A 56,741-nucleotide genomic window follows, 5' to 3' on the forward strand; every position below is an offset into this window, starting at 1 on the left:
TTGGAGCTGGCGGGCCCGGTCCTCCAGCTCCTCGGAGCCTGCCCGTAGTTCTGTGGTGAGGCGTTGGGACTCGACCAGGAGGGCGTCGGTCCTGGAGTTGGCCAGGAGGGTGTTCACGTTGACGCCGATGGCTTCCTTGAGCTGGTCCAGGAGGTCCAGGTGGACGTCGGAGAACTCGTTCAGGGAGGCCAGCTCGATCACGCCCAGGGTTTCGCCCTGGAAGAGGATCGGGAGGATCACCAGGTTGACCGGGGCCGATTCGCCGAGGGCCGAGGAGACGGTCAGGTAGCCGCCCGGGACCTGGGTGACCAGGATGGTCTTCTTCTCGAGCGCTGACTGGCCCACCAGGGACTCGCCCATGGCCACGTGGGTGGTGCGGGCGGCGTCCAGGCGGAAGCCGTAGGTGGCGGTCAGTTCGAGGGTCTGCTTGGAGTCGTCCTCCTCGATCTGGAAGAACGCTCCGTGGTGGGCGCTGACCAGGGGGGTCAGCTCGCTCATGATCAGCGACGCCAGGGCTCGCAGGTCGCGGTGGCCCTGCATGAGGCCCGAGAGGCGGGCCAGGTTGGTCTTGAGCCAGTACTGCTCGCGGTTGGCGCGCGTCGTTTCCTTCAGGTTCGCGATCATCTGGTTGACGTTGTCCTTGAGCTCGGCGAGCTCGCCGGACGCGTCCACGGTGATCTGGCGGGTCAGGTCGCCCGCTGTCACGGCGGTGGCGACGGCCGCGATGGCGCGGACCTGGGTGGTGAGGTTCGAGGCCAGCTGGTTGACGTTGTCCGTCAGCTTCGACCAGGTGCCCGCCACACCGTCCACTTCGGCCTGACCGCCGAGCTTGCCCTCGGTGCCGACCTCGCGCGCCACGCGGGTTACCTCGTCGGCGAACGAAGACAGCTGGTCGACCATCGTGTTGATGGTGGTCTTGAGCTCGAGGATCTCGCCTCGCGCCGAGACGTCGATCTTCTTCGTCAGGTCGCCCTGGGCCACGGCGGTGGTGACCTGGGCGATGTTGCGGACCTGGTTGGTCAGGTTGTCCGCCATGAAGTTCACCGAGTCGGTGAGGTCCTTCCACGTGCCCGCCACGCCGGAGACGCGCGCCTGGCCGCCCAGGATGCCCTCGGTGCCGACCTCGCGGGCCACGCGGGTGACCTCGTCGCCGAACGCCCGGAGGGTGTCGACCATGCCGTTCAGGGTCTCGGCGAGGGTCGCGACCTCGCCCTTCGCCTCGACGGTGATCTTCTTCGAGAGGTCGCCGTTCGCGACGGCGGTGGCGACGGTCGCGATGTTGCGGACCTGGTCGGTGAGGTTGTCCGCCATCAGGTTGACGTTATCGGTCAGGTCCTTCCACGTGCCGGCGACGCCCTGCACGCGGGCCTGACCGCCGAGGCGGCCGTCGGTGCCGACCTCGCGGGCCACGCGCGTGACCTCCTCGGCGAACGAGGACAGCTGGTCCACCATCGTGTTCAAAGTGGACTTGAGCTCGAGGATCTCGCCGCGCGCGTCGACCGTGATCTTCTGCGACAGGTCGCCGTTCGCGACGGCGGTGGCGACGTGGGCGATGTTGCGGACCTGGTTGGTCAGGTTGTTCGCCATGAAGTTGACGTTGTCGGTGAGGTCGCGCCACGTGCCCGCGACGCCCGGCACCGTCGCCTGACCGCCGAGGCGGCCCTCGGTGCCGACCTCGCGGGCCACGCGGGTGGCCTCGTCGGCGAACGAGGAGAGCTGGTCGACCATCGTGTTGATGGTGGTCTTGAGCTCGAGGATCTCGCCGCGGGCGTCGATCGTGATCTTCTGGGTCAGGTCGCCGCGCGCGATCGCCGTGGTCACCGAGGCGATGTTGCGGACCTGGGTCGTCAGGTTGTTCGCCATGACGTTCACCGACTCGGTGAGGTCGCGCCACGTGCCCGCGACGCCCGGCACCTGCGCCTGACCGCCCAGCCGGCCGTCCGAACCGACCTCGCGGGCGACACGCGTGACCTCGTCGCCGAACGAGGAGAGCTGGTCGACCATCGTGTTGATGGTGGTCTTGAGCTCGAGGATCTCGCCGCGCGCGTCGACGGTGATCTTCTGGGTCAGGTCGCCCAGCGCGACAGCGGTCGTGACCTGCGCGATGTTGCGGACCTGGGTCGTCAGGTTGTCCGCCATGAAGTTCACGTTGTCGGTCAGGTCGCGCCACGTGCCGGCGACGCCGGGGACCTTCGCCTGACCGCCGAGCTTGCCGTCCGTGCCGACCTCGCGGGCGACGCGGGTGACCTCGTCCGCGAACGACGACAGCTGGCCGACCATCGTGTTCAGCGTGTTCTTCAGCTCCAGCATCTCGCCGGAGACGTCCACCGTGATCTGCTGCGTCAGGTCGCCGTTCGCGACCGCCGTGGCGACGTGGGCGATGTTGCGGACCTGGTTGGTCAGGTTGTTCGCCATCGAGTTCACGTTGTCGGTCAGGTCTCGCCAGGTCCCGGCCACGCCGGGCACCTTCGCCTGACCGCCGAGGCGCCCCTCGGTACCGACCTCGCGGGCGACACGCGTGACCTCGTCGGCGAACGACGACAGCTGGTCGACCAGGCTGTTCACCGTCGCGCCGAGTGTCGCGAACTCACCGCGCAGCGTCTGGTCCGACATGCGCTTGGTCAGGTCGCCCTCGGCCACCGCGGCGAGCACCCGGCTCAGCTCCGAGGTCGGCCGCATCAGGTCCTCGACCAGGCCGTTCACCGAGTCGGCGATCAGCGACCAGCCACCGGCGGTGCCCGCGGGCGCCACCCGTTCGGTCAGCCTGCCCTCCTGGCCCACCGCCTGGCGGACCCGGCCCAGCTCACCGGCGAGCCACTGGTTGCGCTCCGCGATCTCGTTGAACACGTCCGCGAGGGCGGAGACCGGCCCGTTGCCCGGCACCACCAGCCTGCGGCGGAAGTTGCCGTCACGCAGGTCTCTCATGGCGGAGAGAACCCGTTCGAGGGTCGCGTCCGTCTCTTCGTTGGCCGTGGTCACTCCAAGCCTCCGTGCCTCGGTGGTCGCAGCCAAGCCTGCCACGTTAGGTTGGGAGCGAGGTAACTTGATGCCGCGAAGCACGCCAACTACCCGCAGGAGGCCGTGATGATTCGGCCGACTGCGCTGGACGAGAGCGGATGAGCAGCGTCGTGGGCATCGACCTGGACGGCTGGCAGCGCCTGGTGGACGGGCTCCGCGAAGCCGTTTTCGTCGTGGACCCGGCCGGAGTGGTGCGCGTGCGCAACGCCGCGGCCGCCGACCGGTTCCCCCGCCTCGGCGTCGGCGGGCAGTTCGACGTGCACGTCGCCGGGCGCCGGCACGAGCTGGGCGAGGGCTGGAGTGCCTGGTACTTCACGGATTCCACGCTCGATCACGCGCACCTGCGGCTGGCCGGCGGCAGCTCGCGCGAGGTCACGCTGAAGACGATCGTGCAGCTCGCGGCCGAGTTGCTGGGGGAGCACTGCGTCGCCGTGGTGCCCGCCACGCGCGACAGGCTGGAGTGGTGGCGGTGCGGCGGGGGCGAGCCGACGGTCGCCCGCACGCCCCGCAGGGCTTCCGAGCTCACCGAGGTGCTGACCGGCACGTCCACCCTGACCAGGATCACCTCATTGGGTGAGGGCAGCTGGGGCGTGCCGGACGACTTCGGGCGCGCGCTGGCCGTGCCGCTGGGCGTCGGCGGCGCGCTGGTGGTGCTGCGAAAGGGTGATTTCTCGCCCAACGACGTGGAACGCGTGCGGCTGTTCGGCAAGCACGCGGCCGTGGCGCTGGAGTCGTCGTCGAAGCTGACCGAGCAGCAACGCACGATCGAGGTGCTGCGGTCGGCCCTGCTGCCGTTGCCGCTGCCCGAGATGCGCGGTGTGACGCTCGCCTCGGTGTTCATCCCGGCACACCAACGGGCGTTGGTCGGCGGCGACTTCTACGACGTGCACCCGCGCACGGACGGTTCGGCGACGTTCGTGCTGGGCGACGTCTGCGGCCACGGCCTGGAGGCCGCGGTCCACAGTGGACGTGTGCGGCAGTCGCTGCAGGCGCTCTCCCTCGTCGAGACGAACCCGGTCCGGCTGTTGCACCTGCTCAACACCTCGTTGCGCGCCACCGGCTCGAAGCTCTTCACCACGCTGGTCGTCGGCGAGCTGGTGCCGCTCGCGAACGGGGGAGCGCGGCTGTCACTCGCGTCCGGAGGCCACCCCGCGCCGTTGATCCTGCGGGCGGACGGCAGCGTGCACGAGGTGAGCGCGACCGGCGCGATCGTCGGCATCCTCGCGGACGTCCGGTTCTCCGGCGAGCAGGTGACGCTGAACCCCGGCGACACGCTGGTCCTGTACTCCGACGGCTTCACCGAGGCCCGCGCGCACACCGATCGCACGGAGTTGTTTGGCGAGCAGCGTCTGCGGGAAGTGTTGAAGGAGTGCAAGGGCCTCTCGGCGGAGGAAATAGCGCGGCATTGTGAGAAAGCCGTGCTGAAGTGGCTGGACCGCGACGATCACGACGACCTCGCGCTTCTCGCGGTTCAGGCCGTTTAACTGCAACTCCCTGGCGACAAGCCGTGTGAGTGAAAGTACCGGGACAAGGGTTCACTGTCCGTTCGTTTGCCACGACAGATTCACAAGTTGAGATCTGCGCATGTCCCACTCTCACGATCACTCGCACGGTGATCACACGCACCACCACGAGGTCGAGCCCGTCGAAGGCAGCTGGCTCGACCCCGAGGACGACCGCCCGTCGTCGGTCGAACGCCGCAAGTTCCTGGCAGGCCTGGGCATCGCGGCCGGTGCCGTCGGCGTCGCGGGTGCTGTCGGCACGGGCAAGGCCGAGGCGCACGAGCCGGTCAACCCGTGGGGCGGCGGCGACCGCTGGTACGCGGGCGACCACCACATCCACACCCAGTACTCCGACGACGGCCAGTACACGATCGCGCAGCAGGTCGAGAAGGCGCACGAGTTCGGCCTCGACTGGGTCGTGATCACCGACCACGGTGGCCCGGCGCACCAGAAGTTCTCGATCGACCAGGTCACGCCCGACATCGAGAAGGTCCGGCGCACCCAGCGCGACGTGCTGGTCTACCAGGGCCTCGAGTGGAACATCCCCGGCGCGGAGCACGCCACCGTGTTCCTGCCGCCCGGCAGGAACACCGTCGACATCCTCAAAGCGTTCGAGCTCTCCTACGACGGCCGCGTCGCGAACAACACCGAGTCGCTCGCGCTGGCCGCGCTGCGGTACCTGGAGTCGCAGGTCCTCTCCGGACGGACCGAGATCGCGCTGATGTTCGCGAACCACCCGTCCCGGCGCGGTGTCGACAGCCCGCACGAGCTGCGCGGCTGGCGCGACGCGGCCCCCGGCGTCGCGGTCGGCATGGAGGGCGCGCCCGGCCACCAGGCCGCCGGCATCCCGAAGTCCGCGGGCGGCCCCGGCCGTGCGCGCGGCTACTACGACACGGCCGCCCCCAGCGCCGAGGCGTTCCCCGGCTACCCGGCGGAGTCCTACCGCACGCACGGCGGCTTCGACTGGATGACCGCCAAGGTCGGCGGCATGTGGGACGCGCTGCTCGCCGAGGGCAGGCCGTGGTGGATCACCGCGAACTCGGACGTGCACCAGGTCTTCAACGACACCTTCACCCAGGGCAAGCAGGACTACGCCACCACGGGCTCAAAGGGCGCGCCGATCGACTCCGGCGTGCAGCAGACCAACTACGGCGACTTCTTCCCCGGCCAGTACGGGGCGAACATCGTCGGCGCCCGGTCGAAGTCCTATGTGGACATCATGCGCGCCATGCAGGCGGGCAAGGTGCTGACCGTGCACGGCCGGCTGATCGACGGCCTGGAGCTGCGCGTCCGGTCCCGCGACGACCTGCGCGGCGTGACGCTCGGCGGGCGGACGTTCGTGCGCCGCGGCGGCGACGTCGAGATCACCATCGAGATCGACCGCGCGGGCGGCCCGAACTTCTCCGGCGCCAAGCCGGTGCTGGCCAAGGTCGACCTGATCGCGGGCCCGGTCACCGGTCCGTCGGCCGACCGCGACGCGTTCCTCGCGCCGGAGACGGTGGTCGCGAAGACGTTCGAGGTGCCGCGCACCGGCAAGATCCGGTTCAGCCACACCTTCAAGAACGTCGAGCGGTCGTTCTACCTGCGGTTGCGGGGCAGCGACGGCAAGCGGCTCACCTCGTCCGGTGACCCGATGATCGACGAGCTCGCGAACTCCGACCCGTGGCAGGACCTCTGGTTCTACGCCAACCCGGTGTTCGTCGACGTGATCTGAGTCCTTTCGGGACTAGGTTGGGCTCGTGTCCACGAAGCGCGAGCCCGACCGCCTGGTCCTCTTCACCGACGCCGTGGTCGCCATCGCGATCACGCTGCTGGTGCTGCCTCTGGTGGAGATCACCGCCGAGCCCGGCGAGGGACCGCCGATCGAGCTGGTCTCCCACCACTGGCCGCAGATCTTCAGCTTCCTGCTGAGCTTCGCGGTGATCGCGCAGCTGTGGTTCACGCACCACCGGCTGTTCGAGAACGTCCGCGAGTACACGACCCCGCTCATGGTGCTGAACATGGCCTGGGTGCTGACGATCGTGGTGCTGCCGTTCCCGACGGAGCTGGTCGGGAGCTACAACGACGACACGTTCGTGAAGCTGTTCTACGTCGGCACGGTCTTCGTGAGCAGCGTGCTGCTGACCGCGATGGCGTTGCTGGTGCACGGGAGTCCCCGGATCGGGCGGGACGTGGAGGGGTTGTCGCGGCCCGTCGTGCTGCGGGCGCTGCTGCCGCCGACGTTGTTGCTGCTGGCGCTCGTGCTGGTGCCGTTCATCGGCTACTACAGCATGCTGTTGTTGCTGCTCAGCCCGTTGGCGCAGCGGCTCCGATGACCGACAGGAGCTGGAGCTTCTCGTAGCTCTCGGTGCCGGGCGTCGCCGTGTAGACCAGCAGGAAGTGGTGCTGGTCGGGGTCGAGCAACGTCTGGCACTGCAGTTCCAGCGCGCCGACGCTCGGGTGCACGTAGCGCTTGACCTCGCGCGGGCGCAGGCCGATCTCCTGCCGGTCCCACACGGTCCGGAACTCCTCGCTGCGGGCGAGCAGCAGGTCGGCGTAGTGCTGCGCGCGGGAACCGGAGCCGTGCCGGGTGAGCGCCTCGCGCAGGCCCGAGGCGAACATGCGGCCCAGGAACTCGTGGTCCTCCGGCGCGTAGAGCGCGCGGCTCGACGGGGCGGCGAACCAGCGGTAGCCGATGCTGCGCTCCGGGCCGCTGTAGCGCGTCGCGTCCCCGGTCAGCGCCACGCCCAGCGGGGTCTGGCGCAGCGTTTCACCCAGTTCGGTGACGATCTCGGCCGCTGTGTCGTGCAGGCGGTCGAAGATCCGGGCGAGGCCGGGGCCGACGTGCTCGCTCAGCACCCCGCGCGGCGGTGGGGTGTGGTCCGCCAGCCTGAACAGGTGGTCGCGTTCGTCGAGCGACAAGTGCAGGCCCTGGGCGATCGCCGCAATCATCTGCGCGGACGGGTGCGGGCCGCGTTCCTGCTCCAGCCGCGCGTAGTAGTCGGTGGACATGTTGCAGCGGGCGGCGATCTCCTCGCGGCGCAGGCCGCTCGTCCGGCGCCGGGAGCCGCGCGGGAGTCCGATGTCCTCCGGCTGCAACGCCTCCCTGCGGCTGCGCAGGAATGCCGCCAGGCCTGCTCGGTCGATCACGTCGTCACTCCTCTCGTCAGCACAGTTCTAACTCGCGCGCCGGGCCGTAGCCACGGATCGTCAGGTCCTGGATCCGCTCCGGCGGGTCCGGCCACCGTGGAGGACACCACGACGAGCAGGGGAGAGCACGATGAACGGGTTGAACGGCAAGCGGGTCGTCATCACCGGCGGCAGCGACGGGGTGGGGCTCGGTCTCGCCGGACGGTTCGCGGAGGCCGGGGCCGAGGTCGTGCTGCCGGTCCGCAACCAGCGCAAGGGCGAGGCGGCCCTCGCCGCGATCCGCCGGCGGGCACCCCGTGCGGACGTGTCGTTGCGCTCGCTCGACCTGTCGTCGTTGAGGTCGGTCGGCGCGCTGGCGGAGACGTTGCTCGCCGAGGGCAAGCCGGTGCACGTGCTGATGAACAACGCGGGCGTGATGACCCCGCCGGAGCGGCAGACCACCGAGGACGGCTTCGAGCTCCAGTTCGGCACCAACCACCTGGGCCACTTCGCCCTCGTGACGCGCCTGCTGCCGTTGCTGCGCGGCGGCCGGGTGGTCTCGCAGATCAGCATCGCCGCCAACGAGAACGCCATCAACTGGGACGACCTCAACTGGGAGCGCTCCTACAGCGGCCGCAAGGCCTACAGCCAGTCGAAGATCGCCTTCGGCCTGTTCGGGCTGGAGCTCGCGCGGCGCAGCGAGGCTCAGGACTGGGGCGTCACGAGCGTCCTGTCGCACCCCGGCGTGGCGCCCACCAACCTGCTCGCCGCCCGTCCCGAGGTCGGCCGCGCCAGCGACACGCTCGGCGTGCGACTGATCCGCGTCCTGTCCAAGGTCGGCGTCCTCGGCACGGTCGAGTCCGCCCAGCTCCCGGCCTTCCTCGCGGCGACGGCTCCCGAGCCCGCGCCGTTCTACGGCCCGCGCCGCTTCGGCCACCTGAGCGGACCGCCGGCCGAGCAGAAGCTCTACAGCCGCCTGACCGGCGTCGACGAGGCGCGCCGGGTGTGGGAGGTGTCGGAGGAGATGGTGGCTAGCGGACTCCGTGCGGGCGGAACTGGACGCTGATCCGCGGCCCGACGACCTTCGACGTCTTCGGGACGGCGTGCTCCCAGGTGTGCTGGCACGAGCCGCCCATCACGAGCAGGTCGCCGTGCCCCAGCGCGTACTTGTGCGTCTCCCCGCCCCCGCGCGGTCGCAGCAGCAGGGAGCGGGGCGTGCCGACGGACAGGATCGCGACCATCGTGTCCTCGGTCTGGCCGCGGCCGATCGTGTCGCCGTGCCACGCCACGCTGTCCCGCCCGTCGCGGTAGTAGCAGAGGCCAGCCGTCGTGAACGGCTCGTTCAGCTCGGCCAGGTAGTGCCTGCTCAACAGGTCGCGGGCGGTCGTCAGCACCTCGAACGGCAGCGCGCCCTCGTAGAAGCAGAGCAGGCGCGGCACGTCGACCACCGAGTCGTACATCTGCCGGCGTTCGGCCCGCCACGGCACCTCGCCGACCAGCCGGTCGAACACCGCGTCGGCCCCGGCGAGCCAGCCCGGCTGCACGTCGATCCACGCGCCGTGGGCCAGTTCGGTGCGGCGCGGGGCGAGCGGGGCCAGTTCCGGCTCCGTCTCCAGGTCGAAGAGGGATCCCTGGCGCATGGACGGCAGCATAATCGAACACGTGTTCTATGGCGAACGAGGTTCGCCCGGTGCTGAGATTCGGACATGAGCGAGGAGGAGCCTCAGGTGGTCGTCCAGATCGCGGCCGACGGGGCGAACGTCGCGCAGGGGTCGGCGACCGGCATGATCGTGCAGGTGGGGGGCATCAGCGGGGGCGCAGAGGTGAGGATCGAGAACGTCGCCGTCCTCCGCGGCGACGAGGACTAGGGCTTCAGCACGGCCCACACCGCGTCCGCCACGACCTCGCGCGCCTGCGCCAGGTCGAACACGCCGAGCAGGAACCGGCGCACCGACTCGTGCGCCGGGCCCATCGCCACGGGCTCCAGCGCCCACGGCGGCACCGCGCGCAGTTCGCCCGCCGCCATCCGGTCGAGGAACCACGCGAGGACCGGCGCGAACTCCGCCGTCTTGGCCACCGGGTCGGCGTGGTCGGGGGCGGCGTAGAGGAAGCGCGCCCGGCTCGGGTTCGCCATGACCCAGTCGAGGTAGCTCACCGTCAGGCCGCGCACGCCGGCCTCCGCCGTGGCGGCGTCCAGCGCGGGCAGCATCGCGGCCACACAACGGCTGTAGCTGTCCGCGTAGAGCTGGGCGAAGACGCCCGCGCGGCTGCCGAAGTGGTGGTAGATGCTGCCGTTCGACATGCCGGAGCGCTCGGTCAGGGCCGCGATCGTGACGGCGTCCAGGCCGCCTTCCTCGACGAGCCGGAGTGCTGCGGCGAGGAGAGACTGTCGTCGGTCGGACACGAGGGTTAGAGTACCGCTCTGGAGCGACGCTCTAGACGAAGGTGGAGAGCAATGGCGCTGTCGATACCCGGCCTGCTGCGCGACCGCGTGGCCCGCACCCCCGACGCCGAGGCGATGCTGTACCGCGGTGACGGCGGCTGGGTCTCGCTGACCTGGGCCGAGCTGCAGGAACGGGTCGCCGCCGAGGCGTTCGGGCTCGTCGAGGCGGGGCTGCGCAAGGGCGACCGCGTGGCGTTGATGGGCAGGACGAGCATCGAGTGGATCGTCACCGACCTCGCCGTGCTCGCCGCCGGTGGCGCCACCACGACGATCTACCCGAACAGCACCGCGGCCGAGGTCGCGCACATCGTCGGCGACTCCGGCAGCCGGATCGTGGTCGTGGAGACGGACGAGCACGCCGCGTCGATGCCGGACGGCGTCGAGGTGCTGCGGTTCGGCGCGGTGCCGCGCGGGGAGGGCGACTACGACGCGTTGATCGACGTGCTCGCGCCCGACGACCTCGCGACGTTGATCTACACCTCGGGCACGACCGGCACGCCCAAGGGCGTCGAGCTCACCCACGACAACTGGCTGACGACGGCGGAGGCCATCGCGTCGCTGGGCATTCTGCAGCCGGCGGACCTGCACTTCCTGTGGTTGCCGCTGTCCCACGCGTTCGGCAAGGTGCTGACCATGGCGATGATCGCCGCGGGCGTGCCGACGGCGGTGGACGGCAGCGTCGAGCGGATCGTCGACAACCTCGGCGAGCTGCGGCCGTCGATCGTGGCCGCCGCGCCGCGCATCTTCGAGAAGATCCACGGCCGGATCGTCGCCGGGGCGCGGGAGAAGGGCGGCGTCACCGAGAAGATCTTCCGGTGGGCCGACCGCGAGCACGGCCCGGCGACGCGCTGGCTCGCGGATCGCCTGGTGTACCGCAAGCTGCGCGACCGGGTGGGCGGGCGGATCCGCTACTTCGTGTCCGGCTCGGCGCCGCTGGCGCCGGAGATCGCCGAGTTCTTCGAGCGCGCCGGCATCACGATCCTGGAGGGCTACGGGCTCACCGAGTCGTCCGCGGCGACGTTCTTCAACCGGCCGGGCATGATCCGGATCGGCACGGTCGGCCCGCCCATCCCCGGCATGGACGTCAAGATCGCAGACGACGGCGAGGTGCTGCTGCACGGCCCCGGCGTCATGCGCGGCTACCACAACCGGCCGGACGCGACGGCCGAGACGCTGGTCGACGGCTGGCTGCACACCGGTGACATCGGCGAGCTCGACGAGGCCGGGCGGTTGAAGATCACCGACCGCAAGAAGGAGCTGATCAAGACCTCCGGCGGCAAGTACGTGGCGCCGACCAGGATCGAGAGCATGATCAACGCCGCGTCGCCGTACATCAGCAACGTGATCGTGCACGGCGACCGCCGCAAGTACTGCGTGGCGCTGGTGACGCTCGACCCCGACACCGCGCACGGCCTGACCGACGCGGAGGAAGAGGTCGGCAACGCGATCAAGACCGTCAACGCGCAGCTCGCGCGGCACGAGACGATCAAGCGGTTCGCCGTGCTGGAGCACGACTTCAGCGTCGAGGACGGGTTGCTGACCGCTTCGCTCAAACCGCGCCGGCGCGAGATCGAGAAGCGCTACGTTGACGTGCTCGACGGTCTGTACGACTAGCTGACGCGAGTAACGCGCGTAGCTGATCACGCGACGTTCCTGTCGAATCTGAGGCGATCGACGGGGGAGCGCGCGCATTGCAAAGACTTCGGGACCTCGTCGTCGTAGTGCCCGGTATCGGCGGAAGCGTGCTCAGCGGTGCGGACGCCGTCGTGTGGGAGACCGAGCCGGCAGCGCTGGCCGGCCTGGTCTTCCGGCCGGGTGCGGTCGACCTGCGGCGGTTTCCCGAACTGCGGCCGACGGGTCTCGTGCGCACCTTCAGCGCGTTCGGATCGCTGCTGACGATCTACGGCTACGACACCCTGCACCGGTTGCTCGCGGACAACTTCGACCGCGTCGTCACGCACACCTACCAACAGGGCGCTCCGGTGCCGCCGAACACCGACGTGTTGTTGTTCCCGTACGACTTCCGGCGTTCGGTCAGCGATGCCGCGGAACACCTCGCGCGTGCGGTGCGCGCAGCCCTGGGTGATGAGACCAAACGCCGGGTGATCGTGCTCGCCCACTCGATGGGCGGTCTCGTGGCGCGGTACTGGATCGGCCCGCTCGAGGGTTGGAAGGTGTGCTGCGCGCTGCTGACCCTGGGCACCCCGCACCGCGGCGCGCCCAAGGCGATCGACTGGCTGGTGCGCGGTCCCGGCGTCGGACTGCTCAGGCACCCCGGAGCACGGTCGGTGCTGCGCGAGTGGCCGTCGATGTACGAGCTTCTCCCGCAGTACGAGGCGGTCTGGGACGAGAGCGCGGGACGCGAGGTCGAACTGACTGAGCTCCGGCCGTCGAAGTACGCCGACCGGTTCGCCAGGATGGCCGCGGCGGGCCGCAGGACGCACGAGGACATCGCGACCGGGTGGAACGACATCCCGCCGTACGGGCGTCCCGACGTCGTGCCGTACTTCGGCCGCGGGCACGCCACCCCCAACCTGGTCGTGCGCGGCTCCGACGGCCGCCTGACCATCACGAAGACCGACCCGGCGTGGCGGGGCAACGAGGGCTGGGCGGGCGACGGCACGGTGCCGGTGCTGTCGGCGATTCCCCGCGAACTGGGAGAGTCCAGGGCCGTGTGGCGGGCGGTGCGCGACCGCCACGGGCCGATCGCGAACGCCGCCGCGATCGTCGAACAGCTGAGCTCCTACTCGGGTGCGGCGCTGCCGACCCGCGGTGGTGACACGCCGGAGCGGCCGTGGCTCGGGCTCGACGTCGACGAGATCGTGCCGTCCGGGGTGGAGTCCGAGATCGGTGTGGTCGTGCAGCCGGAGAACCTCGGTGCCGCCGAGGTGCACGTGACGCTGACGACCGTGCCCGCGTCCGCGCAGCCGGTGTTCGAAGGGCCGATGCGGGGCGGAGGCCGCACCTGGACGGCCACGCTGCCGCCGCTGCGGCCGGGGCGCTACCGGCTGGACTTCGAGGCGCAGCGCGTCGCCGGGCCGGAGTCGGTGTTCGCCCGTGCGGACGTCGTCGTCCTCGACCCGGCGGCGGAGGCGGACTTCGACGGAGCCTCGTCGTGAGCAGGCCGATGTGGAACCGGGCGCAGGACCCCGGCCAGCTGCTGCGCTACGTCGAGGCGGGCGTGGTCGTGGCGCTGCTCCCCACCGTGCCGCCGCGCGGCGACGGGACGGGCGTCGGCGTGCTCGCCCGCGTCGAGGCCCTCTACGACGCGTTCGCCGGAGCCGGGATCCGGTACGCGGTCGAGCCCGTCGACAGCGGCGGGGGCTGGCAGCGGATCAGGGAACCCGAGCAGGTGCTGCGGTCCGGCCGGCTCGCGACCTGTGTCGACCTCGCGGTGAGCTTCGCCGGCGGCTGCCTCGACGTCGGGGCGCACCCGTTGCTCGTGGTGCTCGACCCGGAGGCGGGCGGGCCGGCGCACGCGATCGTCGTGGTGTGGCTCGGGGACAGCTGGCCCGGCACCGGTGGCGCCGCCGAGTACCGCGAGTTCCAGCCCGACACCACGACGTCCCCGGTGGTGTGGCCGGGCGAGCTGCGCGACGACGCCGACGGCCGCGGAGCGTTCCTGCCGGTCGACGTCACGAAGCTGACGAGCGGGGCCTCGTTCGCGGAGGCCGTGCGAGCCGGTGCCGCACTGCTCGGCTCGGCGTCGTGGCACGCCTCGATCACCCTGGACGTCGGCCGGAACTACGCCAAGCAGGGCGAGTTCGTCTCGGCCCCGCGCCGCTCCGGCAAGATCCGGACGCACACCGAGGAGGTCACCAGCCTCGACGGTCTGCGGCGGAACCTGCTGGACAGCGAGCTGCCGTTCGTCCCGCCGACGGACCCGCACGCGGTCACCGCACCGCGCAAGCTGCTGGACCGGCTGGAGGAGGACGCGGGACTGCCGGGGATCCTCCTGATCGGCGCGGCGGGGGTCGGCAAGACGCGGACCTGCTTCGAGGTCGCCGCGCAGGCCGTGCGGGACGGCTGGGCGGTCATGCACGTGTCCGACAGCAACGCCGCCGTGACGAGCGCGGACGTGCACAACGCCATCCTCGCCGAGCGCGCCGACCGCGTCCTGGTCGTGCTCGACTACATCAACTACTACTACGAACACCTCGGTCTCACGGCGCTGAAGGACGAGGTGGGGGAGTTCGCGCGGCGCAACACGAAGGTCGCCTTCATCGCCGCCTGCCGTCCCGGCTGGCACTCCACGACCAGGGCGGAGCTCGACCAGATCTTCGAGATGGTCGAACTGGTCCCGGACGAGGCGCAGACGTCGGTGGTGCGCGACCGGATCCTGACCCGCGTCGCACCGAACGCCACCGCCGAGGTGAAGCTGCCGAAGATGCGCAGGGTCTGCGGCGACCGGCCGGTGATCGCGATGCTCATCGCCTCCGAGATCGAACGCCTGCACGGGCTGGGAGAGCTGGACAAGGCCCTCCAGGGCATCCGGCCCGCGAAGCTGCTCGTCTGGCTCAAGCGCCGCCTCGCAGAGGACCGGCTGCTCCCCAAGCCGCCGGACGACCCGCTCGACGAGGAGGAGTCCGAGCCGAGCAAGGCGTTGCAGGCCTGTCTGTCGATGCTGCTCGCGACACCTCAGCCGGAACCCGCGGTGCTCGCCTCCGGGCAGACGCTCGCCAACGCCCCTCGGCTGGTCGCCAAGCTGAAGGCGATGGGCTGGGTGGTGAACAGCCCGGTGGGGCTGGTTCCCGCGCACGACCTGGTGACCGACCAGTTGGTCGACGAGATCCTGCTCGAACCGCTCGGCACCGTGGTGCGCACCGCCGTCGCCGACCGGGTGCTGGACGCGAGCCTGAGCGCCGGCGCGACGGTCGGGCGCTTCGCGATGAACCTGAGCCGGATCCTCCGGGACATGCCGGCCGCCAAGGGCGACGCGCTGGACGCGCACTGCGTCGCGTGGCTGGACAGCCGGGCGGACCGGGTGGGCGAGGTGATGGCGAGCGGCGACGACGGCGCCTACGCGATCGGCTCGGTGCTGGACAGCCCGTCCTGGGCCGCCGTGGTCTTCCGCAGGTGGGGCGAGATCGTCGATCCCTGGCTGACCGGCCACCCGCAGTCGCTCTCGTCGCGGCACCTGCTCTACAAGGGCCTGCGGTCGGAGATCGGCAAGACCGACGAACGGCTCGTCGCCGAGTCGCTGGTGTGGCTCGACGTGCACCACGGCACGCTGGAAGCGCAGTTCGTGATCACCGGGCTGCTCTACTGCGAGCTCGCCGACGACGTCCTGCGCAGGACGCTCGACCACGCCCAGAGCTGGCTGCGCACCTACGGGACCATGCTCGGGGCGAAGTACCTGATCGCGCGGCTGCTCGGGTGCGAGCTGGACCGGGCGGACGCCCACGCCGTGGTGGGCTTCGCGGTGCGGTTCCTGAAGAGTCGCTGGAACGCCCACGAGGTGCACACCGTCCTCGCGCGGTTGTACCTGCGCGAGATGGACGACGACGAGGCCGCGGCCGCGTTCGACGTGGCGGTGAAGTGGCTCGGGACGCACGGGGCCGACCGCGCGGCGCAGCAACCCCTGACCAACATCGCCTGGAGCAGGCTGAGCGAGGACGCCGTCCCGGTCGTGGTCGGGTTCACCAGGAAGTGGCTGGTGCGCCACGACACCGACCTCCGGGCGCAGTACCTGCTGAGCGCGTTGCTGGTGCAGCAGCTCGACGACGACGTGGAGCAGCTCGCCGTCCACGGCCTGAACTGGCTGGAGAAGCACGGCGAACTCGGCGAGGCGTGCTTCGTGCTCTCGCGGTTGCTGCCGAGGGACCTCAGCGCCGGTGTCGTCGGCGAGGTGGCGGCGTTCGCGTTGACCTGGCTGGGGATTCACCGGCATTCCGCGGAGGCCCAGCACGTGCTGCAGGCGTTGCTGTTCCGGGAGATCGAGCCGGACGTCGCCGAGGCGGTGGCCGGGTTCGCGCTGGCGTGGCTGAAGGGCCACGAGGACGCCCTGGAAGCCCATCAGGTGCTGCACGGCCTGCTGCAGAAGGAACTCGCCGGAGAGGTCGCCGGGAGGACGATCGCGTTCGCGTTGACCTGGCTGAAAACGCAAAGAACCGCCTTCGACGCGCGGCAGGTGTTGCGGTCGCTGCTGTTCCACGAGCGCGAGCCCGACGTCGCCGAGGCGGTGGCCGGGCACGCGCTGGCGTGGCTGGAGGTCCACGGCCGCACGGTCGAGGCGCACTGGGTGGTGCAGGCGTTCCTCACGCCCGAGTTCCAGGCGTCGCTTCCGGCCGGGGTCGCGGCGGACGTCCTCCGCCAGGCCGTCGGCCGCGCCCTCGGCTGGCTGGAGGACCACGGCACGGTCACGGTCGCCGAGTACGTCCTCAGCCGGTTGCTGCCGCTCAAGCTCGACGCGGCGACCCGCGAGCTCGTGGTCCGGCTGTCCCTCGAGTGGATCGGGGTGAACGGCGCCGGGTCCAACCTGGTGTCGAAGTACGTCAGCCGGCAGAACGAGCTCACCGTCCCGGTCGCCGAGAAGTTCGTGGAGTGGGCGTCGGACCACACCGACCACGAGGACGTGTGGTGGCGCCTGACCCCGGTCGCCAAGGGCCTGAACCACTGGCCGCACCTGGCCGTTCCGCTGCTGGACGTGATGGAACGGGTGATGTGGGGGCTGTCGCCCGACCCCGTCGACCTCAACCAGCAGTCCGAAGTGGACGGACTGCTGCGCTACCTGTGCAAGGCCAGTTCGCTGTCCAACGGCACGGTCTCGGCGCGGATGGACGACCTGCTGCTGACGTGGCTCTGCCGGGAGGAGAGCCTGAGCCCGAACTGCTCGGTCGACAGCCACTTCCTGGAGCTGGTCTCCCGCGCCACGAGCCTGTTCGTGGTGCCCCGGAGGGTTCAGTCCGTGCACGTCTCGATCCTGGACCGGCTGCACGCGTGGATCGGCCGGTGGCGCTGGTCGGGCCCCGAACGGGACATGGCATGGACCTACGTGGCGCACGCCAAGGGCCTTTTCCTGTCCTGAGCACGGGCGAACCGCCCACCGGCGGAAGTGGTGGGCGGTTCGGTGGACCTTCGGTCAGCGGCGCCCGCGCGGTTCGTCGTCGCGTTCGACCTCGACGCGTTCCTTGCGGACCTCGCCCTTGACCTCGCGCTGCTCGGTGACGGCGTTCTTCTCGAGCCGGACCCGTTCGGTCGCCTCGGTGCGCTTCTGCACGACCGGCTCCTCGCGGTGCAGCGTGACCTCCGCCGCCTCGTCCGTGAAAGCCTTGCCGGCGTTGCCCTGCGCGGGCTCGCGGACGACCCGGACCTCCTCGTGCGTCACCGGCACCGTGACGTTGCGCTGCTCGGTGACCGTGTGCTTGACGAGCCGCACCCGGCCCGTCTCGACGCTGCGGGTGCCGACGTCGAGCTTCTCCTCGGAGAGCGTGACCTCGGCGGCGTCGTCCTCGGCCCGCGCGTCCTGGTTCGTGGTGGCCCGCCTGCGGTCCTGCCTGCCGTCGAGCCGGTCGTGCTCGCCGGTCTTGGCCTGCGGGATCATCCCGTAGTGCCGGTAGAGCGCCTCCTGCTCCTCGTCGGACATGTGGTCGTCCGAGGTGTGCACGCTCGGCGCGTCCTTCACCTGCTGCTTGGAGACGGGGACGGTGATGCCGCCGCCCGCCACCTCGCCCTGCTGGATGGGGACGAAGCTCTCCTTCATGCCGAACAGTCCGGTGTGGACCTCGGCCCACATCGGCCTGCCGGTGCCGTCCTCCAGCCAGACCCGCTTGACCGACCCGATCTTCTCGCCGTGGTTGTCGATCACGTCGCAGTCGTACAGCGCCTCAACGTGCTTCTGGTCGATCATCGTGCCGTCCCTCCGCGTTGGCTGTCTGGCTTGCCATCGCGAGGTACCCGCCGTCCGGCGTCTCACCGCGGGTGCCCTACGACCGGGTGACCGTGGCCTCGTGGTGATTCAGTCGGCCGGGTGACGTCACCACGGGATGTCACCGGCGTCGTCGAAGAAACCGCCGCGCGGGCCGTCGTCGGGCAGGGTGGCGAGCCTGACCGCGATCGCGGCACCCTGCTCGGGGGTGCGGTCCGAGGCGTGGCCGGTGAAGTCGGTCGCGACGTAGCCGGGGCAGCAGGCGTTGATGATGACGTTCGTCTCGGCGAACGCCCGTGCGTACTGCACGGTGAGGCTGTTGAGCATCGACTTCGACGGCGCGTAGGCGGCCATGATCGGGCCGGTGCGCAGCGCCAGCGACCCCATGTTGCTCGACACGTTCACGATGCGCGGCGCTTCGGCCTTGCGCAGCAACGGAAGCACCGCGTTGGTGACGCGGACGACCCCGAACACGTTGGTGTCGAGGACGGTCCGGACGACGCCGAGGTCGAGCGTCGTCGGGTCCTGGGGGAACGGGCCGCCGATGCCGGCGTTGTTGATCAGCACGTCGAGGCGGTCGAGCGCGGCGGCGGCCTGGGTGACGCTGTCGTCGGACGTGACGTCCAGCGCGACGCCGAACGCGTCGATCCCCTTGGCGCGCAGGCGTTCCACCGCCTGGTCGCGGCGGACGTCGTCGCGGGCGCCAACCGCGACGCGGAAGCCGATCGTGCCGAGGTTCTCCGCGATGGCGAAGCCGATTCCCTTGTTCGCGCCGGTGACCAGCGCGGTTTTCGTGTTCACGCTTCTCATGGTCAGGTCGTCCGGCGCGGACTGTCCAAGATCGATTCAGTAAGCCCTGATACCTCACGGGTATTAGGGTCGGAGTCGTGGACCTGGAGACCCGTGAGCTGCGCTATTTCGTCGCGGTGGCGGAGGAACTGCACTTCGGGCGTGCGGCGGAACGGCTCGGCATCGCGCAACCGCCGTTGTCGCGGGCGATCACCCAGCTGGAACGGCGCCTCGGCGTCCGGCTGCTCGACCGCGACCGCCGGGGCGCGGCGCTCACCGACGCCGGGCGGGTGCTGCTGCGGGAGGCCAGGACGGCGCTCGCCGCCGTGGAGGCGGCCGTCGAGCGCACGCGCCGCGCGGGAGACCCGGACCGGCCGCTGGTGCTCGTGACGAAGGCCGGGGCGTCGCACGAGCTGTTGCGGGCGTTGCTCGACGCCGTGGAGGTCCCGGTCGAGGTGCTGCTGTGCGAGGTGGGGGAGCAGGCGCGCCGGCTGCGCGACGGCCAGGCCGATGTGGCGATCATGCACCGGCCGTACGACGACCTCGCCGGGTTCGACACCGAGGACCTGCACGTCGAGGGCCAGGTCGCGATCGTGCCCGCCGCGCACCCGCTCGCCGCGCGCGAGAGCGTCACGCTCGCCGAGGTCAGCGACGTGCCGGGCCTGCCGATCGCCCGCTGGCCGCGCCTCGACGGCACCTACCCGGACGGCCCCGGTCCCGAGGTGCGCACCCAGTCGCAGCTCGCCCAGCTCGTGGCGCTCGGCCTGACCCTGCTCGTGATCCCCGCGTCCAGCCGGGCCTGGCAGTGGCCGGAGCACGTCGCGGTGCCGGTCGTGGACGCCCCGGACGTGACGACACTGCTGGCCTGGCCGCCAGGAGCACCCGCGGGCGCTCTGGTCCTGGCGGCCAAGAAGCTAGTCGCAGACCGCTCCGCGTGAGGCCGAGCCGACGAGCTTGGCGTACTTGGCGAGCACGCCGCGTTCGTAGCGGGGAGGCAACGGGGCCCAGCCGTCCTTCCTGCTGTCCAGGTCGGCGTCCACGTCGAGGGTGCCGTCGGCGACGTTCAGCGTGATCTGATCGCCGTCGCGCACGAACGCGATCGGCCCGCCGTCGACCGCCTCCGGCGCCACGTGCCCGACGCAGAGTCCCGTGGTGCCACCGGAGAACCGGCCGTCGGTGAGCAGCAGGACGTCCTTGCCGAGGCCCGCGCCCTTGATCGCGGCGGTGATCGCGAGCATCTCGCGCATGCCCGGCCCGCCCTTCGGACCCTCGTAGCGGATCACCACGACGTCGCCCGCGGTGATCGTGCCGTCCTCCAGGGCGTCCATCGCGGCGCGCTCGCGGTCGAACACCCGCGCGGTGCCGGTGAAGACGTCCGAGTCGAAGCCCGCGGACTTGACCACGGCACCCTCCGGGGCGAGCGAGCCCTTGAGGATCGTGATGCCGCCGGTGTGGTGGATCGGCTTGTCCAGCGCGCGCAGCACCAGGCCGTCCGGGTCGGGCGGCGCGATGTCGGCGAGGTTCTCGGCGACCGTGCGGCCGGTGACCGTCAGGCAGTCGCCGTGCAGCAGACCGGAGTCCAGCAACGCCTTCATCACCACGGGCACGCCGCCGATGCGGTCGACGTCGGTCATCACGTGCCGCCCGAACGGCTTCACGTCGGCGAGGTGCGGCACGCGCGCGCCGATGCGGCTGAAGTCGTCGAGGCTCAGCTCCACGCCGGCCTCGTGCGCGATGGCGAGCAGGTGCAGCACGGCGTTGGTCGAGCCGCCGAACGCCATGACGACCGCGATGGCGTTCTCGAACGCCTCGCGCGTCATGATCTGCCGGGCGGTGATGCCCTTGCGCAGCATCTCGACCACGGCCTGGCCTGATTTTCTTGCGAAGCCGTCGCGACGGCGGTCGGTGGCCGGGGGAGCGGCGCTGCCCGGCAACGACATGCCGAGCGCCTCGGCCGCGCTGGCCATGGTGTTGGCCGTGTACATGCCACCGCACGCGCCCTCGCCGGGACAGATCGCGCGTTCGATCAGGTCGACGTCCTCGCGGCTCATCAGGCCCCTGGAGCACGCACCGACGGCCTCGAAGGCGTCGATGATCGTGACCTCCTTCTCCGTGCCGTCGGTCAGCGTGACCCGGCCCGGCAGGATCGACCCGGCGTAGAGGAACACGCTGGCGAGGTCGAGCCGCGCGGCCGCCATCAGCATGCCGGGCAACGACTTGTCGCACCCCGCGAGCAGCACCGACCCGTCCAGCCGCTCGGCCATCATCACGGTCTCGACGCTGTCCGCGATCACCTCGCGCGACACCAGCGAGAAGTGCATCCCCTCGTGCCCCATCGAGATGCCGTCCGACACCGAGATCGTGCCGAACTCCAGCGGGTACCCGCCCGCCGCGTGCACGCCGTCCTTCGACGCCTTCGCGAGGCGGTCCAGCGGCAGGTTGCACGGGGTGATCTCGTTCCACGACGAGGCGACGCCGATCTGCGGCTTCTCCCAGTCCTCGTCACCCATGCCGACGGCCCGGAGCATGCCGCGCGCGGCGGTGCGCTCCAGGCCGTCGGTCACGTCGCGGCTGCGTGGCTTCACGTCCGGTGTATCGGTCATGAACGCACGCTAGTCCCTGTCCTGCGAGTCCGTCGGGCGATAGTGGCAGCCGAGCGACTCGGAGGCGGCACCGCCGCGATGCCCGAATACGCCCGGTATGAGGGCATCGCGGCGGCACCGTCTCCGAGTCGCTCGCCCGCGCCTCTCACCTGACGAACTCGCAGGACAGGGACTAGTCGTCAGCGGCGCCGCTCTCATCCTGAGACGCGCGGAAGTCGAGCAGCGTCGTGCTCCGGTGCCAGGCGAGCGCGATCGGCACGAGCAGCACCGCGTAGACCGTGATCGGCACCGCGACCCAGCCGTTGAGGTGCTTCGCGGCCTTGACGAGCATGAGCGCGATGTAGGCGAGGTAGATGAGCCCGACCCCGCCGTACGCGATGATCGTCGCGAACTTCTGCGCCTTCGGGGCGGTGTGCACGTTGGTGGCGCGCTCGCTGGCGATGACGCCGATCTTCTCGGAGTCGAGGCCTCCCGCCGCCGCGGCGAGCTCCTGTTCGAGCGCCAGGATGGAACGGGCGCGCAGGGCCGCCACCGTGAGCAGGTTGGCGTGGAAGGCCGCGATGCACAGGAGCGGGAACGGCAGCAGCGCGATCGCCCAGCCGAGCAGGTCGATCTTGTCGTAGAACGCGATGGTGCCGACGAGGTAGGTGACCGCGGCGCCCATGGTGGCGAGGCTGACGGTGAGCGTCGAGCCGCGGTCGGCGCGGTCCGCCTGGTAGATCGCGGTGAGTACCTGGAGGCGATCGGCCACTGTTTGTTCCCCCGAGTGTGAACGGCGCTGCGAACCTGCCGGTCAGCTTGATCGGCAGGTTCGCGGGCACCGTTACACCCGGTGGCGCGTCACGCCGGGTTCGCCGCGTGGGTGAGGGTCTCCCAGGCGATGAACAGGTTGTCCGTCGCATGTGGACGGTTGGACTCGGTGTAGATCTTCGTGTTGGCCATCGCGACGCCCATCCGGGTGTTCAGCGCGTTGTAGCTGACCTCCGGCGTGGGCCCGAGCTCACGGCTCAGCGTGCCGCCGCACAGCCAGGACGGCATCGGCTCGCCGTTCTGGTACTTGGAGTGCAGGCCCCACGCGTGCCGCATCCGGTCCTTGATCTCGCCCCAGATGTCCTGGCCCTGGATGTGCGCGGTCTCGGCGAGGTGCGAGGCCGCGGACAGGCCGTAGGCGGTGTGGGCGAAGTCGCGGCAGGTCTCCTGGGTGAGCCCGTCGACGAACGTGGACTGGTTGTGCCAGTAGGAGATGATCTCCGCCCTGGTGTCGATGCCGCTGCCCGGCGGCGTCTTCGGCAGTGCGCCGTCGGTGGTGAGGTAGATGAACGCCTGGATGCGCGTGCGGAAGATGCCGATGGCCTTGTCGTAGGCCGCCTTGTCCTCCAGGAACACGGCGATGCCGATGGACGCCTCCATCATGCTGAGCTCCCAGTTGCCGTTGGTGTTCGCACGGCCGTTCTGGATCTCGGGCAGGTAGACGGTGCGCAGCATCGTGCCGAACCTGGCGCTGTTGGGCCAGTTCCCGTACACGTGCTTGATGATCTCGGCGGCCTTGGGCCAGCTGCTCGCCGACCAGGCGGTCTGCAGCGGGGCGTTGGAGTTGGTGTGGTCGCGGATGGTGTTGGACCAGGCGTCCATGATCTGGATCGCCTTGTTCGCGTACCTGACGTCACGGGTGACGTACCAGGCGAGGGACAGGGTGTAGGCGGCGAGGGCGTCCTCGCGTTCGTCGGTGCACCCGTTGTTGGGGTTGCTGACGGGACCGCACTCCACGACCGCGCGCGGCTTCGGCGTGCGGTTGAGGTCGGCGTACTTCGACGCCATCATGCGGTCGTACGCGAGCTTCCACGGCTGGGCGCCCGCCTGGACCTTGGCGCGCATGAAGTCCAGCTGTGGCCGGGACACGACGACTCCCGGGTGGACGAACGTCGCCGGCGCGGCCTGAGCCGAGCCGGTGACCGGCACCAGAAGGGATGCCAGCAGTGCGATCAGGACCGCGCAGGAACGGGTGACCATGCCCGTCAGTGTTAGTGGTCTATACCTTTCTGGTCAATGATCCCGGTCGAAGATTCATGCTGATGAACCGGTTCATCGTTGTGAACGAACAGCTCCGCGCGAACCAGTTCCAGCAGCCGCCCCATCCAGTTCCTGCCGTGACCCCAGAAGGTGGAGAGATCGGAGTAGATCAGGCGCGCGGTTCCGGTTTCCTTCAGCGTTTCCGCGAGTTCCGGGTGCTGCGCGAACTTGAGGCGCAGCAACCTCGCCATGACAGCGGTGCGCGCCTGCGGGGCGACGGTCGCCTCGACGGCCTTCCACGCCTCGGTGACACTCCCGTACGTCTGCTCGCCGACGGTGACGCGGCACGGGAAGCTGTTGCGCAGCACCAGGACACCCGCGTCGTCGGGCCAGCCGTTCGGGAACACCACGAGGTCGATCGGGACGCTCGGCTCGATGGGTTCCGGCGGGTTCTCTTCCTCGTACCGGCGCACCCGTTCGTCGCGGCCGGCGAAGTAGGCCAGTGCACGCTCGTGGACCTCGTTGGTGATGGCGTGTTCCTCGTCGCGCAGCACGAACGTGCCGCCGGGCCCGTACGCGATTGCCTGCAACGGCCAGTCGTGGTGGTCCATGTCGCCGAGCGCGAACTGCCGCCTGTGCTCGGGGATGGCGAGGTAGGCGGCGCGCAGGGCGGCGCGGGTGGTCCCGTCCGGCTGCGCGCGAAAGGCCTCCAGGGCGAGGTGGCACCGGGCCGTGGAGTCGGGCCGGCGGCTGAGACGGTCGATCTCGTCGCGGACGTCGGCGAGGAGCCTCTCCGCGGTCAGCCAGGTGTGCGGCTCGGCGAACGTCCACCAGCCCAGGTCGTGCGCAGAAGCCGTGCCGCCGTCGGGGAGTTCGGGCGTGTACGAGGCGATGTCCTCCGCGAACTCGTCGAACGGGACGAGGCTCCAGCAGCCGACCATGCCGTCGGCGTAGACGAAGAGGTCCCGCAGGACGTGCGTGTCGCCCTCACGGCAGAAGACGTGCTGCCAGGTTCCCTCGATGCGCTCGCCGTCCACGTCCCGCCAGGTGCGGTTCCATCTCGTCACAGGCGGAGCCTAGTTGCGGCGTTTTCCTCGGGTACAACGAAATTCGAGTTGAGTGCGCGGGTGCGGCCGGTCACGCTGTCGCCCATGAGCCCGAAACGCCTCATCGTCCTCGACCCCGACGGCACCGCCGGCGACACCTGGACCTACGTGGTGGTCGAGGCGCCGACCGGGGTCGTCTACAGCAACCAGTACGGCGGCACCGCCTGTCGGCACGGGCGAGCAGAGGGCTTTCTCGTGCCGGTGAACGGCCTCGGCGCGCTGGACGTCCTGCGTCCGCTGTTCGAGAAGGAACTGCGCGGCGCCGGCGCCTGGGGCCACGAGTGGACCGGCGCCCAGGTGGACCAGCTCCGCGACGCCGTCGGCAGACTCACCTACTGGGCGTGCGACGCGTCGGACGAGGTGCCCACCACTCCGCGGCTGGACGAGAGCCGCCTGCAGGAGGCCGACGAGGCGTGGCTTCCCGTGATCACCCCGGACGGCCCCGGAATCCTGGTGTGGTGCAACTCCGACTGACGCTCCACACAGGACAGCGAAGGGCCCCGGTGCGCGGGAGGTGCACCGGGGCCCTTCACTCACAACGGTCAGAGCGTCACTCGCGGCACTTCTTGCCCGAGTTCACGCAGTTGACCAGGCGGTTCATGATCTTCTGCGACATCACGTTGGCGAAGTCGTCGTGGTCGGTGAGCGGGTTGTGCTCCTCCTCCGGGAAGGAGTCGACCAGGTAGCGGCCTTCCTGCTGGACCTGACGCGGGATCTTGTAGGTCAGCGAGATGCGCAGCTGCGGCACGGCCTTGAAGCCCTGCTTGCACTTGCCGTTGGCGTCCGGGAACACGATGTGGTCGCGGTGGTTCGCCGAGTCGATGTTCTTGCCGTCCCAGCAGCTCGGGAAGTCGTGGATGCGCTTGACGTCCGAGCCCTGCGGGCAGATCGGGTACTTGTCGATCAGCACCTTGTCCTCGAAGCCGGAGCAGGTCCAGGAGGCCTTGGCGTTCTTCGGGCCGTTCTGGCCGGCCTTGGCGTCGCCGTAGAGCACGCGCAGGAACTTCGGCATCGCGGTGACCTTGCCGACGGGCGAGCCGCGGAACTGCAGGTCGACGACGGCGGGGCGCTGGATCTCGCCCTCGTTGCCCTCGAGCTCGTTCTCGGCGTTCTCCTCGGCGTTGTTCTGGTTCTTCTTGTCCTCGGTGCCCTCGGCCTGGGCGTTGTCGCTGTTCTCGTTGCCGTTGTCGAGGCCCTGCTCGCCGGCGGCCGCGTCCTTCACGGCGCACGCGGCGCCCGCGTTCAGGTCGGGGGCCTGCACGCCCTGGCGGGAGAACGCCAGCATCATGCGGTTGAGGATCGCGGCGCGCTTCTCGCGCGTCGGGCCGACGATGACGTTGTCACGATCCTGGGCCTTGGTGGAAGCGACCTTCTTCTCGGCCTCTTCGGTCACCTTCTCGATGTTCTCGAGTTCCTTGTCGATCTCCGCCTGCGCGCCGTCCGGCACGTCCTCGGGGAGCAGCGACGCGACGTCGGGGCACTGGAGCTGCGCCTGCCCCTTGACGGCCTTGTCCTTGTCCTGCTGGGCCTTGTCGTCCTTCTTCGGCGGGGCCTGCTCGCCGCCGCCCGCCTCTTCGCCCGCTTCTTCGGCTTCCTCGTCCGTGATGCGGACGACGGGCCAGAAGTAGGCCGACTTGTCGCCGTTCTTGCAGGTCGTACCGGCCGCCTGCAGTGACTGGTTGTTGGAGTCCGCGTTCGTGGAGAGGTTGCCGACGTAGTCGTGCAGGTGCTGGGCACCGTTGCGGACACCGGGTTGCGCGATGAAGTTGTCCGGGTTGAAGTGCCCGTTCTCGTTCCGCCCGCAGTTCACGGTGAACGTGCCTGTGGTGGCGTTGTTCTGTTGCTTCGGTTTCTTGACGTTCGGCTTCACCTTGGTGATGTCGACGAACAGGCTCTTGTCCGGCCCGTCGGCGAGCGCGGAGCCATCAGAAGAACTGATGGCCACCACCGCGGCACCGCCCGCGACCACGGCCATCGCCGCCGCAGCGGCGCTGAGCCAGATCGTGGATTTCCTCCGGTGAATAGCCATTTGCCACCTCGTGGTAGTCCGATAAAACGGCATGGCGAAGCTGACGGCGGTATGAGGCCGCTATCTTCGGGAATTGAGCTGGGTGTGTTTTGTTAGAACGAGCGAGACTTGCGTCGCGATTTCTTCGAACGGGAGATGAATCTCATCCCGACCAGCGCGAGAGCGAGCACCGCGATGGCTCCGAAGAAGACGCCGTTGTTCTCACCGAAAACGCCCTGCTCGGCGGTGCGGGTGAACCTTGTGCCCTCGGGCACGGTCGGGATCACGCCGTCGGTGGGGTTGGTCGACTGGTCGCCCGCCGCCTGGTCACCCTGTGCGGCGTTGTCCGCGGGCGGGGGCGGTGCGAGAGGCTGCGGCGACTCCAGTCCGGCGAAGTCGACGCGGCCGGTGTCCTCGAGCACCTTCATGTGGTCGAAGACGGTGATCATGGCCTGCGTGGAGAGAATGCGCACCAGCTCGTTCTTGGTGCCCGCCCGGATCTGCGCCGCGTAGGCGTAGACCTTGCCGTGGGCGGCGCGGAGCCGGTTGGCGAAGACGGCGTCGAACTCGTCGCCCGTCGCCGCGTCCATCTCGGCGAGCCAGCCCTTCTGCTCGTCGGAGGCCTCGGTCGGCAGCGTGTGACCGAGCAGGACGCCCGCCCGGTTCACCACGTTGTCGAGGAGGGTGTGTCCTTCGATGAGGTGCTTGCAGGCTTCCTGGATCTTGGGCTGGTCGGCCCGCTTGGCCTTGCCCTTCTCACCTGCGGGCTTCTCCCACAACCCGGCCTGCTTGACGCGGTTCAGGAAGTCCCGGTCAGCGGGCCCGAGCGGGCCCCACTGCGTCTGGACGACCTCGTCACCCGTCCCGCCGCTCCCCGGCGGCGGAGTGGAGATGGGGGTGGACGGCGTCGTACTGGGCTGCCCGGCGGCGCTCCCGGTGTTCAGGAGCACTGCCAGCACACACCCGGCCACCGCGACCATCAGTCGCGTCGGCTTCGCCAAGTCCATGGGGAGTCGCACGAACGGGGATACGGCCAGGAATGGGAGCGCGCCTCAGTTCGAGACGCCTCCGTTATCGAAACGTTATCTCGCTGGCCGCAACCCCCGGCGTTCCCGCTGGATATGCCCCGCATAGGGTCGTGAGCATGAGCAAGCGTTTTGTGGCGTTGGGGGACTCGTTCACCGAGGGAGTGGGTGACGTCGACGCCGGCAGGCCGAACGGCGTGCGCGGCTGGGCCGACCGGGTCGCCGACGTGCTGGGGGCGGCCGACCCCGAGTTCACCTACGCCAACCTGGCCGTGCGCGGCCGGCTGATGCCTCAGGTGCTGGGGGAGCAGCTGGAGCGCGCTCTCGCGATGAAGCCCGACCTCGTCTCCCTCTACGCGGGCGGCAACGACCTCATGCGACCCAAGGTGGACATCGACGCGTTGATGCGCCGATACCGCGCGGCCGTCGCACGGCTCGTCAACGCGGGCGCGCGCGTAATCCTCTTCACGGGCGTGGACGGCGCCGACGACCCGGTGTTCCGCAAGATGCGTGGTCGCGTGGCCATCTACAACGAACACGTGCGCTCGATCGCGGCCGAGCACTCGTGCGTGCTCGTCGACATGTGGAACATGCGCCAGCTGCGCGACCGTCGCATGTGGTCCGTCGACCGGCTGCACCTCAACTCGCTCGGGCACGCCGAGGTCGCGATCTCCGTGCTCGAAGGTCTCGGAGCGGAGCACGTGCTGGAGCGGACCGTCCTCGGCGTGGCCCCGCTGGTCGACCGCCGCGCCAAGCGCGCGGAGGACTGGAAGTGGGCGCGTGAGCACGTCGTGCCGTGGGTCGTGCGCCGGGTGCGCGGCGAGTCGTCCGGCGACGTGATCAGGCCCCGCCGTCCGGAGCTGCTGCCTCCTTCGTAACTAGAACGCGTTCTTGTGGGGTGCTCTAACGAGGGCAGTGTCTTTTGGTGACGGGTTTCCGCGCGATTCTTTGCATGTAGAACGCGTTCTAGAACTTGCCTGGTCCTGGATGGATGCAGAGCCCTAGCGTCCGCCCGTATGCGCCGCAGGACCGCACTGATCGCACTGACGATCTGCGCGTTGATCGCCGGGTGTGGGAGCAGACTCACCGACGAACAACGCGCCGCACTCGTCGTGCCCCAAGGCGGCTCGGCGGGCACCCAGGACGGCGCCGTCACCGGCGAGGACGGCGCCGCTCCCGACGCGGGCACGGGCGATCAGGCGGCGGGGAACAACAACCCGCAGGAGCCGAACAAGCAGCCGAACCCGCCCGGCAGCATCGCGGGCGGCTGTCAGGGCACTGGCGGCGCCACGGACAAGGGCGTCACGGCGGGCGAGATCACCATCGCCAACATCTCCGACATCAGCGGCCCGGTGCCCGGCATCTTCCAGTCCGCGCAGCAGGCCACCAAGGCGTTCGTCGAGTACTTCAACGCCACTCAGGGCTCGGTGTGCGGCCGCAAGCTCAAGCTCGTGTCGTTCGACTCGCGCACCGACAGCGGCGGCGACCAGCAGGCGACCTCCCAGGCGTGCGAGCAGGCCTTCGCGCTGGTGGGCTCGATGTCGGCGTTCGACCAGGGCGGCGGACCGGCGGCGCAGGGGTGCGGGATACCGGACCTGCGCGCCTCGACCGTCACCGCCCAACGGCAGCGCACGGCCGTCAGCTTCGGCGCCGCGTCGAACGTCGTGAACCTCGTGTCGTCGGCCGGACCGGACCTGGTCAAGCAGGCGTTCCCCGGCGCGATCGGCAGCGCCGCGTACATGTACCTCAACGCCGACGCGAGCGCCCAGAACGCCAAGAGCATGCAGAAGGCGGCGGAGGCGCGCGGCATCAAGTTCGTGTACTCGCAGGCCATCGACATCGCGGACGTCAACTACGCGCCGTACGTGGCGAAGCTCAAGGAGACCGGCACCAAGATCGTCTACTGGATCGGGTCGGCGCAGTACGCGGTGCGGTTGCAGCAGGCCATGCGGCAGCAGGGGTACACGCCGGAGGCGTTCATCACCGACCCGTCCGCCTACGACCCCGTGTACGTGCGGCAGGGCGGCGCGGCCGTGGACGGCACGGTGGTCTACACGAACGGCGCGCTGTTCGAGGAGTCGAACGCCCAGGTGGCGCTGTACAAGCAGTGGCTCGCGCGGGTGGCTCCGGGTGCGGCGCCGTCGTACTTCGGGATGTTCGCGTGGGCGGCGGCGCGGTTGTTCGTGACGACGGCGGCGAAGGTGGGGCCGCAGCTCACGCGCAAGGCGATGCTGGACGCGGTGCGGCAGGTGCACGACTTCACGGCCGAGGGGATGGTGGCGCCGCAGGACGTCGGGGGGAAGCGGACCTCGGCCTGCATGACGCTGGTGAAGCTCAAGGGCGGGGCGTGGTCGCGGCTGGCGCCGGCGTCGGGGTACTCGTGCGGGTCGTTGATCGACACGGGGGTCGGGGGATGAGGCGGGGCTGGGGTTCGGGCGCGTCGGCTCGGGGGATGGGGGCGGCTTCGGGGTGGGGTGCTGAGGGGCGGGAGAGGGCACCGGGGCCGGGACTCGGTGCGGGGGTGGCCGGATGACCGCCCTCCTGGCGTACACCATCTTCGGCCTCGTCACCGGCGGTGCCTACGCCGTCGTCGCGGGCGGCCTCGTCCTCACCTACAGCACCTCCAAGGTGTTCAACGTCGGCCACGGCGCGATCGGCATGGTCATGGCGTTCCTCTACTGGGAGCTCGCCGAGAACCGCGGCCTCCCGCAGTGGCTCGCCCTGCTGCTCGTCGTCGGCGTCTGCGCGCCGCTCTTCGGGCTCATCATCGAACGCTTCATCATGCGCCGCCTGGTGGGCGCGCCGGTCGGCATCTCGCTGGTGGCCGGGGTGGGCATCCTGGTCGGGCTGATCGGGGTGGCCCAGGTGATCTGGCCGCCGCAGGCACGTCCGGTCCGGCCGTTCCTCGATCAGCTCGGCGTCCACATCGGACAGTCGTTCGTCAGCGGCCACGACCTGGTGACGCTGCTGTGCGCGGTGCTGGTGGCGGGCGGGTTGTACGTGCTGCTCAACCGGACGCGCACCGGGCTCGCGATGCGGGCCTGCGTGGACGCGCCGGAGCTGGCGGCCCTGTACGGGACGCGGCCGCACCGGTTGTCGGCGTTGAGCTGGGCGATCGGGTCGTCGCTGGCGGCGCTGGGCGGGATCCTGCTGACGCCGGTGGTGCAGCTCGACTACGTGACGATGACGTTGCTGGTGATCACGGCGTACACGGCTGCTCTGGTCGGGCGGTTGCGGAGTCTGCCGTGGACGTTCGTGGGGGCGTTGGGGCTCGGGCTGGTGCAGTCGTACGCGGTGGCCTATCTGCCGTCGTCGCCGTTCTGGATCTCGTTCCGTGCGGCGATTCCGGCGTTGCTGCTGTTCGTGGTGCTGCTCGCGATGCCGCAGTCGCCGTTGCGGATCGGCGGGGTGCGGGGACAGCGCGGGGTGGCGGTGCCGAACGCGCTGACGACCGGTGTTGGCGCCGGGTTGTTCATCGGAGTGGTGCTCGCACTCGCCCTGCTGGTGGACTCGGTGGTGGCCGGGCAGCTCGCGCTGGCGCTGGTGTTCGGGATCGTGCTGCTGTCGATGGTGCTGCTCACCGGGTACGGCGGGGTGGTGTCGCTGGGGCAGTTCACGTTCGTCGGGATCGGTGCCGTCACGGTCGCGCGGCTCGGCAGCGCGTCGCCGGTGAGCCTGCTGATCGGGGCGGGCGTGGCGGCGGCGGTGGGGGCGCTGATCGCGTTGACGGTGTTGCGGGTGAGCGGCCTGTACCTGGCGCTCGCGACGCTGGGGTTCGCGCAGCTGATGGACAAGCTCGTGCTGCAGTCGCCGATCGCGTTCGGGGTGCGGGGGAGTCTCCAGGTGCCGGCGATGGTCGGGTCGGCGACCGCGCAGCTGGTGCTGACGGCGGGCGTGTTCGTGCTGGTCGGGATCGGGGTGCTGGCGATCCGGCGCGGACGGCTCGGGCGGCGGATGATCGCGGTCAAGGACAGCTCGGCCGCCTGCGCGACGCTGGGTCTCAACGTGCGGTGGATCCGGGTGTGGGTGTTCTCGTTGTCGGCGGCGATCGCGGGGCTCGCGGGCGGGTTGTTCGCGCAGCTGCGGGAAACCGTGGCGGCGAGCGACTTCCAGCTGTTCAACAACCTGCCGTTGCTGCTGTTCGCGGTGATCGCGGGCGTGACGTCGGTGTCCGGCGCGCTGCTCGGCGGGACGCTGCTGATGCTGCTTCCCGTGCTGCAGAGCGGTTTTCCGGCGTTCGCCGGGGTGGCGGTGGTGCTGCTGGGCGTCGCGGCGGCCGGGCTCGCGCGCGATCCGAACGGCCTGGTCAGCTGGGGATTCCGGGCCTGGTCCTGGCGGCGCGCATGAGCACGTTGCGGGTGGAGGGCGTGACGGTCCGCTTCGGCGAGGTGACCGCGGTCGACGACGTGTCGCTGGTGGTCGAGCCCGGCGTCACCGGGCTGATCGGGCCCAACGGCGCGGGCAAGACGACGTTGTTCGACGTGATCAGCGGGCTGCGCAAGCCCACCTCGGGCCGGGTCGTGCTGGACGACGAGGACATCACCTCCAAGGGCCCGCACCAGCGTTCCCGGCTGGGCGTCGCGCGGACGTTCCAACGACTGGAGGTCTTCGGGTCGCTCACGGTCTGGGAGAACGTCGTGGTGGCGCTGGAAAGCCGCCGCCGTCCCGCTCGCCTGGCCGACGAGCTGCTGGACCGCGTCGGGATCGGTGGGTTCGCGCACAACCAGGCCGACACCGTGCCGACCGGCGCCGCCCGGCTGCTGGAACTCGCCCGCGCGCTGGCCACCGACCCGTCGTTGCTGCTGCTGGACGAACCGTCGTCCGGGCTCGACCGCGCCGAGACCGACGAGTTCGGCGAGCTGTTGCGGCACCTCAGCGCGGAGGGCCGGGCGGTGGTGCTGGTGGAGCACGACATGGACCTCGTCATGGGCTACTGCGACCACGTGCACGTGCTGAACCTGGGGCGGCTGCTGGTCTCCGGCACGCCCGACGTGGTCCGCGCGGACGCCGGAGTCCGGGAGGCGTACCTCGGATGATCGACCTGATGGACGTCCACGCCGGCTACGGCCGCATCGAGGTGCTGCGCGGCGTCTCGCTGAACGTCCCGCGCGGCACGGTCACCGCGTTGCTGGGCCCGAACGGCGCGGGCAAGTCGACCCTCGTCAAAGTCCTCAGCGGACAGATCAGGGCCACCTCCGGGCACGTCCACCTGGCGGGCGTGCACGTCAACGACGCCCCGCCGGACGAGCTGGCCCGCGCCGGCCTGTGCACGATCCCGGAGGGCCGGGCGATCTTCCCGAACCTGACCGTCGCCGAGAACCTGCGGCTCATGCGCGGGGACGCCGAGGTCGTCTACGACCGGTTCCCGAAGCTGCGGACGAGGAAGAGACAACTGGCGGGCTCCATGTCCGGCGGCGAGCAGCAGATGCTGGCGTTCTCCCGCGCGTTGCTCACCGACCCGGCGGTCGTGGTGGTCGACGAGCTCTCGATGGGCCTCGCCCCGGTGATCGTCGCCGAGCTGTACGAGGTGGTGGGGGAGCTGGCGCGCTCGGGCGTGACGATGCTGATCGTCGAGCAGTTCGCCGAGACCGCATCCGCCGTCGCCGACCAGGTCGTGGTGATGACGCACGGCGCCGTGTCCGCCGACGACGACCTCGCCACCGTCTACTTCGGAGGGACGACATGAGGTACGCGCTCGTTCTGCTGCTCCTCCTGCTCTCCCCGATGCCGGCGCAGGCCTCCGACATCGGCGGCTTCACGCTGTCCGCCCGCGCCGCGCCCGTGTCGGTGCTGCTGCACACCGACCTGATCCCGGTCCCGGCCGAACCGCAGGGCGAGGTGCACCTGTCCTACACCCAGACCGAGCTCGGCTCCGGTCCGATCGGCCGCTCGCTCGCGTCGTCGCTGTGGCCGGGCGCCGCCGTCGGCACCGGCCTGCCACAACTGCTCGGCTTCGCCTACCCGGTGCAGGCCAACGCCGCCCACCCCGGCGGTCCGGCCGACCAGTCCCAGCCGGGCATGCGCGCCGCCGCCGGTGCCGCGAAGGCCGAGTCGTACGCGGGCGCCAAGCAGGAGGTCCCGTTCCTGCTGACCGTCGACGGGGTGTCCTCCAGCAGCGTCAGCTCGGTCGGCACCTCCGAGGCCCGGTCCTCCGCCGTCACGTCCGCCCAGACGATCTCGCTGCTGGCCGGGCTCGTCGTCATGTCGGGGGTGAAGTTCGAGTCGGTGGCCGTGAGCGACGGCGCGAAGGCGAGCGGCACCAGCACGTTCTCGGTCGCGGAGTTCACCGTGCTGGGCCAGAAGTTTCCGGTCAAGTCGCCGGACGCACCACCGGACGGGCTGCTGAAGGCCTTGGAGCCACTGGGAATCACGCTCGCCTGGCCCACATCGGCCACGAAACTCGAAGGCACGTCGGCGACCTCGACCTCCCGCGGCCTGACGCTGACCATCGACGTGCTGGCGTTGCGCACGAAGCTCGGCCTCGGCGGCATCCTGGACGGCATCGTCGCCCCGTTGCTGCCCAAGGAGCTCGTGCCGCTGCTCAACCCGTTGCGCAAGATGGTGGTGATCGTCGGCGACACCGAGGCCGTCGCGAACGCCTCGGCGTCGGCACCCCTGACCCCGCCGGACGCGCCCGCACCCGGAGTCGTGCCACCGCCTGCCGTGGACGCGCCCCCGCCGCTGTCGCCGGGCACGCCGCCGGTCGCGGGCGTGAACCCGCCTGCCAAGTCGGTCGTCCCGGTCGCCTCCGCCCGCACGCGGCCCCGGTCGTTGCTGGACTTCCCGGGTGTACCGGCGTTGCTGGTGCTCACCGGGCTGGGAGTCGCCGCCGCCGGAGCGTTCGGGATGAAGTCGTTCGGCACGTTCCTGCTGGGCGGCGCGCCCTGTCCTTCCGGGCACCCGACCGGTGTCCCCGACCTGAGGGTGAAGCCATGACGATCCAGGACCGCCGCCGAGCCCGCTTGCGCAACGGACTCGGGCTGGTCGGCACGATGCTGATGACGGCGGGCATCGCGGCGATCCTGTTCGCCTGGTGGGGCGTCGCGCACACCGGGTACACGTTCGAACAGATCCCGTACGTCGTGTCGGGCGGGATTCTGGGAGTGGGGCTGATCGGGGTCGGCGGGTTCCTCTACTTCGGGTCGTGGCTGACGAAGCTCCTGGAGGAGCAACGCCAGACCACGTACGCGCTGTTGCAGCTGCTGGAAGAACGCGACAGAGACCGGGAGAGGGAAGGGGATCGGGAGAAGTTGGAGACCACCCGCGTGCTGTGAGCAGGCAGCTCGGACTCAGCGTGCCGTGAGGGCGTATGCGGGCAACGGCACGTTGCCCTTGTCCCGCGCGACCTGCCGCAGCAGCTCCTTCGCCAGCCCGTCCGGCGAGTCGTGCAACGCGAAGCCGACCTCCCAGTCGGCGTCCTGCAACGCGCCGGTGTCCACCGTGGACACCTCCTCCACCTGCCAGCCGGTCCGCTCCATCGCACCCAGCAGCGTCTCGCGCGTGAGCGGCGCCCGCACGTTCAGGTCGGTGTCACCCGCGATCCGGTCCTGGGCGAGCACGGCCAGCAGGTGCGGGATCTGGTCGGTGTGCGCGGGCATCGGGTCCCACTCGGCGAAGCACAGCCGCGACCCGAGCTCCCGCGCCTTCCGCAACGTCTGCTCCAGCAACCCGGCCGACGCGAAGTACCAGGAGCAGTGCACGAGCACGACCAGGTCGTACCCGGTGCCGACGTCGTCGGTGAGCACGTCCGTCTCGAAGCGCATGTCGATGCGGGACCCGAGCGGGCCCTCGTGCAGGTGCCGGGCGGAGTCGCCGACGGTGATCGGCGCGCCGTAGCCGGGGACGGCGATGTCGGTGCCGACGACGCGGCCGTCCGGACCGACCTGGTCGGCGAGCACGGCGGTCATGTCGCCCTGGCCGCAGCCGATCTCCAGGACTCGCGCGCCCTCCGGGATCTGCCAGGTTCGAGCCAGGTCGAGGCGGTAAGCGGTCTGCGTGAGCTGGACGTCCGGGCTTACCTCGTAGGCCGCCATCAGCTGGGCGAGTTCGTGAGCGTTCATATGGCTCGGAGGGTACGTCCGGAACGTGCCGGTCGCGGAACCGGTTTCTCCCACGTCAGCGGGTTTCGTCAGTGGCCGAACATTCTCAGTCTTAAGTGGATTTAAGGTGAGAGCGTTCTCTCGCAACGTCTGTACCAGCACAAACGATGTCCGTTTCATCCCCTTGAACAGGTGGTTTAGACCAGTTAACGTGCCCTTCATCACGTACCCCCTGCACGTGAATGGAGCACCATGAAGAAGTTTCGCTGGCAGATCCTGACCCTCGGGCTGGCGATAGCCACCGTGGTCGGAGGCGTGGTCGCCGCACCCGCGAGCGGCGCGTCGGGCGTGACGGCGGCGTTCACAAAGACGTCGGACTGGGGCAGCGGCTACGAGGCCAAGTACACGATCTCCAACAGCGGCGCGTCCGCGCTCTCGTCGTGGACCGTCGAGTTCACGTTGCCGAGCGGCCAGTCGATCGCGTCGCTCTGGGACGGCAGCTACGCGGCCAACGGCCAGAACATCACCGTCCGCAGCACCTGGAACGGTAACGTCCCGGTGGGCGGCAGCACCAGTTTCGGCTTCACCGTGAGGGGTTCCGGCGCGAACCCGTCCAACTGCAAGGTCAACGGCGGTACGTGCGACGGCACCGGCAACCCGCCGACGACGACCACCACCACGACCACCACGACCACGACGTCGAACCCGCCGCTGCCCGGCAGCGGCCGCGGCGCGCCCTACCTGTACCTGGGCTGGGGCAACCCGCAGAGCGCGACGCAGGTCATGAGCCAGACCGGCGTCAAGTGGTTCACGCTCGCGTTCGTGCTGTCGAGCGGCGGCTGCACCCCGGCCTGGGACGGCCAGCGTCCGCTGACCGGTGGCGCCGACCAGCAGACGATCAACGCCATCCGCGCGGCCGGTGGTGACATCGTGCCGTCGTTCGGTGGCTGGAGCGGCAACAAGCTCGGCCCGAACTGCTCGACCCCCGAGGCGCTGGCCGGCGCGTACCAGCAGGTCATCAACGCCTACGGGCTCAAGGCGATCGACATCGACATCGAGAACACCGACGAGTTCGAGAACACCGTCGTCGCCGACCGGATCGTCACGGCCCTGCGCATCGTCAAGCAGAACAACCCGGGCATCCAGACGATCGTCACCTTCGGCACCTCGACCACCGGCCCGAACTTCTACGGCAACCGGCTGATCGACCAGGCCAAGGCGCTGAACGCGAACATCGACGTGTTCACGATCATGCCGTTCGACTTCGGCAGCTCCAACGTCCGCCAGGACACCATCAACGCGGCGACGGGGCTGAAGAACAAGCTCAAGTCGACGTTCGGCTGGAGCGACGCCGAGGCGTTCAAGCACGTCGGCATCTCCGGCATGAACGGCCTGTCGGACCAGCGCGAGCTGACCACCGTCGACGACTGGACCGCGATCCGCGACTGGTCGAAGTCCAACGGCCTCGGGCGACTGGCCTTCTGGTCGGTCAACCGCGACCGCGGCGGCTGCGACGGCCAGGTGGCCGCGAACTGCTCCGGCATCGGTCAGGCCGAGCTCGCCTTCACGAAGATCACCGCCGGCTTCTAGTCACGACCGGTACCCGCTCGACCACGAGCCGTCAGCGCCATTTATTCGGTGGCGCTGGCGGCTTAGTCTTGTGCCATGCGTCGACGACATTGATCTTCAACCGATCTCTCCCGAACCGCGACGGCGTGGGCGTGGTGTTCGCACCTCGTGCCCATCTACGCGCTGTACGCGTTGCTCTTCGCCGACAGCGGGCTGTCGGACGCCTCCATCTCGGTGCTGCTCACGATCTGGTCGCTGACCGCGGTCGTGTTCGAGGTGCCGTCGGGTGCGCTGGCGGACCGGTTCTCGCGGCGGAGCTGTCTGGTCGCTTCCGGTGTGCTGCAAGCACTCGGGCACGCGGCCTGGATCCTGTTCCCGTCGTTCTGGGGCTTCGCGGCCGGGTTCGTGCTGTGGGGCCTGGGCGGCACGCTGCAGTCGGGTTCGTTCGAGGCCCTGCTGTACGACGGGCTCGCGGCCAACGGCGACGAGGACCGGTACGGACGCCTCAACGCGCGCATCGACACCATCGAGCTGGTCGCGCAGGTGCCCGTCGCCGTCATCGCGACCGTTCTGTTCTCGTTGGGCGGCTACGAACTGGCGGGCTGGATTTCCGTCGCCGTGCTGCTGGCCTCGTCGGTGATCGCCTTGCGGTTCCCGGAACCCGAGCGCGGTGAGGACGACGACGAGGAACTCGGCTACCTGGACACGCTGAAGACCGGGTTGCGCGCGTCCGTGCCGATCAAACGTGCCGTGCTGGCCGTGGCTCTGGTGTACGCGATCGACGCGTTCGAGGAGTACTTCACGCTGCTGGCGCAGGACTGGCACGTGCCGACGGTCTGGGTGCCGATGGCGACGATCGGCGTGCCGTTGCTGGGAGCGGCCGGGGCGTCACTGGCCGGGCGGTTGCCGTTCCGCGGCTGGGTGCTGTTCGCCTCGGGCTTGGTGCTGCTCGTGGCGGCGTGGCTGGCCGTCCCGGTCGCGATCGTCCTCTTGGGACTGTTCTACGGCCTGTACCGGTTCGTGCTGGTGCACGTGGAGACCGAGCTCCAGCACCGGATCGAGTCCGACGCCCGCGCGACCATCACGTCGGTGGCCGCGATCGGGTCGGAGTTCGTGGCGTTCGCGATCTACGGGTTGTGGGTGCTGGGCTCGGCGTTCGCCATCGCCGTGATGATCCTGGTGGTGGCGCTGGTGGTGCGGCGTCAGTGAGGCAGCGCGCGCTTCGGTCGGCGGTCGTCCACGCTCTCGCGGTAGTCCTCGATCGCGAGAGCCACGTCGAACGCCGTCCGCGTGTTCTGCAACGCCGGCAGGTAGTGCACGCTCCGCGCGAGCGCGTCCAGGTCGACGCTGAAGTACACGCCCATCAACGGGTTCACGAACAGCTCGCTGCCCTCGGTGCGCGTCGTGAACTGGACGTTGCCGAACTCGCCCTGCAACGAGGCCGCGATCTGCCCGTTCACGATGCTCGGCGACAACGGCGTCGCCTCCTGCGCCTGCCGGACCGCGGTCGTGTAGGCGCGGGCCTCGTGGCTGTCCGACGGGATGGACAACGCGCCGAGGTACGCACCCTGCTTGTCCAGCGCCGCAAGGTTCTCCAGGACGTGCGCATGGCACACGCCGTGATGCGCGTCGATGCCGAACCCGAGGCTGGTCACGACCTTCGTCAGGCCGTCGACGCCGGTCACCGCCGCGAGGCTCGTCATGTCCTCGGTGGGCGTGCCGAGGTGCTGCTCGTCGCCGCGCAGCAGGATGTCCGTGCCGCCGTCGACCAGCACGATCGCGTCGATGTCGTGCTTCCTGATGATCGTGCGGTAGGCGCTGCGCAACGGCCGCACGCCCGTGCGCGGGAACGCGTAGACCGTGTCGTTGAGGAACCGCGCCAGCTCGCGTTCGGGGAAGTACGCGTCCTCGCCGGACGTCTCGGGTCCGACGGCGGCGAGCCCCGGCTCCAGCCAGGCGTCGAGGTCGAGGCGTTCGAGGTCGCTGAAGCTCAGGCTCGCGTAGTGCACGCGCTTGCCGAGATCGCGCAGCGCGACGCCGAGCGGGATGCCGGCGAACACGTCGAAGCCGCCGCCGGCACCGGCGATCAGGACGTTGTTCGCTCTCTTGAGCCGGGCGAAGAGCGGCGGTGTGGCAAGGCTGAACACACCTGCGACCTTAGCTTTTCGATTTCGCCGGGGCTTCCGACTTTGATCAGCAGCCGGTCGGGTTCGTGCGCGAGGCCCTCGTCGAGGGTGTCGGCCAGCACGCCGATCCTGGGGTGCGCTGTCTGGTCCCGGTACCTCGTGATGGGCTCGGTCCGGCCGGCGAACACGAACAGGCCGTCGTCGTGCTCGGCGGCCAGGTCGGCGACCTCGGGGGAGTGCGTGACCGCGTGCCAGACGTACGGCTTCCCCGGCCACAGCTCGGTGAGCCGTGCGTAGTTCTCGATCGTCAGCGGCAGCCCGTACTCGATCTCCTTGCCGAACCAGCCGAACACCTTCGCGGTGTTGCCCCGGCCCAGCACCAGGTCGGTGCGGCCGGGTGCGAGCAGGTCCAGCGTCCGGTACTCGGCGGCGAGCCTGGCCGGGTCGTTCGTGGTGATGAGCGTGGTGGCGGTGGAGAGCGCGATCGTCGTGCGCGCGGCGATGTGGGCGAGCAGCGTGGCCGGGCAGGAAGAGCTGTACGGCGGGTTGTGGTGCTCGCCGACCGCGAAGACGTCGAACCCCGCCGCGTCGGCTGCCTCGGCGAGCGCGACGATCCCGGCCGGATCCTGCTCGCCCGCGGTGAAGACGCCGATCTGCACGTCCGTCAGTGTCGCAGCCGCACTAGCCGGTCTCGGACAAGAAGCCGGCGAACGTGCGCAGGCCGGGGTGTAGTGCGCGCAGGCCTGCGATGTCCACGGCGGGTTCGGCGCCCTCGCTGAACACCTTCCGCAGCTCGGGGTCGTCCACTTGGAACTGTTCGTACTCGGCGCCCATCAGCCCGGCGATCTCCACCGGGGTGAGCAGATCCCCCGCCAGGGTGAGCGACTGGCTCGCGAACCGGGCCGGGTCCGCGAACACGCGCGCGGCGATCGCGCCGATGTCGTCCACCGCGATCAGGTGGTAGCGGGTGTGCGGGTGCAGCAGGTGGGTGAGCTTGGTGAGGCCGGGCGCGTACAGGCCGTCCATGAAGGTCGTCGGCCGCAGGACCGTCGTCGGCAGGCCGATCTCCGCGATGTGCCGCTCGACCAGGTGCTTGCTGTCGAACGAGGCGACGCCCGTTTCCTTCGCCGCCTCCACGAGCGAGGCGTAGACGAGGTGCCGGACGCCTGCCGTCTGAGCGGCGTCGGCGACGTTGCGGCCCCACGTGGTCTCGACGGCGGGGGAGTAGCCCTGCGGTGCGCGCGGGTCGTGGGGCGCGGGCTGCACGCTGAAGACGGCGTCGGCGCCGGCGAAGGCCTCGACCAGCGACTCCGGCGAGTTCTGGTCTGCCCGGACAGGTCCCTGCCGGCCGATCGCGCGGACCTCCCAGCCCGCCTGGCGGAGGTGGTGGGCGACGGCGCCGCCCTGCTTGCCCGATGCCCCGAGTACCGCCGCGATCATGTTCTGCCCCCAGAAGGTTTTCTACAGGACTATCACGAGGGCCGGAACGGTGCCACCACCTGGCCGATTCCATCGAGAGCGGAGTAACGCCAGGATCTTCCGAACAGATCAAACCGCACAAAGCTGGACATTCGCGGAGGCCGCCGTGCTAGTCGTACAGATCTTCCTGCCACTGGCGCTCGGCCTGGTCATGTTCGGCCTCGGCCTGACGCTGACCACAGACGACTTCGCGCGCGTCGCCAAGTACCCCAAGGCCGCGGTCATCGCGCTCGTCTGCCAGGTGATCGTGCTGCCCGCCGTCTGCCTCGGCCTGGTGCTGGCGTTCGGGCTCAAGGGGGTGCTGGCGGTCGGCATGATGTTGCTGGTCGCCTCGCCGGGCGGGACGAGCGCGAACCTCTTCAGCCATCTGGCCGGTGGGGACGTGGCGCTCAACATCACCCTCACCGCGATCAACTCGGTGCTGGCCGTGTTCACGCTGCCGCTGGTGGTGGGGTTGAGCATGGCGCACTTCATGGCCGACGACGCCGAGGTCGGGTTGCAGCCGGCGAAGTTCGTGCAGGTCTTCGCGATCGTGCTGGTGCCGGTCGCGATCGGCATGCTGGTGCGGCGCAGGTTCGAGGCGTGGGCGCTCAAGATGAACGACCCGGTGCGCATCGCGTCCGTGGTGGTGCTGGTGCTGGTGATCATCGCGGCGATCGCGCAGGCGTACCGGCAGCTGCTCGACAACATCGGGACGCTGGGGCCGGTGGCGTTGTTGCTGAGCATCTTCAGCCTGGCGATCGGCTACTACGTGCCCAAGTTGTTCAAGGTCGAGCGCAAGCAGGCCATCGCGAGCGCGATGGAGATCGGCATCCACAACGCCACCATCGCCATCACCCTCGCGCTCACGGTGCTGAACGACGAGACGATGGCGATTCCGCCGGCCGTGTACGGGGTGCTGATGTACCTGCCCGCGGCGGTGGCGGCACGGCTGTTGTCACGCAACAAGGCTGCTGCTGTCTAGGCGAGGCGTCAGTCGCTCGGCCCGGTGCGCCAGGAGGATCAGGACGGCGGGCGCCAGCACGTCGTAGATCAGGATGCCGCCGGTGTTGCCCGGGGCGTGGTTGCCGGCCGCGAACCACTGGTAGACGTGGCCGGCCGCCGCGCCCCACAGGAACATGCCCGCGCCGAGGCCGACCAGCACGCGTTCCCTCGTGGTGGCCGAGGGGGACGCGGCGCGGAAGGCCAGCACCGCGAGGGCGAGGTTGGCGAAGGCGATCTCGAACTCGAACGGCGTGCGCGCGAAGCCGATGGTGGTCGCCATCTCGTCCGGGACGGCGAGGAACGCGATGACGAGCCACGCGCTGCCGCCGCCGAGCGCGGCGCCCGCCCACCACCGTTGCCAGGTCTCCAGGCGCGCCGCGGGAGAGGGGTTGTGGCGGGTGTTCACGAGTGCGCCGACTACGGCGATCAGCAGCCAGAGCAGGGGAAACGAGGTCTTGGCGAGGTAGGGGAGCGTGTCCATGGCATCGAGTGTTGCATGGTTAATATTAACCGCGCAACACTGATGTAGGATCAACGGCGTGGACGACGGACTCGCGGACCTGTTGCATCGGGTCGTGTACCTGCTCGGAGACGCCGCCCGGCAGCGGGAGGCGGACCCGGACGGGCTCAGCTACAGCCAACTGCGGTTGCTGGGCACCTTGGAGGAGATCCAACCGGTGACGCAGCACCAGCTCGCGCAGGCGTTGTCGGTGTCCGACCCGGCGATCAGCAGGGCCCTGAAACCGCTGGAGGCCGCGGGGCACGTGCAGGTCCGCGTCGACCCCGAGCACGCGCGGCGCCGGTTGGTCAGCCTCACCGAGGCGGGCAGCAAAGCGTTCCACGACAACGGGAAACCGATGTACGACGAGCTGCGCACCGCCCTGCTGAACGCCGGCTTCCCGTACGAGCGGTACCTGGACGACACCCTGCGGCTGGCCGAGATCCTGGAGCGCTGAAACGCGGTTGCGGCCGTCGTTAGGTTGGGCGTGACATGCGTTCAACCTCAACCATCGTGCTCGCGGCCGCACTCATCGCCGCAACCGCCGTTCCCGCCCACGCCGCGGGACTCGTCCGCACCGACACCGGATTCGTGTCGGGAACCACCACCGAGGCCCTGCGCTCGTTCCAGGGCATCCCGTTCGCCGCGCCTCCCGTCGGGGAGAACCGCTGGCGCGACCCGCAGCCTGCCCGGCCCTGGCAGGGCGTTCTCCGCGCCGACCGGCCCGGCCAAGCCTGCGACCAGGCCGAAGACTGCCTCCACCTCAACGTCACGGCACCCCGGCACGCCTCCCGCAAGCCCGTCCTGGTCTGGATCCACGGCGGCAGCTTCGTCACCGGTGCCGGAGCCGACTACGGCCCGGACCGGTTGGCACGCAACGGTTCCGTCGTCGTCACCAACAACTACAGGCTCGGCGCCGCCGGTTACTTCGGCTTCCCAGGCCTCCCGGGATCAGGCGCGTTCGGGCTGAGTGACCAGCAGGCCGCCTTGGAGTGGGTCCAACGCAACATCCGGCAGTTCGGCGGCGACCCCCGCAACGTCACGGTGTTCGGCGCGTCGGCGGGCGGGCTCTCGACGTGCGCCCAGCTGACCTCCCCGAAGACCCGCAGGCTGTTCCACAAGGCGATCATCCAGAGTGGACCGTGCGCGTTCGGCACCCCGGCCGGCGAGAACCACGTCGAGCACGCCTGGAAGAGCCGTGAGGACGTCGAACGGTTGGGCGCCGCGGCGACCGCGTGTCCCGACATCGCGTGCCTGCGCGGGCTCACCTTCGACGAGGTGAAGGCACTCCAGCAGTTCGCGTCCCCCGCGTTCGGCACGGAAGCGTTGCCGGAGAACCCGATCACGGCCCTCGAACAAGGTCGCTTCCACCGGGTCCCGATCCTCGCGGGCACCGCGCGCGACGAGTTCTCGGTGTTCGCCGCCTGGTTCTACCCGCCACTCGACGCACAGGCGTACGAGCAGGCGCTCACAGACGGATTCGGCGCCACCAAAGCACAACGCGTCCTCGCCGCCTATCCACCGAAGGGCGGCGACGAACGAGTTCAGCTCTCGAAAGCCCTCTCGGACATGACGTCGACCTGCCCGACGCGGGAACTGCGCCGGCAGACCGGGGCGTTCGGCTACGAGTTCACCGAACCGGCCCCGCCGATGATCTTCCCGGACATGCCCGACTTCCCGTACGGCGCCTACCACGGCTCGGAGCTGCCGTTCCTGTTCAACTACGCGAACACCACGCTCACGCCGAAGCAGCAGAGGCTCTCCGACGAGATGGTCGAAGCGTGGACGAGGTTCGCGCGAACCGGACACCCTGGCTGGCAACGCCAGGACGTCCGGCTCCTCGCGACCGAGCAGGTCGCACCGGCCGATCACCGGTGCGACCTCTGGTCTAGCTAGAGGATCCCTGCGGCGCGCGTCCGTGCGACTTGCCGGGCGCGCGCACGCCGTTCACCGTCGACGTGTCGAACGCGAACGTGATCACCGCCGTGGCGATCGCGTCGGCGTTGACGTCCAGCGCGGTCAGGTTCAGGTTCGACCTGTCGTCGCACGGCTGGTGATAGCACGGGTCGAACGCGACCCCCGCCGTCCCGCCGTACAACGCCGCCTGCGCCGCCGTCTTCACGTCCTCGGCGCCGGTGAACAGGCCACCGGCCGGGATGTTGACCGCGATGAACGGCCCGTAGTCGGACCGGCCGGAGAAGTCCGTGTCCTCCGACGGCAGGCCGCGGTCGGCGTAGAACTTCTCGAACACGTCCTCGATCTGCGCCGAACCGGGCGGGATCGGCACGGGCGCGGTGCCGCTCGAGTCGTCGCCGTCGTAGATGCCGTAGAAGTGGTTCGGCGAGCCGACCATGTCGAAGTTCAGGTACAGCGCGATCTTGTCGCGCTGGGCCTGCGGCAGGGTCGCGACGTAGTGCTCGGACCCGAGCAGGCCTTCTTCCTCGGCGCCCCACCACGCGAAGCGGATCTTCGCGTTCGGCTTGACCTTCTTCATCTGGATCGCGGTCTCCAGCAACGCCGCGGAGCCGCTGCCGTTGTCGTTGATGCCCGGCCCGTCCTGCACGCTGTCGAGGTGCGCGCCGGCCATCACGACGTTGTTCGCGTTGCCGTCGCGGGTCTCGGCGAACACGTTCCAGGCCTGCCGCGTCTCCTCGGTGAAGTCGACCGTGACGCGAACCGTGGCACCGGGCGTGTTCAGGATCAGGTCCTGTGCGGCCGCGAACGTCGCGAACACCACGGGGATCGTGAGGCCCGTGACGTCACCGATCGGCGTGACCAGGCCGGTGCGGCCGGGCTGGCCCTCGTTGAACAGGATCACCGCCGCCGCTCCCGCTGCCTGGGCGTTGAGCGCCTTGACGGTGAACCCGCAGGTGCCCCGCTGGAGCATCGCGACGCCGCCGGGCACGAACCCGGCGAAGTCGGCGGCCTCGCAGCCGCTGCTGTTGCCGTTCGGCAGCGGGGTCGGCGGCAGCACCACGTCGACCGGCTGGATCGCGCCGGTCGCGGTGCCCTCGACGGGCTGGTCGAAGCCGTGGCGGTTGAAGTCGGTGTCCCGGACGAACACCCGCGGTACCGGCGCGAGCCGGTCGAGCCGCGAGTTGTCCTCCACGTACGGGAAGTCGAACGCCTGCACGCTCGGCGAGAACCCCGCCGCGGACAGTTGCGACACCACGTAGTTCACCGACGCCTGGTATCCAGGACGTCCGGCCGCGCGGTCGCCGTGAGTGTCCGCGATGGACTGGAACGCGTCGAGATGTCGCAGGACGCCGTTCAGCGTCACGGCCTTGGTGAGCTTCGCGGGAGAGTTGTTGTTGGGATCAGCGAGTGCCTGTCCGGTCACGGCCAGTGGTAGAACCAGTGTCAGGACCGCGAACAGTGCGAACCGCCGAGGACGTTGAACCATCGGTATGCCTCCATGCGTACTTCGCCGCCGAATGCACCCCCGTGATGTCTCTCGTCCCAAGTGTCCGGTGTTACACCGTTTGGAGGAGATGGTTGTTCCGCCTGCTGGAGACCGCCGTCCGCGTCGAGCCGCTGGAGGGGGAGGGCCTCACCAACGTCCTGCACCTCGTGACGCTCGCCGACGGTCGCAAAGCCGTGCTGCGCCAACCCAAGGTGGCGCGCGACCTGCCGAAGTTCGTCGTGCCGGGCGCGCCGGAGATCCTCGCGCACAACGGCCGCGGCGACGTGCTGGTCGAGTACGTCGAGGGTCGCCCGCTCGCGGACTCGCTGCCGGTGTCCGAAGAGGTCTGGCGCAGCATCGGCCGGGCGTTCCGCAAGATCCACCGCATCGGCGTGCTGCACAACGACGTCAACCTCCACAACATCATCGTGGGGGACGGGAGAGCGACGCTGATCGACTGGGACAACCCCGGACAGGGCAACCCGCTCGACGAGCTCGCGGCGTTCGAGGAGCACCTCTACCTGCACGGAACCGTGCTGCCCCAGGCGTTCTGGACCGGCTACGGCTCCACGCCCGATCCGGACCTGTTGCGCGTGCACCGGATCGCGGGCTGCATCGGCTGGCTCGCGAGCGGGGACTGGCGGGAGTGGGAGGACGACAGGACCCTCAGCGCGGACAAGCTGGCCAGGGTCCGGAGCTGGCGGCGACTCCTCGCGAAGTGGCTCGCCGACCAGCTCCGGAACGATCTCCTAGCGGCTGAGGTTGCGGTACTTCAGGACCGAAAGAGGCCAGAAGATCGCCACGAACACCGCGGGCCACAGCACGGCGAGTAGCAGCGAGTGCTGCGCGGCCCACGAGTCGCCGCCCACGCCGGGGTTGCCGAACAGCTCCCGCGCCGCCGCCACCGTGGACGACAGCGGGTTCCACTCCGCGACCACCCGCAGCCAGCCCGGCATCAACTCGGGCGAGACGAACGTGTTCGCGAACATCGTCAGCGGGAACAGGAACATCCACGACGCCTGCGCCGCCTCGGGCTTCACCAGCAGGCCGAGGTAGATGCCGACCCAGACCAGCGCGAACCGCAGCCACAGGAACAGCGCGAACGCCACCAGCGCGTTGATCAGCCCGTCGCGGAACGACCAGCCGATCAGCAGCCCGCACAGCGCGAGCACCAGCAGTTCCAGCGACGAGTTCACCAGGTCCGCGATGCTGCGCCCGGCCACCACGCCGGTCTGCGACATCGGTGACGCGCGGAACCGGTCCGTCACGCCCCGGTCGGCGTCCATCGACACCATCATCATCGTCGAGGCGACACCGAACGCGATGGTCTGGCCGAACATGCCCGGCAGCAGGAACTCGATGTAGTCACCGCCGCCGAAGACGTTCATCGCGCTGCCGAACACCAGTCCGAAGATCAGCACCGAGATGATCGGGTAGGCGAGGTTCGCGAACACCCTGACCGGCTCGCGCACCCAGTGGATCAGGTCCCTCTTCGCGACGACCCACGAGTCGACGACCGCGTACCTCATGCCCGTCCCCCAGAAGAAGCGTCGACCGCCTTGTGGCCCGTGATCGCGAGGAAGACCTCGTCCAGCGTCGGCCGCCGCAGCGCGATGTCCTCGGCCTCGACCCCCTTCGCGGCCAGCGCCGACGTCACGCGGGTCAGCGCGGCGACCCGGTCCGCCACGGTCGCGCTCACCCGGAACGTGTCGGGGTCGGCCTCGGCGTCCGGCCCGAGCACGTCCGCCACGACCGGCAGCTCGTCGGCGGTGCGGACCACGACCTCGATCCGGTCCCCGCCGAGCTTCGACTTGAGGCCCTCCGGCGTGCCCTGGGCGGCGACCCGGCCGGTGTCCAGCACGACGATCTGGTCGGCGAGCTGGTCGGCCTCGTCCAGGTACTGCGTGGTCAGCAGCACCGTGGTGCCCTCGGCGACGACCCGTTTGACCTCCCGCCACACCTCGCCGCGGTTGCGCGGGTCGAGGCCGGTGGTCGGTTCGTCCAGGAACAGCACCGACGGCCGCATGATGAAGCTCGACGCCAGGTCCAGCCGTCGCCGCATGCCGCCCGAGTAGTGCTTCGCGCGCTTGCCGGCCGCGTCGGTGAGCCCGAACTGCTCCAGCAGTTCGTCGGCCCGAGCCGCCGCCTGGCGCTTCGACAGGTGGTAGAGCCTGCCCCACATGATCAGGTTCTCCCTGCCGGTCAGCACGTCGTCGACCGTGGACTGCTGGCCGTTCAACGCCACCTGACGGCGCACGGCGGGCGCCTCGCGCGCCACGTCGTGCCCCGCGACCTCGGCGCGGCCGCCGTCCAGGCGCAGCAACGTGGCCAGGATGCGCACGGCCGTGGTCTTGCCGGCGCCGTTCGGGCCGAGCAGCCCGCACACCGTGCCGGCGGGCACCGCCAGGTCGAACCCGTCGAGCGCCGCCTTCTCGTCGAATCTCTTGCGCAGGCCTTCCGCGAACACCGCGTGTCCCACGACTTCACCCCCGTGATGTAACTGCGTACGTTGTAAGCTGAGGCGTACGTTGTACACGGTTCTAGGATTCACATGCAAGCGCGTTGTGAACGAGGGGGCTGGGTGAAGAACGACCGGGACCGGAGCGTGCGGCTGCTGTGGGAGACGCCGGCCGAGGCGACCAGGGGGCCGAAGGCCGCGCTGAGTCAGGCACGCGTGGTCGAGGCGGCCATCAAGGTCGCCGACGCGGACGGGATCGACGCGCTCACCATGCGCCGGGTCGCCGAGACGCTCGGCAGCACGGCGATGGCGCTCTACCGGCACGTGCCCGGCAAGTCCGAGCTGCTGGACCTGATGGTCGACGCGGTGTGGGGGGAGACCGAGTCGACGCCGAAGGGACAGTGGCGCGCCGGTCTGGAGTTCTTCGCCCGGCAGGTGTGGGACATGTACCGCGCGCACCCGTGGATGCTCCAGCTCACGACCTCGCGCCGGGTGCCCGGTCCGCAGGCCATGACCCGGTGCGACGCCGCCTACGCGGTCGTCTCCGAGCTCGGCCTCGCGCCCGAGGAGATCGTCGCCGTGGTGACCGCGGTGGCCCAGTTCGTCGACGGCGTCGGCCGCACGATGGCCGACCGGGTCCAGGCCGAACGGGAGACCGGCGTCTCCGAGGAGGACTGGTGGAACGGCCGCGAGGCGCTCTGGGAGCACTTCACGCCGGAGCGCCTGCCGATGATGAGCCACATCTGGAACACGGGCGGCTTCCACCGCCTCCTGGACGAGTTCGAGTTCGGTCTGGCGAGGGTCCTGGACGGCCTCGCGGTGTTCATTGAGACGGAGGATCGACCGCTGGTTCGTCCACAGACGTGCCTGTAGTCATTCAAGGCACCTTGAGTCGTCCGATCGAGTGAAAAGGGCAGCTCAGCGCGGGGCGGAAGGGTAGTTGGGCGGTTACGTAATGCCATTGTTATGCGATATCAGAATGAACTCGTTCGAACGCTGAACCGACCACTCCTATCTGCCCGTTTTCCTTCGTGACACCGTTTCGCCGCGGGGGTCGAATCGGGACGACGAGGAGGTCGTATGACAGCTGGCGCGCACGACGCGGTCACCCTTGGCTGCTACGCGCTCGGCGTTCTGGACGCGCACGAGAGTCTTGGCGTGGAGCAGCACCTTCGGGGCTGTCCGTCCTGCCGTGCGCAGGTCGCCGACTTCCATCGGATCCGAACAGCACTTGACGACGTGCCTCGTGAGGCATTTCTGCACGAGCTAGAGGACGACCTGCCCATGCCGTCGGACCTGGTGCTGCAACGCACGTTGCGGCAGATCAGGCAGGAGTCGGTCATCCCGCAGCAGCGGGAGTCCGCTCCGCACCTGAGAGCCAGTCCGGCGCCGCCGCCGGTGGAGGACCTGCCTTCACCGCAGCACGCCAAGTCCCGGCGCTGGCCGGGCTATCTCGCCGCCGCGGCCGTCGCCGCGGTGGTCGCGTTCGGGGGTGCCGCGGTGTTCATGCAGAACCAGGCGCCCGGCACCAGCGTCGCCTCCACTCGCACGGGCGAGGGGACGGCGGGAGCGATCAAGCTGGTGGCGGAGATCGGTCCGTCTTCGCAGGACCGCTACCTGGTGTCGGCGAACGTCGACGGGCTGCCCGCCGCGCAGAAGTGCAAGCTGATCGTGGTGGGCACAGACGGGACGAAGACCGAGGCCTTCGCCTGGACCACGACCGAGAAGCAACGGGTCGAGGGCTCCAAGCTGCGGGTCAACGTCAGCGTCGCACCGGACAAGGTGCAGTCGATCGCGGTCGAGACTGCCGAGGGCAAGTCGATCGTGGTGGCGAACCTGTAAGGGCGGAAACAGACGGAAGGGCCCGGATTCCTCGGAATCCGGGCCCTTCGTCTTGCATTGGTGTAATTAGACGGCCTGCAATGTCAGCCAGGCGCCGACGACGATCACCATCGCGGCTGTGCCGACAGGTGCGTAATGAGACAACAGACGAGTTGCACGACCGTCCAGGATTTTCTCCACGCGTTCGCGCGCCTTCACGAGCAGCAGCCCGACCGCGGTGAGCGTGCCGGCCATGCCGATTCCGTAGCCGACGACGAGAAGCACGCCGAACCACGTGCGGCCGAGCGCCATCGCGCCGAGCAGGACCACGAGCGCGGACGGCGAGGGCACCAGGCCGTTGGCCGCGCCCATGCCGACGAGGCTCGCGCGGCTGTACCCGTGGCCGTGCCCATGACCGTGCCCGTGGCCATGACCGTGCCCGTGACCATGGCCGGTGAGAGCCCCGGCGAGTGCGGGTTCGCGGTTCGCCGAGAGGGCCGAGCGCAGCAGCATCACGCCGATCCCGGCGATCACCACCCCGCTGACCAGGCCGAGCCAGCGCAGCACCTGTTCACCGGCCAGCGCGCTGGAGGCGCTGATGATCAGGCCGAGGACCAGCACGCCGCCGGTGTGCGTGGCCGTGACCGACGCACCGACGATGAACGCGTCCTTGGGCGTGCCCTGCCGTCCGGCCAGATAGGCCGCGATGAGCGTCTTGCCGTGACCGGGCAACGCGGCGTGCGAGGCACCGAGCACCAACGACAGCAACAACGCCAAAAACCCGAGCCACGGCGTGAGGTCGTCGCTGCCCAGGATGTCGTTGAGCTTGGCCGCCGTGACGCTGAAGGACTGGATGGGGGAGCCGGTGGCCTTCTTGGGCTCGGACCCCGTGCCCGGTTCGGCGCTGAACGCGACGGTGCGCACGTCCATCGGACTGCTGAGCAGGTCCTCCGGGTACGTGCGCAGCTCGTCGCTGATGCTCTCGGTCGGCACCTTCGAGTCGGCGATCCGGATCCCGGTGCCGGCGGCGGTGATCTCCCGCCAGCCGACCCGGTCGGCGTTGGACTCGTCGTGGAACTCGAAGCGGGCGGGCCGGTCCAGGTCCACCTTGGCGGTGAACTCGCAGACCAGCCGCGTCGTGGCGAGCTCGGCCTGACCGAGCGGATGATCCTTGGTGGAGCTGGAGAGCGTCCAGGCGATCTGCCGTCCGTCCACGGAGGAACGGTCGGTGCGGGCCACCTCCTCGCACCACTGCCGCGCGTCGCGGGTCTTCAGGTTCTCCTGCAGCGTCGGGATCTCCGCCACGTCGACGACGGACCTGAGATCGATCCGGTCTGGGTGCAGGTGCAGCCCGTGGTAGTGGTTGACGCTGAAGTTGCCCAGCGGGTGGGCGGACGCCTCGCCGTTGATGAAGAAGATGCCGGCGAGCAGCAACGCGACCACCAGAACGGGTCGCACCACCCAGCTGGACAGGCTCACCTGCCGCCTCGAAGCTCCGCGAGCTTGCGGCCTGCCTTGAGGGACTGCAGGGGCGAGAAGTTCGCGTTCAGCCGGAGTGCCTGCACCAGCGCCTCCTGGGCCTCGGCGACCCGGCCGAGCGCGGCCAGGATCATCCCGCGGTGGTAGGAGAACGTGGCGTTCTGCCAGCCCAGCGCCACCGCGCGGTCGGAGTAGCTCAACGCTTCCGCGTCCCTTCCGTTGACGTGCAGTGCCCACGCCATGGCGTCGGCGACGAAGACGCTCTGCCGGCGGCTCCACTCGGCTTCCGCGCGGCGCAGTGCCTGCATGCCATCACCGCGGTCTGCGGCGACGAGGGCCGCGGCCAGATCGTCGGAAGCACCTTGGGACTCCATCAGTCGTTGCTGCTCGGAGAGCACCGCGTACTGCTGCGCGGCCTCCTCGGTCTTCCCGTTCGCTTCCAGCAGCTCCGCGTACTCCTGCAGGTACTGGGGCAGGGGAGCGCGCGCCACGAGCCTGCGGTACGAGTCGAGCGCGACGGGGGCGTCACCCCGTGCCGCCGCGACCTTGGCCATGCCCTGAGTGAGAGTCATGTCGTCTCCTCTCGCCGCCAGTCCCTGCTCGTAGTGCTGCGCGGCAACGTCCAACTGGTTGTGGTCGAACGCGAGTTCGCCCAGCCGGTAACGGCAGAACGCGATCTCCTCCGGCGTCGTGGAGGCCTTCAGCGCGCGTTCCATCGCGTCGCGGGCACCGTCGACGTTGCCGTGGAGTTCGAAGTGGAAGGAGGCACGGGCGAAGGACGCCGTGTTGGGCTTGAGGTCTAGCATCTTCTGCACCGCCTCCTCCGCGCCCGCGTCGTCGCCGAGCTGCGTCAACGCGTCCGCCAGCACGCCGTGCGCCTCCGCGGAGGCGGGCAGTGCGGCAATCGCCTTCGCGGCCCAGTCGCGGGCCGCGTGGAAGTCGTGGCGGGCGTTGGCGAGCGTCCCCATGCCGATGGCGGCGAGGCCCGTGTCACCCGCGTTCTTCAGAGCACCCTCGGCCTTCGCGTAGTACGCCGGGTCGGCCGTGACCCGTGCCAGCTCCACGTAGGACGATCCGAGCCTGGCCCAGGAGTCCTTGTCCTGCGGCAGCTCGTGCAGCCGTTGCTGGAGCTGGTGAACGACCTTGTGCATCTGGTTCTGCTGCGCCACGGCCGGAACCGCGGGCTCAGGGGGCGCGCCCCCGGCCCTGCTGTCGGCAGGACCGGAGGCGGCGAGGTAGGCAAGCGCCGCGGTGACCAGGAGAACCACCGCGACGGCCTGCCGTTGTTGGTACTTCACTTCGAGTGCGACCCGTACTTGCGGATGTGCTGCTGACGCTTGCGCCACAACAGGAAACCGGCGCCGAACACGACCGCCGAGCCGACCGCGGTGGTCATCGCCATCGGGTCGATGTTGCCGATCTTGCCGACCGGGTTGACCGCGACCTCGGCGGTGTTGCCCGAGGTGTTGACCGCGGTGCCGTTGCGGGGCAGGCCCACGTACGGGAAGTTCGCCTCGAACGGCTGGTCGTTCGCGTCGACCTTGTCACCGGTGGCGAGCGCGTCGACGAGCTTGCCGGACGCCGCCGCACCCTCCATCGCCTGGATGGCGATGTCCACGACGTCGTCGGTGAGGCGACGGCCGTTCGGGAAGCCCTGGGTGTCACCCGCGAGCAGGCCGAGGCGGTTCGGGTTGGCGTTCGGGTCGATCATCATGTTCAGCCGCAGCATCTCCGCCGGGCGGAACTTCTGCGCGTTCGCGTCGGCGTTGTTGACCTGCGAGTTCAGGTCCGCGTTGATCTGCGCGCCCAGCTTCTTCGTGATGCCGGTCAGGAAGATCTCGGCCAGGTCGTCGCGCTGCCCCTGCGGCGCCGGGATCTTGTAGATCGCCTCGATGAGCTTCGGCAGCTCCGGGTTCACGACCCGGTCCACCAGCTCCTTGACGTTCGCGTCCTGCTCGGGACGCAGGCCGTTGAACGCGTCCTTCAGGCCCGCGGGCGCCACGACCTCGTTGACCAGCGGGTTGCCCAGCCGCGAGACCTGCACGAAGTCACCGGTCGGCTCCGCCTTGCCGGGCGAGAGCTTCAGGCTGCGCTTCTGCGTCGTGCTCCAGACGCCGATGTTCGGGTTGCGGTGGTTGTCGTTGCGCAGCGCCAGCGCGTTCTTCGGCAGCTGGATCGCGATGGTGTTGACGTTGTAGCCGCGCAGCGTGTCCTGGCCGACCTCGCTCAGGTTGCCGCCGTAGAGCAGGTCGAACACCCGCAGGTCGGCGAAGAACGAGTCCTCCGACGGGCCCACGTAGACCTTGCCGCCGCCGGCGATCTGCGTGATCGCCTGGTCGCGCAGCTTCTTGAAGTCCGGCATCGACGCCGGGCCGTTCGGGGACGGCGCGACCGGGGCGTTGTTGACCAGCTTGACCTTCTGGCCGTTCTGGTAGATCGCCTCCAGGTTGTACCGCTGCCGGAACAACAGGTTCTCGTCGTCGAGCGAGTCCACGACGCCGTTCGCGTACAGGAACGTGTTGTTCTTGCGCCGGTCGTCGGTCTGGAACGTGAACCGCAGCGTGACGTCCGGCTTCGCGTCGCCGTCGTTGTCGACGTTGAAGTCGTACTGCGCGTCCTCGGCCCACGGGAAGAAGTTGGGGCCGCCGTTGGGCTCCTGGAAACCCGACCAGTTGCCGACCAGCGTCACGGTGTCCTTGTGGTCCGGACTCACGAACGCGTACAGGTCGGTGTTGTCCACGGCCGGGTCACCCGCGATGAGCGGAGCCTCGCGGTGCGACGACGCCGTGGCGTTGGTCCCGCCGAACATGGCCGCGTTCAGCAGTGTGGCGGCCACCAGCGCGGCCGCAGCCACCTGGCCGCGCCGACCGCTGAGGGCGTGCGGTGATGACATCTCTGGGCAACCTTTCGGAGAAATGGTTCAGGTGCGCTGTCAGGCGCTGTGCATCAGCAGCGACGGTTCGCTGGAGTGGCTCGAATGGCTCGCGTGGTCGTTCGTCCACCTCGCCTGGGTGAAGTCGCGGATGCCCTCGACCAACCGGTCGACGTCGTGCTCGGGACGCACCACCAGCCGGGCGAACCTGCTGGTCATGCCGAGCTTGTTGCCGCATTCACGGATGAAGACCTGGTGGCGGGACAGCAGGTGGTCCCGAAGCTCGCGGCCGTCCATGCCGCCGCCGAGCTTGACCAGCAGGAAGTTGGCCTGCGAGGAGTAGACGGTGAGGTCCGGGATGCGCGAGAGCTCCATGCCCATCCGGTACCTGTCCCGTGACAGCAGACGCAGGCTTTCGGCGTACTCCGCCTCGTGTTCGGCCAGCATGAACACGACCGTTTCCGCCAACGAGTTGAGGTTCCACTTCGGCAGGATCTGGCGCATCTTCCCGGCCAGACCGGGGTTCGCGACCAGGTAGCCGAACCGGATGCCGTGCAGGCCGAAGTTCTTGCCGAGGCTCTTCAGCACGACCACGTTGGGCCGGATGGACGCCTCGGCGGCGACACTCGGGTTGCGCTCGACCTCGACGAAGTCGATGAACGACTCGTCGATGACGACGAGGTCCAGGTCCGCGAGCTCGTCCATGAAGCGGATGATCTCCCTGCGGGGCAGGTAGCCGCCGTCGGGATTGTTCGGGTTGCAGATCACGGCCACCTTGGAGCCGCGGGCGCGGATGAACTTGATGTACTCGTCGATGTCCAGCTCGAAGTTGTTGCTCTCCTGGAGCAGGAACATGTCGACGCGCTTGTTGCTCTCCATCGGCTGGTCGGTCCAGCGCCCGAACGTCGGGATCGGGATCGCGACGCTCTCGTGGATCCACATGTGGTCCATCCACGTGATGAGCTCCGTCGACCCGTTCGACATGGCGATCGTGGCCGGGTTGAGCCCCAGCACGGCGCTCAGCTGGGCCGCGATCTTCGACGAGTCGCTGGGGTAGAACTTCAGCACCGCCTCGAGGTTCTTGGAGAGCTCCTCGAACATCTGCGGGGTCGGAAAGTACGGATTGCACGGGATGCAGAAGTCGACGAGCTCGCCCGCACCCGTCCGCGACAGCTCGAAGTAGGACGGGCTGTGCGCGGTCTGCTGGAAGAGACCCGAGTCCACACCATGCCGCACTCGATCACTCCGTCCCTCGGTCCGTTTCCGACACCGGGGCATACGTGCCGATGTTCATCGCGGTTCACGGGTCCGTTTCGGGAAGGTCTCGGAACGGTCTCGCACGCAACCTCGGCTCTTCGCGTCGCCGACCTGCCCGGCCGCTCCATTCGTGTCCACATAGGACGGTCCAACGGCGCTGATCCGGACCGCTGGGTTGCGTGCTCGCGTGCTCGGGTAACCGCGCTTGACGCGCGCTCGCGTGCGTGACGTTCGCCAACCGGTCTCGTTTGGGGCTGTTCCGACTGTTTTCGCAGGTAAGCGAGTTGTGGATGTCGGTTTTGTGTTTCTTTGAGGTGCCGGTCGGGGCGGTTTCCACTTCCGTGACGGGCGTCCTGCGAAAAATTGTCAGTCGGGACGGATACCCTGCTGGCAGTCCGCACACAATCAGGGAGCAGTACCCGTGACCGCAGAGACCCTGTACGGGGCCGACGACCTCACCCATCTGGAAGGTCTGGAGGCCGTCCGCAAACGGCCAGGCATGTACATCGGGTCGACCGACAGCCGGGGCATCAACCACCTCTTCAGCGAGATCGTCGACAACTCGACCGACGAGGGCGTCGCCGGGCACGCGTCCCGCATCGTGGTCACCCTGCACGCCGACAACAGCGTCCAGGTCGACGACGACGGCCGCGGCATCCCGACCGACGTGCACGCGAAGTCCGGTCTGTCCGGTGTGGAACTGGTGCTGACCAAGCTGCACGCCGGCGGCAAGTTCGGCGGCTCCGGCTACAAGACCTCCGGCGGCCTGCACGGCGTCGGCGCCTCCGCCGTCAACGCCCTCTCGCACCGCTACGACGTCACGGTCCGCCGCGGCGGCAAGGTGCACGAGATGTCGTTCGCCCACGGCGTTCCCGGCGTCTTCGACGGCCCCGGCCCCAAGGCGAAGTTCACCCGCCAGTCGGGCCTGCAGGTCACCGGCAAGATGAAGCGGAACGAGTCGACCGGCACCTCGACCCGCTACTGGTACGACGCCCGCTACTTCGAGAACGGCGCCGTCCTCGACGTCGACACCGTCCGCGCCAAGCTGCGCAACACGGCGTTCCTCGTCCCCGGCGTGACCTACGTACTGCGGACAGCGCTGGAAGACTCGATCTCCGAAGAGGTCTTCCACTACCCCAACGGCCTCACCGACATGGTCGACTACCTGGCGCCCTCAGGTGACCGCGCCGTCTCCGGCACGTTGGTGATCACCGGCAACGGCACCTACTTCGAGAACGCCGCCGACGAGAACGGCGTGATGCGGTCCAAAGTGGAG

General features: G+C 69.6%; 50 protein-coding genes (2 of these 50 cut by a window edge). 26 read left to right on the forward strand and 24 right to left on the reverse strand.

The window, feature by feature from the left end:
- A protein-coding gene (locus ACFWNN_RS16545; protein ID WP_382440762.1) for a HAMP domain-containing protein crosses the window boundary here: on the reverse strand, positions 1–2,979 show its 5' portion. The gene continues 1,170 nt to the left of window position 1, outside the view; only the first 2,979 of its 4,149 coding nucleotides appear in the window; the start codon lies at positions 2,977–2,979; its stop codon lies off the left edge, out of view.
- 137 nt (positions 2,980–3,116) lie between these two features.
- On the opposite strand from ACFWNN_RS16545, the gene ACFWNN_RS16550 reads away from it, so the two are divergent.
- From ACFWNN_RS16550 to ACFWNN_RS16560, 3 genes are all read left to right on the forward strand, one after another.
- Positions 3,117–4,502 carry a PP2C family protein-serine/threonine phosphatase gene (locus ACFWNN_RS16550; protein ID WP_382440763.1) on the forward strand — a complete coding sequence of 462 codons (1,386 nt, stop codon included), beginning with the start codon at positions 3,117–3,119 and terminating at the stop codon, positions 4,500–4,502.
- 100 nt (positions 4,503–4,602) lie between these two features.
- Positions 4,603–6,234: a PHP domain-containing protein gene (locus ACFWNN_RS16555; RefSeq protein ID WP_382440764.1), complete on the forward strand. Its 1,632-nt coding sequence runs from the start codon at positions 4,603–4,605 to the stop codon at positions 6,232–6,234.
- Positions 6,235–6,259: 25 nt separating this feature from the next.
- Positions 6,260–6,835, forward strand: a complete 576-nt coding sequence (locus ACFWNN_RS16560) for a TMEM175 family protein (RefSeq protein ID WP_382440765.1) — start codon at positions 6,260–6,262, stop codon at positions 6,833–6,835.
- On the opposite strand, the gene ACFWNN_RS16565 is transcribed toward ACFWNN_RS16560, so the two are convergent.
- The gene (locus ACFWNN_RS16565) at positions 6,807–7,649 is read right to left on the reverse strand and encodes a helix-turn-helix transcriptional regulator (protein WP_382440766.1); all 843 of its coding nucleotides are present in this window, start codon (positions 7,647–7,649) and stop codon (positions 6,807–6,809) included. The two genes, ACFWNN_RS16560 and ACFWNN_RS16565, sit on opposite strands and share 29 nt — an antisense overlap.
- A 67-nt stretch (positions 7,650–7,716) precedes the next feature.
- Between ACFWNN_RS16565 and ACFWNN_RS16570 the strand changes: the two genes are divergently transcribed.
- On the forward strand, positions 7,717–8,694 hold the full coding sequence (locus tag ACFWNN_RS16570) for an SDR family oxidoreductase (RefSeq protein ID WP_382440936.1): 978 nt from the start codon (positions 7,717–7,719) through the stop codon (positions 8,692–8,694).
- Here ACFWNN_RS16570 and ACFWNN_RS16575 read toward each other — a convergent pair.
- On the reverse strand, positions 8,660–9,268 hold the full coding sequence (locus tag ACFWNN_RS16575) for an alpha-ketoglutarate-dependent dioxygenase AlkB (protein ID WP_382440767.1): 609 nt from the start codon (positions 9,266–9,268) through the stop codon (positions 8,660–8,662). The genes ACFWNN_RS16570 and ACFWNN_RS16575 overlap by 35 nt on opposite strands.
- A gap of 66 nt (positions 9,269–9,334) precedes the next feature.
- On the opposite strand from ACFWNN_RS16575, the gene ACFWNN_RS16580 reads away from it, so the two are divergent.
- Positions 9,335–9,496: a hypothetical protein gene (locus ACFWNN_RS16580; RefSeq protein ID WP_382440768.1), complete on the forward strand. Its 162-nt coding sequence runs from the start codon at positions 9,335–9,337 to the stop codon at positions 9,494–9,496.
- On the opposite strand, the gene ACFWNN_RS16585 is transcribed toward ACFWNN_RS16580, so the two are convergent.
- Positions 9,493–10,032: a TetR/AcrR family transcriptional regulator gene (locus ACFWNN_RS16585; RefSeq protein WP_382440769.1), complete on the reverse strand. Its 540-nt coding sequence runs from the start codon at positions 10,030–10,032 to the stop codon at positions 9,493–9,495. The two genes, ACFWNN_RS16580 and ACFWNN_RS16585, sit on opposite strands and share 4 nt — an antisense overlap.
- A gap of 51 nt (positions 10,033–10,083) precedes the next feature.
- Between ACFWNN_RS16585 and ACFWNN_RS16590 the strand changes: the two genes are divergently transcribed.
- The 3 genes from ACFWNN_RS16590 (at position 10,084) to ACFWNN_RS16600 (ending at position 17,098) form a co-directional block, all read left to right on the forward strand.
- The gene (locus ACFWNN_RS16590) at positions 10,084–11,685 is read left to right on the forward strand and encodes an AMP-dependent synthetase/ligase (RefSeq protein WP_382440770.1); all 1,602 of its coding nucleotides are present in this window, start codon (positions 10,084–10,086) and stop codon (positions 11,683–11,685) included.
- A 77-nt stretch (positions 11,686–11,762) separates the two neighbouring features.
- On the forward strand, positions 11,763–13,190 hold the full coding sequence (locus ACFWNN_RS16595; protein ID WP_382440771.1) for an esterase/lipase family protein: 1,428 nt from the start codon (positions 11,763–11,765) through the stop codon (positions 13,188–13,190).
- Positions 13,187–17,098, forward strand: a complete 3,912-nt coding sequence (locus ACFWNN_RS16600; protein ID WP_382440772.1) for a hypothetical protein — start codon at positions 13,187–13,189, stop codon at positions 17,096–17,098. Before ACFWNN_RS16595 ends, ACFWNN_RS16600 begins: the two co-directional genes overlap by 4 nt.
- Before the next feature lie 54 nt (positions 17,099–17,152).
- Here ACFWNN_RS16600 and ACFWNN_RS16605 read toward each other — a convergent pair whose 3' ends face one another.
- Together ACFWNN_RS16605 and ACFWNN_RS16610 are read right to left on the reverse strand one after the other, a co-directional pair.
- Complete coding sequence (locus ACFWNN_RS16605) at positions 17,153–17,920, reverse strand: DUF2382 domain-containing protein (protein ID WP_382440773.1); 768 nt, start codon at positions 17,918–17,920, stop codon at positions 17,153–17,155.
- A gap of 126 nt (positions 17,921–18,046) precedes the next feature.
- On the reverse strand, positions 18,047–18,748 hold the full coding sequence (locus ACFWNN_RS16610; RefSeq protein ID WP_382440774.1) for an SDR family oxidoreductase: 702 nt from the start codon (positions 18,746–18,748) through the stop codon (positions 18,047–18,049).
- 83 nt (positions 18,749–18,831) lie between these two features.
- Between ACFWNN_RS16610 and ACFWNN_RS16615 the strand changes: the two genes are divergently transcribed.
- A complete protein-coding gene (locus ACFWNN_RS16615) occupies positions 18,832–19,665 on the forward strand; it encodes a LysR family transcriptional regulator (protein WP_382440937.1) in 834 nt (277 codons plus the stop codon).
- On the opposite strand, the gene ilvD is transcribed toward ACFWNN_RS16615, so the two are convergent.
- The 4 genes from ilvD to ACFWNN_RS16635 form a co-directional block, all read right to left on the reverse strand.
- A complete protein-coding gene (gene ilvD, locus ACFWNN_RS16620) occupies positions 19,642–21,330 on the reverse strand; it encodes a dihydroxy-acid dehydratase (protein WP_382440775.1) in 1,689 nt (562 codons plus the stop codon). The two genes, ACFWNN_RS16615 and ilvD, sit on opposite strands and share 24 nt — an antisense overlap.
- A gap of 172 nt (positions 21,331–21,502) precedes the next feature.
- Complete coding sequence (locus tag ACFWNN_RS16625; protein WP_382440776.1) at positions 21,503–22,081, reverse strand: hypothetical protein; 579 nt, start codon at positions 22,079–22,081, stop codon at positions 21,503–21,505.
- 89 nt (positions 22,082–22,170) lie between these two features.
- Complete coding sequence (locus ACFWNN_RS16630) at positions 22,171–23,340, reverse strand: alginate lyase family protein (protein WP_382440777.1); 1,170 nt, start codon at positions 23,338–23,340, stop codon at positions 22,171–22,173.
- An 11-nt stretch (positions 23,341–23,351) separates the two neighbouring features.
- Positions 23,352–24,407: an NADAR family protein gene (locus ACFWNN_RS16635; RefSeq protein WP_382440778.1), complete on the reverse strand. Its 1,056-nt coding sequence runs from the start codon at positions 24,405–24,407 to the stop codon at positions 23,352–23,354.
- Positions 24,408–24,491: 84 nt separating this feature from the next.
- On the opposite strand from ACFWNN_RS16635, the gene ACFWNN_RS16640 reads away from it, so the two are divergent.
- Complete coding sequence (locus ACFWNN_RS16640; RefSeq protein WP_382440779.1) at positions 24,492–24,920, forward strand: DUF6210 family protein; 429 nt, start codon at positions 24,492–24,494, stop codon at positions 24,918–24,920.
- 76 nt (positions 24,921–24,996) lie between these two features.
- Here ACFWNN_RS16640 and ACFWNN_RS16645 read toward each other — a convergent pair whose 3' ends face one another.
- Together ACFWNN_RS16645 and ACFWNN_RS16650 are read right to left on the reverse strand one after the other, a co-directional pair.
- Positions 24,997–26,475, reverse strand: a complete 1,479-nt coding sequence (locus tag ACFWNN_RS16645; RefSeq protein WP_382440780.1) for a DUF1996 domain-containing protein — start codon at positions 26,473–26,475, stop codon at positions 24,997–24,999.
- Between the two features lie 92 nt (positions 26,476–26,567).
- Positions 26,568–27,461, reverse strand: coding sequence for a DUF4142 domain-containing protein (locus tag ACFWNN_RS16650; protein ID WP_382440781.1), 894 nt, complete (start codon positions 27,459–27,461; stop codon positions 26,568–26,570).
- 137 nt (positions 27,462–27,598) lie between these two features.
- Here ACFWNN_RS16650 and ACFWNN_RS16655 point away from each other — a divergent pair, with 137 nt between their 5' ends.
- The 7 genes from ACFWNN_RS16655 to ACFWNN_RS16685 all read left to right on the forward strand — a co-directional run bounded on the left by ACFWNN_RS16655 (position 27,599) and on the right by ACFWNN_RS16685 (position 34,753).
- Positions 27,599–28,357 carry an SGNH/GDSL hydrolase family protein gene (locus ACFWNN_RS16655; protein ID WP_382440782.1) on the forward strand — a complete coding sequence of 253 codons (759 nt, stop codon included), beginning with the start codon at positions 27,599–27,601 and terminating at the stop codon, positions 28,355–28,357.
- 138 nt (positions 28,358–28,495) lie between these two features.
- A complete protein-coding gene (locus ACFWNN_RS16660; RefSeq protein ID WP_382440783.1) occupies positions 28,496–29,896 on the forward strand; it encodes an ABC transporter substrate-binding protein in 1,401 nt (466 codons plus the stop codon).
- A 112-nt stretch (positions 29,897–30,008) separates the two neighbouring features.
- The gene (locus tag ACFWNN_RS16665; RefSeq protein ID WP_382440784.1) at positions 30,009–31,826 is read left to right on the forward strand and encodes an ABC transporter permease; all 1,818 of its coding nucleotides are present in this window, start codon (positions 30,009–30,011) and stop codon (positions 31,824–31,826) included.
- Positions 31,823–32,515: an ABC transporter ATP-binding protein gene (locus ACFWNN_RS16670; RefSeq protein ID WP_382440785.1), complete on the forward strand. Its 693-nt coding sequence runs from the start codon at positions 31,823–31,825 to the stop codon at positions 32,513–32,515. The genes ACFWNN_RS16665 and ACFWNN_RS16670 overlap by 4 nt, the downstream gene beginning before the upstream one ends.
- Positions 32,512–33,165 carry an ABC transporter ATP-binding protein gene (locus tag ACFWNN_RS16675; protein ID WP_382440786.1) on the forward strand — a complete coding sequence of 218 codons (654 nt, stop codon included), beginning with the start codon at positions 32,512–32,514 and terminating at the stop codon, positions 33,163–33,165. The genes ACFWNN_RS16670 and ACFWNN_RS16675 overlap by 4 nt, the downstream gene beginning before the upstream one ends.
- The gene (locus ACFWNN_RS16680; RefSeq protein WP_382440787.1) at positions 33,162–34,415 is read left to right on the forward strand and encodes a choice-of-anchor P family protein; all 1,254 of its coding nucleotides are present in this window, start codon (positions 33,162–33,164) and stop codon (positions 34,413–34,415) included. The genes ACFWNN_RS16675 and ACFWNN_RS16680 overlap by 4 nt, the downstream gene beginning before the upstream one ends.
- Positions 34,412–34,753: a hypothetical protein gene (locus ACFWNN_RS16685; protein ID WP_382440788.1), complete on the forward strand. Its 342-nt coding sequence runs from the start codon at positions 34,412–34,414 to the stop codon at positions 34,751–34,753. Before ACFWNN_RS16680 ends, ACFWNN_RS16685 begins: the two co-directional genes overlap by 4 nt.
- Before the next feature lie 15 nt (positions 34,754–34,768).
- Here ACFWNN_RS16685 and ACFWNN_RS16690 read toward each other — a convergent pair whose 3' ends face one another.
- Entirely contained in the window at positions 34,769–35,539 is a 771-nt protein-coding gene (locus tag ACFWNN_RS16690; RefSeq protein ID WP_382440789.1) for a methyltransferase domain-containing protein, read from the reverse strand.
- Between the two features lie 231 nt (positions 35,540–35,770).
- On the opposite strand from ACFWNN_RS16690, the gene ACFWNN_RS16695 reads away from it, so the two are divergent.
- Together ACFWNN_RS16695 and ACFWNN_RS16700 are read left to right on the forward strand one after the other, a co-directional pair.
- The gene (locus ACFWNN_RS16695) at positions 35,771–37,108 is read left to right on the forward strand and encodes a cellulose binding domain-containing protein (protein WP_382440790.1); all 1,338 of its coding nucleotides are present in this window, start codon (positions 35,771–35,773) and stop codon (positions 37,106–37,108) included.
- A gap of 147 nt (positions 37,109–37,255) precedes the next feature.
- A complete protein-coding gene (locus tag ACFWNN_RS16700; protein ID WP_382440791.1) occupies positions 37,256–38,296 on the forward strand; it encodes an MFS transporter in 1,041 nt (346 codons plus the stop codon).
- Here ACFWNN_RS16700 and ACFWNN_RS16705 read toward each other — a convergent pair.
- The 3 genes from ACFWNN_RS16705 to ACFWNN_RS16715 are packed head-to-tail and all read right to left on the reverse strand — an operon-like array spanning position 38,290 to position 40,653.
- The gene (locus tag ACFWNN_RS16705) at positions 38,290–39,234 is read right to left on the reverse strand and encodes a DUF1152 domain-containing protein (RefSeq protein WP_382440792.1); all 945 of its coding nucleotides are present in this window, start codon (positions 39,232–39,234) and stop codon (positions 38,290–38,292) included. The two genes, ACFWNN_RS16700 and ACFWNN_RS16705, sit on opposite strands and share 7 nt — an antisense overlap.
- Positions 39,174–39,872 (reverse strand): LLM class flavin-dependent oxidoreductase, encoded by a 699-nt coding sequence (locus ACFWNN_RS16710; protein ID WP_382440793.1) that lies wholly within the window; start codon positions 39,870–39,872, stop codon positions 39,174–39,176. Before ACFWNN_RS16710 ends, ACFWNN_RS16705 begins: the two co-directional genes overlap by 61 nt.
- Before the next feature lie 22 nt (positions 39,873–39,894).
- Positions 39,895–40,653, reverse strand: a complete 759-nt coding sequence (locus ACFWNN_RS16715) for an NmrA family NAD(P)-binding protein (RefSeq protein ID WP_382440794.1) — start codon at positions 40,651–40,653, stop codon at positions 39,895–39,897.
- Positions 40,654–40,798: 145 nt separating this feature from the next.
- On the opposite strand from ACFWNN_RS16715, the gene ACFWNN_RS16720 reads away from it, so the two are divergent.
- Entirely contained in the window at positions 40,799–41,656 is an 858-nt protein-coding gene (locus tag ACFWNN_RS16720; RefSeq protein WP_382440795.1) for a bile acid:sodium symporter family protein, read from the forward strand.
- Here the strand turns inward: ACFWNN_RS16720 and ACFWNN_RS16725 are convergent.
- Positions 41,630–42,157, reverse strand: coding sequence for a DUF6790 family protein (locus ACFWNN_RS16725; protein WP_382440796.1), 528 nt, complete (start codon positions 42,155–42,157; stop codon positions 41,630–41,632). The genes ACFWNN_RS16720 and ACFWNN_RS16725 overlap by 27 nt on opposite strands.
- Before the next feature lie 58 nt (positions 42,158–42,215).
- Here ACFWNN_RS16725 and ACFWNN_RS16730 point away from each other — a divergent pair, with 58 nt between their 5' ends.
- Both ACFWNN_RS16730 and ACFWNN_RS16735 read left to right on the forward strand, forming a co-directional pair.
- Positions 42,216–42,632, forward strand: a complete 417-nt coding sequence (locus ACFWNN_RS16730; protein WP_382440797.1) for a MarR family winged helix-turn-helix transcriptional regulator — start codon at positions 42,216–42,218, stop codon at positions 42,630–42,632.
- Between the two features lie 35 nt (positions 42,633–42,667).
- Positions 42,668–44,071, forward strand: coding sequence for a carboxylesterase/lipase family protein (locus tag ACFWNN_RS16735; protein ID WP_382440798.1), 1,404 nt, complete (start codon positions 42,668–42,670; stop codon positions 44,069–44,071).
- On the opposite strand, the gene ACFWNN_RS16740 is transcribed toward ACFWNN_RS16735, so the two are convergent.
- Positions 44,064–45,578, reverse strand: coding sequence for a M28 family metallopeptidase (locus ACFWNN_RS16740; protein ID WP_382440799.1), 1,515 nt, complete (start codon positions 45,576–45,578; stop codon positions 44,064–44,066). The genes ACFWNN_RS16735 and ACFWNN_RS16740 overlap by 8 nt on opposite strands.
- 92 nt (positions 45,579–45,670) lie before the next feature.
- Here ACFWNN_RS16740 and ACFWNN_RS16745 point away from each other — a divergent pair, with 92 nt between their 5' ends.
- The gene (locus ACFWNN_RS16745; RefSeq protein WP_382440800.1) at positions 45,671–46,411 is read left to right on the forward strand and encodes a lipopolysaccharide kinase InaA family protein; all 741 of its coding nucleotides are present in this window, start codon (positions 45,671–45,673) and stop codon (positions 46,409–46,411) included.
- On the opposite strand, the gene ACFWNN_RS16750 is transcribed toward ACFWNN_RS16745, so the two are convergent.
- Together ACFWNN_RS16750 and ACFWNN_RS16755 are read right to left on the reverse strand one after the other, a co-directional pair.
- Positions 46,328–47,107, reverse strand: a complete 780-nt coding sequence (locus tag ACFWNN_RS16750) for an ABC transporter permease (protein ID WP_382440801.1) — start codon at positions 47,105–47,107, stop codon at positions 46,328–46,330. The genes ACFWNN_RS16745 and ACFWNN_RS16750 overlap by 84 nt on opposite strands.
- Positions 47,104–48,057, reverse strand: coding sequence for an ATP-binding cassette domain-containing protein (locus ACFWNN_RS16755; protein ID WP_382440802.1), 954 nt, complete (start codon positions 48,055–48,057; stop codon positions 47,104–47,106). The genes ACFWNN_RS16750 and ACFWNN_RS16755 overlap by 4 nt, the downstream gene beginning before the upstream one ends.
- 102 nt (positions 48,058–48,159) lie before the next feature.
- On the opposite strand from ACFWNN_RS16755, the gene ACFWNN_RS16760 reads away from it, so the two are divergent.
- Positions 48,160–48,909: a TetR/AcrR family transcriptional regulator gene (locus ACFWNN_RS16760; RefSeq protein WP_382440803.1), complete on the forward strand. Its 750-nt coding sequence runs from the start codon at positions 48,160–48,162 to the stop codon at positions 48,907–48,909.
- Between the two features lie 207 nt (positions 48,910–49,116).
- A complete protein-coding gene (locus ACFWNN_RS16765; protein ID WP_382440804.1) occupies positions 49,117–49,878 on the forward strand; it encodes a zf-HC2 domain-containing protein in 762 nt (253 codons plus the stop codon).
- 66 nt (positions 49,879–49,944) lie between these two features.
- Here the strand turns inward: ACFWNN_RS16765 and ACFWNN_RS16770 are convergent, their stop codons facing one another.
- Genes ACFWNN_RS16770 through ACFWNN_RS16785 form a run of 4 tightly spaced genes read right to left on the reverse strand, consistent with a single transcriptional unit; the run spans position 49,945 to position 55,444 of the window.
- Positions 49,945–51,336: a nickel/cobalt transporter gene (locus ACFWNN_RS16770; protein ID WP_382440805.1), complete on the reverse strand. Its 1,392-nt coding sequence runs from the start codon at positions 51,334–51,336 to the stop codon at positions 49,945–49,947.
- Positions 51,333–52,634 (reverse strand): tetratricopeptide repeat protein, encoded by a 1,302-nt coding sequence (locus ACFWNN_RS16775; RefSeq protein ID WP_382440806.1) that lies wholly within the window; start codon positions 52,632–52,634, stop codon positions 51,333–51,335. Before ACFWNN_RS16775 ends, ACFWNN_RS16770 begins: the two co-directional genes overlap by 4 nt.
- Positions 52,631–54,229, reverse strand: coding sequence for a DUF4331 domain-containing protein (locus ACFWNN_RS16780; protein ID WP_382440807.1), 1,599 nt, complete (start codon positions 54,227–54,229; stop codon positions 52,631–52,633). Before ACFWNN_RS16780 ends, ACFWNN_RS16775 begins: the two co-directional genes overlap by 4 nt.
- Before the next feature lie 39 nt (positions 54,230–54,268).
- A complete protein-coding gene (locus ACFWNN_RS16785; RefSeq protein ID WP_382440808.1) occupies positions 54,269–55,444 on the reverse strand; it encodes a pyridoxal phosphate-dependent aminotransferase in 1,176 nt (391 codons plus the stop codon).
- 442 nt (positions 55,445–55,886) lie between these two features.
- Here ACFWNN_RS16785 and ACFWNN_RS16790 point away from each other — a divergent pair, with 442 nt between their 5' ends.
- Positions 55,887–56,741, forward strand: partial view of a type IIA DNA topoisomerase subunit B gene (locus tag ACFWNN_RS16790; RefSeq protein WP_382440809.1) — the beginning only. Its footprint extends 1,197 nt past the window's final position; only the first 855 of its 2,052 coding nucleotides appear in the window; it begins with the start codon at positions 55,887–55,889; its stop codon lies off the right edge, out of view.

Origin of the sequence: Lentzea sp. NPDC058450, assembly GCF_042721395.1 — a bacterium.
In the GTDB taxonomy this organism is placed as follows: domain Bacteria; phylum Actinomycetota; class Actinomycetes; order Mycobacteriales; family Pseudonocardiaceae; genus Lentzea.

Bases quoted from the DNA above. Each gene is read 5' to 3' on its own strand.
- ACFWNN_RS16575 (WP_382440767.1), bottom strand. From the start codon at position 9,268: ATGCGCCAGGGATCCCTCTTCGACCTGGAGACGGAGCCGGAACTGGCC.
- ACFWNN_RS16695 (WP_382440790.1), top strand. From the start codon at position 35,771: ATGAAGAAGTTTCGCTGGCAGATCCTGACCCTCGGGCTGGCGATAGCC.
- ACFWNN_RS16715 (WP_382440794.1), bottom strand. From the start codon at position 40,653: ATGATCGCGGCGGTACTCGGGGCATCGGGCAAGCAGGGCGGCGCCGTC.
- ACFWNN_RS16680 (WP_382440787.1), top strand. From the start codon at position 33,162: ATGAGGTACGCGCTCGTTCTGCTGCTCCTCCTGCTCTCCCCGATGCCG.
- ACFWNN_RS16780 (WP_382440807.1), bottom strand. From the start codon at position 54,229: ATGTCATCACCGCACGCCCTCAGCGGTCGGCGCGGCCAGGTGGCTGCG.
- ACFWNN_RS16665 (WP_382440784.1), top strand. From the start codon at position 30,009: ATGACCGCCCTCCTGGCGTACACCATCTTCGGCCTCGTCACCGGCGGT.
- ACFWNN_RS16765 (WP_382440804.1), top strand. From the start codon at position 49,117: ATGACAGCTGGCGCGCACGACGCGGTCACCCTTGGCTGCTACGCGCTC.
- ACFWNN_RS16645 (WP_382440780.1), bottom strand. From the start codon at position 26,475: ATGGCTATTCACCGGAGGAAATCCACGATCTGGCTCAGCGCCGCTGCG.
- ACFWNN_RS16640 (WP_382440779.1), top strand. From the start codon at position 24,492: ATGAGCCCGAAACGCCTCATCGTCCTCGACCCCGACGGCACCGCCGGC.
- ilvD (WP_382440775.1), bottom strand. From the start codon at position 21,330: ATGACCGATACACCGGACGTGAAGCCACGCAGCCGCGACGTGACCGAC.
- ACFWNN_RS16580 (WP_382440768.1), top strand. From the start codon at position 9,335: ATGAGCGAGGAGGAGCCTCAGGTGGTCGTCCAGATCGCGGCCGACGGG.
- ACFWNN_RS16735 (WP_382440798.1), top strand. From the start codon at position 42,668: ATGCGTTCAACCTCAACCATCGTGCTCGCGGCCGCACTCATCGCCGCA.
- ACFWNN_RS16685 (WP_382440788.1), top strand. From the start codon at position 34,412: ATGACGATCCAGGACCGCCGCCGAGCCCGCTTGCGCAACGGACTCGGG.
- ACFWNN_RS16555 (WP_382440764.1), top strand. From the start codon at position 4,603: ATGTCCCACTCTCACGATCACTCGCACGGTGATCACACGCACCACCAC.
- ACFWNN_RS16670 (WP_382440785.1), top strand. From the start codon at position 31,823: ATGAGCACGTTGCGGGTGGAGGGCGTGACGGTCCGCTTCGGCGAGGTG.
- ACFWNN_RS16550 (WP_382440763.1), top strand. From the start codon at position 3,117: ATGAGCAGCGTCGTGGGCATCGACCTGGACGGCTGGCAGCGCCTGGTG.
- ACFWNN_RS16660 (WP_382440783.1), top strand. From the start codon at position 28,496: ATGCGCCGCAGGACCGCACTGATCGCACTGACGATCTGCGCGTTGATC.
- ACFWNN_RS16590 (WP_382440770.1), top strand. From the start codon at position 10,084: ATGGCGCTGTCGATACCCGGCCTGCTGCGCGACCGCGTGGCCCGCACC.
- ACFWNN_RS16690 (WP_382440789.1), bottom strand. From the start codon at position 35,539: ATGAACGCTCACGAACTCGCCCAGCTGATGGCGGCCTACGAGGTAAGC.
- ACFWNN_RS16725 (WP_382440796.1), bottom strand. From the start codon at position 42,157: ATGGACACGCTCCCCTACCTCGCCAAGACCTCGTTTCCCCTGCTCTGG.
- ACFWNN_RS16650 (WP_382440781.1), bottom strand. From the start codon at position 27,461: ATGGACTTGGCGAAGCCGACGCGACTGATGGTCGCGGTGGCCGGGTGT.
- ACFWNN_RS16750 (WP_382440801.1), bottom strand. From the start codon at position 47,107: ATGAGGTACGCGGTCGTCGACTCGTGGGTCGTCGCGAAGAGGGACCTG.
- ACFWNN_RS16605 (WP_382440773.1), bottom strand. From the start codon at position 17,920: ATGATCGACCAGAAGCACGTTGAGGCGCTGTACGACTGCGACGTGATC.
- ACFWNN_RS16655 (WP_382440782.1), top strand. From the start codon at position 27,599: ATGAGCAAGCGTTTTGTGGCGTTGGGGGACTCGTTCACCGAGGGAGTG.
- ACFWNN_RS16610 (WP_382440774.1), bottom strand. From the start codon at position 18,748: ATGAGAAGCGTGAACACGAAAACCGCGCTGGTCACCGGCGCGAACAAG.
- ACFWNN_RS16675 (WP_382440786.1), top strand. From the start codon at position 32,512: ATGATCGACCTGATGGACGTCCACGCCGGCTACGGCCGCATCGAGGTG.
- ACFWNN_RS16630 (WP_382440777.1), bottom strand. From the start codon at position 23,340: ATGGTCACCCGTTCCTGCGCGGTCCTGATCGCACTGCTGGCATCCCTT.
- ACFWNN_RS16740 (WP_382440799.1), bottom strand. From the start codon at position 45,578: ATGGTTCAACGTCCTCGGCGGTTCGCACTGTTCGCGGTCCTGACACTG.